47 protein-coding genes and 4 pseudogenes are annotated in these 54,855 nt (G+C 74.1%); 24 read left to right on the forward strand and 27 right to left on the reverse strand.

The genetic code is table 11. From position 1 onward, the window contains the following. The first annotated feature begins 92 nt into the window (after positions 1-92). The gene (locus KDL28_RS30390) at positions 93-1,205 is read left to right on the forward strand and encodes an ABC transporter substrate-binding protein (RefSeq protein WP_252444165.1); all 1,113 of its coding nucleotides are present in this window, start codon (positions 93-95) and stop codon (positions 1,203-1,205) included. A 42-nt stretch (positions 1,206-1,247) separates the two neighbouring features. Here the strand turns inward: KDL28_RS30390 and KDL28_RS30395 are convergent, their stop codons facing one another. The 3 genes from KDL28_RS30395 to KDL28_RS30405 are packed head-to-tail and all read right to left on the reverse strand — an operon-like array spanning position 1,248 to position 3,655. Next, positions 1,248-1,979 (reverse strand): hypothetical protein, encoded by a 732-nt coding sequence (locus KDL28_RS30395; protein WP_252444166.1) that lies wholly within the window; start codon positions 1,977-1,979, stop codon positions 1,248-1,250. A gap of 5 nt (positions 1,980-1,984) precedes the next feature. Continuing rightward, entirely contained in the window at positions 1,985-2,932 is a 948-nt protein-coding gene (locus KDL28_RS30400; protein WP_252444167.1) for an ATP-binding cassette domain-containing protein, read from the reverse strand. Between the two features lie 27 nt (positions 2,933-2,959). Next, positions 2,960-3,655: a hypothetical protein gene (locus KDL28_RS30405; RefSeq protein ID WP_252444168.1), complete on the reverse strand. Its 696-nt coding sequence runs from the start codon at positions 3,653-3,655 to the stop codon at positions 2,960-2,962. Positions 3,656-4,026: 371 nt separating this feature from the next. Between KDL28_RS30405 and KDL28_RS42250 the strand changes: the two are divergent. The 6 genes and pseudogenes from KDL28_RS42250 to KDL28_RS30435 form a co-directional block, all read left to right on the forward strand. Continuing rightward, positions 4,027-4,458: pseudogene (locus KDL28_RS42250) on the forward strand (AfsR/SARP family transcriptional regulator); the annotation flags it as partial. Positions 4,459-5,374: 916 nt separating this feature from the next. Beyond that, positions 5,375-6,769, forward strand: a complete 1,395-nt coding sequence (locus KDL28_RS30415; protein WP_252444170.1) for a winged helix-turn-helix domain-containing protein — start codon at positions 5,375-5,377, stop codon at positions 6,767-6,769. A 488-nt stretch (positions 6,770-7,257) separates the two neighbouring features. Beyond that, positions 7,258-7,827 (forward strand): annotated as a pseudogene (locus tag KDL28_RS30420) (MmyB family transcriptional regulator); the annotation flags it as partial. Between the two features lie 161 nt (positions 7,828-7,988). After that, positions 7,989-8,897 carry an SMP-30/gluconolactonase/LRE family protein gene (locus tag KDL28_RS30425; RefSeq protein ID WP_252444172.1) on the forward strand — a complete coding sequence of 303 codons (909 nt, stop codon included), beginning with the start codon at positions 7,989-7,991 and terminating at the stop codon, positions 8,895-8,897. A gap of 54 nt (positions 8,898-8,951) precedes the next feature. After that, positions 8,952-9,941, forward strand: a complete 990-nt coding sequence (locus tag KDL28_RS30430; RefSeq protein WP_252444173.1) for an LLM class flavin-dependent oxidoreductase — start codon at positions 8,952-8,954, stop codon at positions 9,939-9,941. 55 nt (positions 9,942-9,996) lie between these two features. Then, complete coding sequence (locus tag KDL28_RS30435) at positions 9,997-10,689, forward strand: TetR/AcrR family transcriptional regulator (protein ID WP_252444174.1); 693 nt, start codon at positions 9,997-9,999, stop codon at positions 10,687-10,689. Positions 10,690-10,772: 83 nt separating this feature from the next. Here KDL28_RS30435 and KDL28_RS30440 read toward each other — a convergent pair whose 3' ends face one another. From KDL28_RS30440 to KDL28_RS30450, 3 genes are all read right to left on the reverse strand, one after another. Then, positions 10,773-11,123, reverse strand: a complete 351-nt coding sequence (locus KDL28_RS30440) for a toxin-antitoxin system YwqK family antitoxin (RefSeq protein ID WP_252444175.1) — start codon at positions 11,121-11,123, stop codon at positions 10,773-10,775. A 3-nt stretch (positions 11,124-11,126) separates the two neighbouring features. Then, a complete protein-coding gene (locus KDL28_RS30445) occupies positions 11,127-14,294 on the reverse strand; it encodes a YwqJ-related putative deaminase (RefSeq protein WP_252444176.1) in 3,168 nt (1,055 codons plus the stop codon). Between the two features lie 208 nt (positions 14,295-14,502). Next, positions 14,503-15,984 carry an MFS transporter gene (locus KDL28_RS30450; protein ID WP_252444177.1) on the reverse strand — a complete coding sequence of 494 codons (1,482 nt, stop codon included), beginning with the start codon at positions 15,982-15,984 and terminating at the stop codon, positions 14,503-14,505. Positions 15,985-16,088: 104 nt separating this feature from the next. On the opposite strand from KDL28_RS30450, the gene KDL28_RS30455 reads away from it, so the two are divergent. The 3 genes from KDL28_RS30455 (at position 16,089) to nhaA (ending at position 19,065) form a co-directional block, all read left to right on the forward strand. Further along, a complete protein-coding gene (locus KDL28_RS30455; RefSeq protein WP_252444178.1) occupies positions 16,089-16,949 on the forward strand; it encodes a helix-turn-helix transcriptional regulator in 861 nt (286 codons plus the stop codon). 110 nt (positions 16,950-17,059) lie between these two features. Then, positions 17,060-17,596, forward strand: coding sequence for a GNAT family N-acetyltransferase (locus tag KDL28_RS30460; RefSeq protein WP_252444179.1), 537 nt, complete (start codon positions 17,060-17,062; stop codon positions 17,594-17,596). A 161-nt stretch (positions 17,597-17,757) separates the two neighbouring features. Beyond that, positions 17,758-19,065: a Na+/H+ antiporter NhaA gene (gene nhaA / locus KDL28_RS30465; RefSeq protein WP_252444180.1), complete on the forward strand. Its 1,308-nt coding sequence runs from the start codon at positions 17,758-17,760 to the stop codon at positions 19,063-19,065. A 22-nt stretch (positions 19,066-19,087) separates the two neighbouring features. On the opposite strand, the gene KDL28_RS30470 is transcribed toward nhaA, so the two are convergent. Next, positions 19,088-19,939 carry a hypothetical protein gene (locus KDL28_RS30470; RefSeq protein ID WP_252444181.1) on the reverse strand — a complete coding sequence of 284 codons (852 nt, stop codon included), beginning with the start codon at positions 19,937-19,939 and terminating at the stop codon, positions 19,088-19,090. 160 nt (positions 19,940-20,099) lie between these two features. Here KDL28_RS30470 and KDL28_RS30475 point away from each other — a divergent pair, with 160 nt between their 5' ends. The 6 genes from KDL28_RS30475 (at position 20,100) to KDL28_RS30500 (ending at position 24,240) form a co-directional block, all read left to right on the forward strand. Further along, positions 20,100-20,729, forward strand: a complete 630-nt coding sequence (locus KDL28_RS30475; protein ID WP_252444182.1) for an ArsR/SmtB family transcription factor — start codon at positions 20,100-20,102, stop codon at positions 20,727-20,729. Beyond that, positions 20,726-21,376 (forward strand): SRPBCC family protein, encoded by a 651-nt coding sequence (locus tag KDL28_RS30480; protein WP_252444183.1) that lies wholly within the window; start codon positions 20,726-20,728, stop codon positions 21,374-21,376. Before KDL28_RS30475 ends, KDL28_RS30480 begins: the two co-directional genes overlap by 4 nt. A 4-nt stretch (positions 21,377-21,380) precedes the next feature. After that, positions 21,381-21,782, forward strand: a complete 402-nt coding sequence (locus KDL28_RS30485) for a VOC family protein (RefSeq protein WP_252444184.1) — start codon at positions 21,381-21,383, stop codon at positions 21,780-21,782. 304 nt (positions 21,783-22,086) lie between these two features. Continuing rightward, positions 22,087-22,698, forward strand: a complete 612-nt coding sequence (locus KDL28_RS30490) for a nucleoside deaminase (protein WP_252444185.1) — start codon at positions 22,087-22,089, stop codon at positions 22,696-22,698. 84 nt (positions 22,699-22,782) lie between these two features. Next, complete coding sequence (locus KDL28_RS30495; protein ID WP_252444186.1) at positions 22,783-23,736, forward strand: antibiotic biosynthesis monooxygenase; 954 nt, start codon at positions 22,783-22,785, stop codon at positions 23,734-23,736. A gap of 66 nt (positions 23,737-23,802) precedes the next feature. Further along, positions 23,803-24,240, forward strand: coding sequence for a cupin domain-containing protein (locus KDL28_RS30500; protein ID WP_252444187.1), 438 nt, complete (start codon positions 23,803-23,805; stop codon positions 24,238-24,240). Positions 24,241-24,669: 429 nt separating this feature from the next. On the opposite strand, the gene KDL28_RS30505 is transcribed toward KDL28_RS30500, so the two are convergent. The 4 genes from KDL28_RS30505 to KDL28_RS30520 all read right to left on the reverse strand — a co-directional run bounded on the left by KDL28_RS30505 (position 24,670) and on the right by KDL28_RS30520 (position 30,069). Beyond that, positions 24,670-26,241, reverse strand: a complete 1,572-nt coding sequence (locus tag KDL28_RS30505) for a Na+/H+ antiporter NhaC family protein (protein ID WP_252444188.1) — start codon at positions 26,239-26,241, stop codon at positions 24,670-24,672. Positions 26,242-26,372: 131 nt separating this feature from the next. Then, positions 26,373-28,595, reverse strand: a complete 2,223-nt coding sequence (locus KDL28_RS30510; protein WP_252444189.1) for a xanthine dehydrogenase family protein molybdopterin-binding subunit — start codon at positions 28,593-28,595, stop codon at positions 26,373-26,375. After that, complete coding sequence (locus KDL28_RS30515; protein WP_252444190.1) at positions 28,592-29,566, reverse strand: FAD binding domain-containing protein; 975 nt, start codon at positions 29,564-29,566, stop codon at positions 28,592-28,594. Before KDL28_RS30515 ends, KDL28_RS30510 begins: the two co-directional genes overlap by 4 nt. Next, positions 29,563-30,069 carry a (2Fe-2S)-binding protein gene (locus tag KDL28_RS30520; protein ID WP_252444191.1) on the reverse strand — a complete coding sequence of 169 codons (507 nt, stop codon included), beginning with the start codon at positions 30,067-30,069 and terminating at the stop codon, positions 29,563-29,565. Before KDL28_RS30520 ends, KDL28_RS30515 begins: the two co-directional genes overlap by 4 nt. A 122-nt stretch (positions 30,070-30,191) precedes the next feature. Between KDL28_RS30520 and KDL28_RS30525 the strand changes: the two genes are divergently transcribed. After that, positions 30,192-30,761 carry a TetR/AcrR family transcriptional regulator gene (locus KDL28_RS30525; RefSeq protein ID WP_252444192.1) on the forward strand — a complete coding sequence of 190 codons (570 nt, stop codon included), beginning with the start codon at positions 30,192-30,194 and terminating at the stop codon, positions 30,759-30,761. A gap of 104 nt (positions 30,762-30,865) precedes the next feature. Beyond that, entirely contained in the window at positions 30,866-31,822 is a 957-nt protein-coding gene (locus KDL28_RS30530) for a type II CAAX endopeptidase family protein (RefSeq protein ID WP_252444193.1), read from the forward strand. 100 nt (positions 31,823-31,922) lie between these two features. Here KDL28_RS30530 and KDL28_RS30535 read toward each other — a convergent pair whose 3' ends face one another. Both KDL28_RS30535 and KDL28_RS41755 read right to left on the reverse strand, forming a co-directional pair. Further along, positions 31,923-32,582 (reverse strand): response regulator, encoded by a 660-nt coding sequence (locus KDL28_RS30535; RefSeq protein ID WP_252444194.1) that lies wholly within the window; start codon positions 32,580-32,582, stop codon positions 31,923-31,925. Further along, complete coding sequence (locus KDL28_RS41755) at positions 32,579-33,850, reverse strand: sensor histidine kinase (RefSeq protein ID WP_252444195.1); 1,272 nt, start codon at positions 33,848-33,850, stop codon at positions 32,579-32,581. Before KDL28_RS41755 ends, KDL28_RS30535 begins: the two co-directional genes overlap by 4 nt. A 221-nt stretch (positions 33,851-34,071) precedes the next feature. On the opposite strand from KDL28_RS41755, the gene KDL28_RS30545 reads away from it, so the two are divergent. Then, complete coding sequence (locus tag KDL28_RS30545; RefSeq protein WP_252444196.1) at positions 34,072-35,025, forward strand: NAD(P)-dependent alcohol dehydrogenase; 954 nt, start codon at positions 34,072-34,074, stop codon at positions 35,023-35,025. A 1,036-nt stretch (positions 35,026-36,061) separates the two neighbouring features. Here the strand turns inward: KDL28_RS30545 and KDL28_RS30550 are convergent. Beyond that, the gene (locus tag KDL28_RS30550; RefSeq protein WP_252444197.1) at positions 36,062-36,781 is read right to left on the reverse strand and encodes an alpha/beta fold hydrolase; all 720 of its coding nucleotides are present in this window, start codon (positions 36,779-36,781) and stop codon (positions 36,062-36,064) included. A 112-nt stretch (positions 36,782-36,893) separates the two neighbouring features. Continuing rightward, on the reverse strand, positions 36,894-37,721 hold the full coding sequence (locus tag KDL28_RS30555) for a helix-turn-helix domain-containing protein (protein WP_252444198.1): 828 nt from the start codon (positions 37,719-37,721) through the stop codon (positions 36,894-36,896). A gap of 90 nt (positions 37,722-37,811) precedes the next feature. On the opposite strand from KDL28_RS30555, the gene KDL28_RS30560 reads away from it, so the two are divergent. Continuing rightward, on the forward strand, positions 37,812-38,402 hold the full coding sequence (locus KDL28_RS30560; protein ID WP_252444199.1) for an ArsR/SmtB family transcription factor: 591 nt from the start codon (positions 37,812-37,814) through the stop codon (positions 38,400-38,402). Next, a complete protein-coding gene (locus tag KDL28_RS30565; protein ID WP_252444200.1) occupies positions 38,399-39,154 on the forward strand; it encodes an SRPBCC family protein in 756 nt (251 codons plus the stop codon). Before KDL28_RS30560 ends, KDL28_RS30565 begins: the two co-directional genes overlap by 4 nt. Positions 39,155-39,157: 3 nt before the next feature. Here KDL28_RS30565 and htpX read toward each other — a convergent pair whose 3' ends face one another. Then, positions 39,158-40,015, reverse strand: a complete 858-nt coding sequence (gene htpX, locus KDL28_RS30570; protein ID WP_252444201.1) for a zinc metalloprotease HtpX — start codon at positions 40,013-40,015, stop codon at positions 39,158-39,160. A 132-nt stretch (positions 40,016-40,147) separates the two neighbouring features. Here htpX and KDL28_RS30575 point away from each other — a divergent pair, with 132 nt between their 5' ends. The 3 genes from KDL28_RS30575 (at position 40,148) to KDL28_RS30585 (ending at position 44,095) form a co-directional block, all read left to right on the forward strand. Beyond that, on the forward strand, positions 40,148-40,897 hold the full coding sequence (locus KDL28_RS30575; RefSeq protein WP_252444202.1) for an enoyl-CoA hydratase: 750 nt from the start codon (positions 40,148-40,150) through the stop codon (positions 40,895-40,897). A gap of 164 nt (positions 40,898-41,061) precedes the next feature. After that, positions 41,062-42,942, forward strand: a complete 1,881-nt coding sequence (locus KDL28_RS30580) for a 2-oxoacid:acceptor oxidoreductase subunit alpha (protein ID WP_252444203.1) — start codon at positions 41,062-41,064, stop codon at positions 42,940-42,942. A gap of 73 nt (positions 42,943-43,015) precedes the next feature. Beyond that, positions 43,016-44,095 (forward strand): 2-oxoacid:ferredoxin oxidoreductase subunit beta, encoded by a 1,080-nt coding sequence (locus KDL28_RS30585; RefSeq protein WP_252444204.1) that lies wholly within the window; start codon positions 43,016-43,018, stop codon positions 44,093-44,095. Positions 44,096-44,293: 198 nt separating this feature from the next. Here KDL28_RS30585 and KDL28_RS42255 read toward each other — a convergent pair. The 11 genes and pseudogenes from KDL28_RS42255 to KDL28_RS30635 form a co-directional block, all read right to left on the reverse strand. After that, positions 44,294-44,554: pseudogene (locus KDL28_RS42255) on the reverse strand (toll/interleukin-1 receptor domain-containing protein); the annotation flags it as partial. 97 nt (positions 44,555-44,651) lie between these two features. Further along, positions 44,652-45,587 carry a zinc metalloprotease gene (locus KDL28_RS30590; RefSeq protein ID WP_252444205.1) on the reverse strand — a complete coding sequence of 312 codons (936 nt, stop codon included), beginning with the start codon at positions 45,585-45,587 and terminating at the stop codon, positions 44,652-44,654. A gap of 113 nt (positions 45,588-45,700) precedes the next feature. Continuing rightward, a complete protein-coding gene (locus KDL28_RS30595) occupies positions 45,701-46,468 on the reverse strand; it encodes a hypothetical protein (protein ID WP_252444206.1) in 768 nt (255 codons plus the stop codon). A gap of 54 nt (positions 46,469-46,522) precedes the next feature. Next, positions 46,523-47,464: a polyprenyl synthetase family protein gene (locus KDL28_RS30600; protein WP_252444207.1), complete on the reverse strand. Its 942-nt coding sequence runs from the start codon at positions 47,462-47,464 to the stop codon at positions 46,523-46,525. 64 nt (positions 47,465-47,528) lie between these two features. After that, on the reverse strand, positions 47,529-49,136 hold the full coding sequence (gene nuoN, locus KDL28_RS30605; protein ID WP_252444208.1) for an NADH-quinone oxidoreductase subunit NuoN: 1,608 nt from the start codon (positions 49,134-49,136) through the stop codon (positions 47,529-47,531). Next, the gene (locus KDL28_RS30610) at positions 49,133-50,740 is read right to left on the reverse strand and encodes an NADH-quinone oxidoreductase subunit M (RefSeq protein ID WP_252444209.1); all 1,608 of its coding nucleotides are present in this window, start codon (positions 50,738-50,740) and stop codon (positions 49,133-49,135) included. Before KDL28_RS30610 ends, nuoN begins: the two co-directional genes overlap by 4 nt. Next, a complete protein-coding gene (nuoL, locus tag KDL28_RS30615; RefSeq protein ID WP_372497116.1) occupies positions 50,737-52,710 on the reverse strand; it encodes an NADH-quinone oxidoreductase subunit L in 1,974 nt (657 codons plus the stop codon). Before nuoL ends, KDL28_RS30610 begins: the two co-directional genes overlap by 4 nt. 110 nt (positions 52,711-52,820) lie before the next feature. Then, the gene (nuoK, locus tag KDL28_RS30620; protein WP_252444211.1) at positions 52,821-53,120 is read right to left on the reverse strand and encodes an NADH-quinone oxidoreductase subunit NuoK; all 300 of its coding nucleotides are present in this window, start codon (positions 53,118-53,120) and stop codon (positions 52,821-52,823) included. Next, positions 53,117-54,073: an NADH-quinone oxidoreductase subunit J gene (locus KDL28_RS30625; protein ID WP_252444214.1), complete on the reverse strand. Its 957-nt coding sequence runs from the start codon at positions 54,071-54,073 to the stop codon at positions 53,117-53,119. The genes nuoK and KDL28_RS30625 overlap by 4 nt, the downstream gene beginning before the upstream one ends. Positions 54,074-54,075: 2 nt before the next feature. Next, entirely contained in the window at positions 54,076-54,618 is a 543-nt protein-coding gene (nuoI, locus tag KDL28_RS30630; protein ID WP_252444212.1) for an NADH-quinone oxidoreductase subunit NuoI, read from the reverse strand. Continuing rightward, positions 54,611-54,855 (reverse strand): annotated as a pseudogene (locus tag KDL28_RS30635) (NADH-quinone oxidoreductase subunit NuoH); the annotation flags it as partial. The pseudogene KDL28_RS30635 and the gene nuoI, both read right to left, overlap by 8 nt.

Consider the following 54,855-nt stretch of genomic DNA (forward strand, 5'->3'; position numbering starts at 1 on the left):
CTGGGCGGGAGGGCGGCGTTACCCGACCCCGGGGTTGTGGTCGAATGCCGGTCGGCGGACCGGCACCGGATCGCCGGGGAGGACGCCAGCGCATGACCACGCCGCTGCCCCCGGCCGGGGAGGCGCCGGCCGACGGATCGCCCGTCCGGATCGGCGTCCTCGTCCCGCTCACCCGGCCCGGCTGGGTCGAGGCGGGCCGGCACCTGCTCGCCGGGCTCGAGCTGGGCGTCCGCGACGTCAACGACGCCGGCGGGATCCGCGGCGCAGCGCTGGAGCCGGTGGTCCGGGACACCGCGGCCGACCCGCGGCGGGCCGCGGCGGCCGTGGACGAGCTGGCCGGCATGGGTGTGGCCGCGCTGGCGGGGGAGTACCACAGCGTCGTCGCCCGCGCCGCCGCCACCCGCGCCGATGCCCTCGGCCTGCCGTTCCTCTGCTCGTCCGCGGTCCTCGACGCGCTCACCGAGGAGCCGACGGAGTGGGTCGCGCGCCTGGCCCCGGCGCAGTCCCACGGCTGGCGGATCTACGCGGACTTCCTCCTCGGCGCGGGCCACCGGCGCATCGCCGTGGCGGCCGAGACGAGCGTGTACTGGGCGTCCGGGACCCGGATCCTGCGCGACCACCTCACCGCACGCGGCGGCACCGTCCGCGAACTCGACGCGCGCGCTCTCACCCCCGCGGCCGTGTGCGACGAACTCGTCGACGGTCGCGCGACAGCACTCCTGCTCCTGGTCGGCTACCCGGAGCCGGCGGCGTCGATCGTCCGGGCCGTCCGCCGCGACCCGCGCCTGGCCGAGGTCGTGATCGGTGCGCCGGCCGGGCAACCGGAGTTCTCCGAGTGGGCGGCCCTGCTGGGCGGGGACGGTGCCGCGATCCCGTTCCTGCGCTACCTGCCCGAGCACCTCGGCCCGCTCGGGGAGCGGGTCGGGACGGCCCTGCGCGAGCGGCTGGGCCGACCGCCGTCCTTCGTCGCATTCGAGGGCTACGACACGGTCGCGGTCCTCGCCGATGCGCTGCGCGCCCACGGCGCGGACCGGGCCCGGCTGGCCCGATCCTGGCCGCACGTCGACGTCGAGGGCACCCGCGGGCGGATCCGGTTCTCCCGCGCCCCGGGCATCGGCGTCCGGCAGTGGACCTGGGCGCCGGTCCAGGTCGTCGAGCGCGATCCGGGCGAACCCGAGCGCTTCCGGATCCTGCACGCCGGCTGAGGCCGCCCGCGGGGCACCGGGCGGCCCGGCCGGACCGTCGGCTCACAGGTCCCGGCGCCGGGCGACCCCGACCGCGACGGCGAACAGGGCCGCGGCGAACAGCGCGAACCACGCACCGGCGAGCCAGGGCGAACCGAGCAGCCCGCCGCCGGCCGGTGCACCGGCGAGGAACCGGTCGGCGGCCTGGAATGGCAGGAACGGTCCGACCGCCGGTCCGACGGCGGGGACCAGGCCGACGAGCGACTCGGCGGCCAGGGGCCACACCAGCACCAGCGCGACGGCTCCCGCGGTCCGCCGGACGAGGACGCCGACCGCGACGGCCACGACCGCGGCCCCGGCGTCCACCAGCCCCACCCCGGCCACCTGGCGCCATTCGTCCAGCCCGTCCAGCGCGAGGTCGGGGCCGGGCAGCAGCAGCGCGCTCGCCGCCCAGCTGCCCAGGGCACCGGCCAGGCCGACCAGGCCGACGAGCGCGGCGACGACCACCGCCTTGGCCCGCAGCGCGGCGCCGCGGTCCGGCACGGCGAGGAACGTCGTCCCGATCGTGCCGGTGGCGTACTCCGTGGTCACCGCGAGCACCGCCACCACCATCAGCACGGTCATGCCCACCACACGGGCCGCCTGCGTGGCCCCCACCGTGACCGGCTCGGTCGCGGCCACCGTCGCGGCGAAGAGCAGACCGGTACCCGCGGTCGTCAGCAGCGCTGCGGCAGCCGACCACCAGGGCGCCCGGGTGGACGTCAGCTTGATCCGTTCTGCGGCGATCGGTCCCATCGCCCTCACCTCCCCGCCGCGGACACGGCCGCGGCCTCGTCGTGGTCACCGGAGGCGTACTCCACGTCGTGCCCGGTGAGTCGCAGGAACGCCTGCTCCAGCGAGGCGTGCTGCGGGGTCAGCCCGTGCAGCACCAGGCCGCGCGCCGCGGCGACCTCGCCGATCCGCTCGGGCGTCGCGGCGGTGACGCTCAGCCCGAGGCCGTCGCCGTCCACCGGGACGACGCCGGCGCCGGCCCGGCGCAGCGCCTCGGCCAGCAGCACCGGCTGTGGGGTGCGCACGAGCACGGTGCGCTCCCCGGCCGAGTCGACGAACTCGGCGGTCGTCGACTCGGCGATCAGCCGGCCGCGCCCGATCACCACGAGGTGCGACGCCGTCACCGCCGTCTCGGAGAGCAGGTGGCTGGAGACCAGCACCGTGCGCCCCTCGGCGGCCAGCCCCCGCACGAGCCGCCGGACCCAGCGGACGCCCCCCGGGTCCAGCCCGTTGACCGGCTCGTCGAGCAGCAGGGTCCCGGGGTCGCCGAGCAGCGCCGCGGCGATGCCCAACCGCTGGGACATGCCCAGCGAGAAGCCCCCTGCCCGCCGGTCGGCCACCGCGGTCAGGCCGACCTGCTCCAGCACGGTGTCGACGCGGTCCGACGGCAGCGCGTTGGATGCGGCTATCCAGCGCAGGTGGGCTCGCGCCGAGCGGTTCGGGTGCACCCAGCGCGCGTCCAGCAGCGCACCCACCGTGCGCAGGGGGTGTCGCAGCTCCCGGTAGGGCACGCCGTCGAGCAGCGCCTCCCCGGCCGTCGGGCGGTCCAGGCCCAGCGCCACCCGCATCGTGGTCGACTTGCCCGAGCCGTTCGGGCCGAGGAAGCCGGTGACCCGGCCCGGCTCGACCCGGAAGGACAGGTCGTCGACGGCGGTGGTCGGGCCGTACCGCTTGGTCAGCCCACGGATCTCGATCATGGTGTGCTCCTGGTCCGGGTCGTGCGCTCAGCGGTGCGCGGCGGTCGCCGGCTCGGTGGCGGTCGCCGTCCCGGCGGGCACCGAGCGGGGCAGGCGCCGGGCGACGACCGCGGTCGCCAGCGCGACGACCAGGCCCAGCACCGGCTGCAGGACCTGGAGGGCCAGGCCGGCGACGACGAACAGCGGCAGGGCGACGGCGTAGGCGGTGCCCGCCCACCGCAGGCCGGGCGCGGTCCGGGCGACGGCCGTGCCGAGCACGATCGCGCCGGCGATGAACAGCAGCGTCGAGACGCCGATCGTCGCGACCAGAGCGGGGCCGTAGGCCGTGTCGAGGTTCAGCGCCGCCATGCCCGGCGCGCCCGCCAGGTGCGCGCGGCCGATGCCGGGCTGCGCGAACGCGGCGCTGCCGAACGCCGAGGCCATCACCACGTGCGCCACCAGGGTGAGCGCGGTCCCGATCGCCGCGACGCGCACGGCCCGCCCGCGGCCGAGGAAGACCAGCGCGCCCGCCGTGCCGACCGCGGCCAGCGCGGCGCCGCCGATGCTGGCCACCAGGTGGCTCACCAGGAAGTCGTCGGTGGAGACGTAGCGGGCGTAGGCGTCGAAGTCGGTGATGGGGGGCTGGTGGGTGAGAGTGCTCAGGGCCAGCAGCACGCCGTAGAACGGCAGCACCCACAGTGCGGATGCGGCGTAGCGGTCGAGCGGGGTGGACGGGGTGGACATCGGTCCTCCTGGTGGTCGGGGCCCCGGAGCGGGGCGCTGGGGGGAGGAGACCGCCCGCGCCTGTCACCGACCTGTTCCGCACCTGACGCGCTCCTCGGGACGCGCCGGCTGCCGTAGGCTCACCGACCGTGGACTTCTCGGTCCTGGGACCGCTGCAGGTGAGCGCCCACGGATCGCCGGTCCCGATCCGCCCCGGCCTGCCGCGCGCGCTGCTGGTGCTCCTGCTCACCCAGCCGCGGACCCCCGTCCCGGTCGGGGTCGTCGCGGACCGGCTCTGGACCGGCTCCCCGCCGGCCGACGTCGCGAACTCGGTGCACCGCCTCGTCTCCTACCTGCGCCGGGCGCTCGGCGCCGAGGGCGCGCCCCTGCTCGTGAGCCGGGCACCGGGCTACGCGCTCGCCGTCGCCGACTCCGCGATCGACGCGCACCGCTTCACCGAGCTGGTCGGCGCGGCCACCACGCTGGCCGGCGCCGGCACCGCACTCGGGGCCCACCGCGCGCTGGAGCACACCGCCGAGGCGCTCGCGCTCTGGCGCGGCGAGCCGCTCGCCGACGTGGCGACGCACCCCTGGGCCGCCCCGGAGGCCGCCCGGCTCCACGAGCTCCACCTGCAGCTGCACGAGGCCCGGCTGGAGGCGCTGCTGGCGCTGGGGCGCGACCTCGACGTGATCGCGGCGGCCCGCCCGCTGGTCGCGCAGAACCCGCTGCGCGAACAGCTCCACGCGCACCTGGTGCTCGCGCTCTACCGCGCGGGGCGCCAGGGCGATGCGCTCGACGCCTACCAGGCGGTGCGGCGGCTGCTCGCGAGCGAGCTCGGCCTCGATCCGGGCCCCCGGCTGCGGATGCTCGCGCAGCAGGTCCTCGCGCAGGACGACGCCCTGCGGTGGCGGCCGCCCGTGGACACCCGGCCCCCGACCCCGGCGGCGAGCGCCGGCCCGCAGGCGGGCTCTGACCGGTTGCCCGCGCCACCGACCAGCCTCGTCGGCAGGCGCGAGCACCTCACCCACCTCAGCGACCTGCTCGACCGGGCCCGGCTGCTGACCCTCACCGGGCCCGGCGGCGCCGGGAAGACCCGGCTCGCGCTCGCACTCGCCGGGGCGCGCCCGTCCGGTCCGACGTGGTTCGTCGACCTGAGCCTCCTGCAGGACGGGTCGCTCGTCGCCGCCTCCGCGGCACGGGCGGTGGGCGCGGCGGTCGCCACGGGCGAGGACCCGGTGGACGCCGTGGTGCGGTGGATCGGAGCGGCCACGGGGCTGCTCGTGCTCGACAACTGCGAGCACGTGATCGATGCGGCGGCCGGCCTGGCGACGTCTCTGCGCGACGGCTGCCCCGCGCTGGTGCTGCTGGCGACCAGCCGCCGTCCGCTGCGGGTCGGCGGGGAGGTCGTGTGGCCGGTGCCGCCGCTGCCGCTGCCGCCGCCGGGCGCGGCCGCCCCCGACGAGGTGCGCGACGTCGACGCGGTCCGGCTGTTCACCGAGCGCGCGGCGGCGGTGCGGCCGGGCTTCGCGGTGACCGACGACAAACGCCGCCGACGTCGCGGCGATCGTCGCCGCCCTCGACGGCCTGCCCCTGGCCATCGAGCTCGCCGCCGCCCACGCCGACGTCCTCACCCCGCGCGGCATCCGCAGCCGGCTCGCCGACCACTTCGAGCTGCTCGAGTCCGACTCCCGCGACACCCCGGCGCGGCACCGCACCCTGCGGGCCGCGATCAGGTCCGGTGTGGACCTGCTCGACGAGCGGGAGCGCCGGTTCTTCGTCGAGCTGGGCGCCTTCGCCGGGTCGTTCGACCTCGACGACGCCGCCGCCGTCACCGCCACCTCGTCCGGGCGGTGCTACCGGTCGGTCGCCTCGCTCGTGCGCCAGTCGCTGGTCGTGCCCACCGACGACGACCGCTACCGGCTCCTGCACTCGGTGCGGGCCTACGCCGCGGAGGCGCTGGCCGCCCAGCCGTGGCGGGAGGACGTGCGACGGCGCCACCTCGACCACGTCCTCGCGCTGGTGACGGCCGCCGACGAGGGGCTCCGCTCGGCCGAGCAGGCGGGGTGGCTGCAGCGGCTGTCCGCGTCGCTCCCCGACCTGCGCGAAGCCCTGCGGTGGGCGCTCGACGGCGGCGCGCCCGGCCGCGGAGCCCGGCTCGCGGTGGCGGCGAACTGGTTCTGGATGCTGGAGGGCATGCTCGACGAGGCCGAGCACTGGCTGGAACGCGCCGTCCCCGGCGCGGACGACGACGCTGTACTGGCCGCGCTGCTGCACGCGATCGGGCGGATGGCCGCGCCCCGCGGCGACCTCCGCAAGGCGAACGACACCTGCCTGCGCAGTGCGGAGCTGTGCCGCCGGATCGGGAACGACGCGCTGGCGGGCGGAGCGCTGCTGACCCTCGGCCTCGTCCGCTGGGCGATGGGCGACCTGCGCGGGGCCGCCGCCGCCCACGACGAGGCCGTGGAGCGCGCGGACGCCGCGGGCGAGACCTGGACGCGCACGTCCGCGCTGATCCTGCGGGCGCGGACGGCCGTCGACGCCGACGAGGACGACGTCGACGACCGGATCGCCGCAGCGCTCGCGGCGGCCCGGCGCGGCCGGGAGGGCCAGCAGGTGGGGCTGGCGGTGAGCCAGCTGGCCCGCCGGGCGCTGCTCACCGGCGATGCCCGGACCGCCGCCGCCGCGGCGCGGGAGTCCCTGTCGCTGTGGCGGTCGGTGAGCTACCGGGAGGGCGAGATCCACGCGCTCACCCTGCTCGGGCGCGCGGCGGCGGCGGTGGGCGACGCGGTGGCGGCCGAGGAGTCGGCGCGCGAGGCCCTCGGTGTCGCCGCCGCCATCGGGCACCGCGGCGGGTTGTGCGACGGCGTGGAGTGCCTGGCCGGTGCGCTGCACGCCGCAGGCGACGACGAGCAGGCGCTGACCCTGCTCACCGTGGTCGACGCGGAGCGCCGTCGCATCGGGATACCGGTGCCCGCCGCCGACGCGCGACCGCTGGCGAACCTGGCCGACCAGGTCCGCAGGCGGCTGGGAGCCCCGGCCGACGACGTCATCGCGCGGGCCCGGGACCGCACCGTCGACGACGTGGCGCGCGAGTCGGCGTCCGGTCGACGATCACTCAGCGGGACCGGCGGGTGATGCGCTGCCGGGGAGGGGTCGGCTCGTCCGAGCGACCCCTCCCCGGCGCAACCGCAGTGCGGTCTGCCGTTCGGCGGATCCTGGATCCGCCGCCCCTCCAGCAGCGTCGGCATCCCGACCGACAGAGGCATCGTCCGGGATCGCGGGTGGGCTGTCGTGGGTGTGGCTCGCCTGGGTCTGTCAGTACCATGCCCGACCATGCGCGCGGGAGGGTTGCGATGAGGCGTGAGCTCGGGGGGTTCCTCCAGCAGCGACGGCGTCACCTGGGCCTGCGCCGCGAGGAGGTGGCTGCTCGGGCGTCGGTCGGCTACGACTGGTACGTCCGGATCGAGCAGGGCCGCGGGCGCGCATCGAGCGACGTGCTGTGCCGGGTGTGCAAGGTGCTCGAGCTCGAGAAGCCGGAGATCGAGTACGTGCTCGCCCTCGCGGAGGGCGTCGCGGGGCTCGTGGAGCTCACCCGGCCCCCGGAGGAGCCCGTCCCGCAGGCGGTGCTGCGCGTGATGCGCATGCAGGAGCCGGCTCCCTCCTACGTGCTCGACAGCCAGTTCGACCTGCTCGCCTGGAACGAGTGCTCGTGCGAGTTCTACGGGATCGAGCTCGGCGAGCTCCCCGCCGCCGACCGCAACCTCCTGTGGATCATGCTGACGCACCCGGTGGTGAGCGCGCGGCTGGACGACTGGGAGTCGCACGCGCAGCGGCTCGTCGTGCAGTGCCGGACCATGTGGGCGGGCAAGATGAAGCTGCCCCGCATCGAGGCGCTGGTGGCCCGCCTGGAGAGCGCGTGCGACGACTTCCGCCACTGGTGGTCGCTGCCCCTCGTGCAGGCCCCCGCCATGGCGCCGGTCCGCAAGAAGATCCTCGACCCGGCCCTCGGCGCTGTGGTGGTCGACCAGACCGCGTGGCTGTTCGGCGACAGGTCGGATCGGATGCTGATCCTGTCGACCCCAGCCGAGGACGTCGCGGGCATGGAGGCCAAGCTCGACGAGCTCGTCCGGCGTCGAGCCGCCCGGCACGGCGCGGTCGGCGCTCGGGACGGCAGGCGGATCGGCGAGGGGTAGCCGTGTGCGGCGGTCGGATCGCCGCCGCCCGTCCGCCGGATCTCCCGACGACCGCCGCTCGACGCCGGTGATCAGTGCTCGGCCCTTGACGTGCTCCCGAGATCGAGTGACTATGCGCTTAGTCACCGAACCGCCGACGACGACGTACGGAACGAGGTCGGATGATGCAGCGAGAGCAGGCGACCCGCGAGCCGGTGATCGTGCTGGAGGGCTACTCCTACCTGGAGTGCCCGCGATGGCACGACGGCAGGCTGTGGGTCTCGGACTTCTACACCGAACGGGTCGTCGCGACCGATGGTCGCGGCACCACCGACGTGGTGGCCGAGGTACCCGGGCAGCCGTCCGGGCTGGGCTTCCTGCCCGACGGGCGCGCGCTCATCGTGTCGATGCGCGATCACCGCATCCTCCGCCGGGACGACTCCGGCGCGCTGACCGAGCACGCCGACCTGTCCGGAGCGGTCTCCGGCGTGCTCAACGACATGGTGGTCGACGAGCGGGGCCGCGCCTACGTGGGCAACTTCGGGTTCGACCTGATGGGCGGCGCGCCGATCCGGTACACGACGCTGACCCGGGTCGATCCGGACGGCACCGTCACCACCGTCGCCGAGGACCTCGGCTTCCCCAACGGCATGGTGATCCTGCCCGGCGGGGTGCTGGTCGTCGCCGAGACGTTCGCCGGGCGGCTGTCCGCGTTCGACATCGGCGAGGACGGCGCGCTCGGCGACCGCCGGGTGTGGGCGCAGTTCGGAGACACCCCGCAGAGCGACGACGTCGGCGAGGTCGTGCAGCAGCTCGCGGTGGCCCCGGACGGCATCTGCGCCGACGCCGAGGGCGCGATCTGGGTGGCCGACGCGCTGCACGCCCGGGTGATCCGGGTGCGCGAGGGCGGCGAGGTCGTCGACGAGATCCCCACCGGGACCGGGGTCTTCGCCTGCATGCTCGGCGGCGACGACGGCCGCACGCTGTTCCTGTGCGCGGCGCCGTCCTTCGCCGAGCACGAGCGCCGCCCCGTCCGCGAGGCGCAGCTGCTGGCGGTCCGCGTCGACGTCCCGCACGCGGGCCTGCCCTGACCGGCCCCCCGTCCACCCGTCCACCCGTCCGATCCGAGCGAAGAGGAGGGGCACGTGGAGGTGTCCTGCGCTTTCCCGACCGCACTCGATTCCCCGGACAACATCGCCGTCGCCGAGCAGCTGGGGTACGCGCGGGCGTGGGTCTACGACACCCCGCAGCAGAGCCCGGACGTGTGGATGACGCTCGCGCTGGCCGCCGAGCGGACCGAGCGGATCGGCCTCGGTCCGGGCGTCCTGGTCCCCAGCCTGCGCCACCCCATGGTCAACGCCGCGGCGACGGCCACGCTGGCCGCGCTGGCCCCCGGCCGCGTCGTGGTCGCCTTCGGCACCGGGTTCACCGGCAGGCGCGCCATGGGCTACCGCGCCATCACCTGGTCCTACATGCGGTCCTACATCCAGGCGTACCGCGGGCTGCTGCGCGGTGAGGTCGTGGAGTGGGAAGGCGCGAAGATGCGCATGCTGCACCCCGACGGGCACGCCCCGGCCCGGCCGGTCGAGGTGCCCATCCTGGTCGGCGCCCTCGGGCCCAAGGGCCACCAGGTGGCCACCGAGCTCGGCGACGGGGTCTACGTGACCCTGCAGCTGCCCGAGTTCATCCGCGAGTACTCCTGGGTGCCCTACCTCGTGTGGGGCACCGTCCTCGACGAGGAGGAGGCGGTGGACGGCGAGCACGCGCGGACCGCGGGCGGACCCGGGTGGGCCCTGGCCTACCACGGCGCCTACGAGTTCGGCGGCCCGGACGCCGTCCGCGCGCTCCCGGGCGGCGCCGAGTGGATGGACGTCGTGGAGCGGGCCCCGCAGGACCAGCGGCACCTCGCCGTGCACCGCGGTCACTGCGTCGAGTTGGGCGAGGCCGACCGCGCGGCGTGGGAGGCCGGCGGCCACGTGATGCTCAAGGACGTGACGATGACCGGCACCCGGGACGAGGTGCGGCGCAGGCTGGACGAGGTCGCCGCCCGCGGCGTCACCGAGGTCGTGTTCCAGCCCTGCGGGCCCGACCCGCGCCGCGAGCTGGAGCGGTTCCTCGACGCCGCGACGTCCTGACCCGCCGGCCGCCGCGGCTACGATCTGCGTCGCGAACCGGGGGAAGGGCGTCGGCATGGCCAAGCGGCAGGCCCGCTTCACGCCGCAGGAGGTGACCGGCGACCAGCGCCTGCTGGACCACTCGCCGGAGCTCTGGCGCGACGGGTTCGGCGACGTCGCGCGCGGCCTGCTCGCCTCGGCCGTGCGCTGCTTCGCCGCCAACGGGTTCCACGCCACCACCACCCGCGACATCTGCTCCGCGGTCGGCCTCAGCCCGGCCGCGCTCTACGTCCACTTCCCGTCCAAGGAGCTGGTGCTCTACGCGATCGCGCGCACCGGCCACGAGAGCGCCCTCGCCGAGGTGCGCGCGGCCGCCGCCGAGCCCGCCGCCGACGCCGCGGCCAGGGTGCGCGCGGTCATGGCGCGCTTCACCGCGTGGCACGCTCGCCACCACGTGGCGGCGCGGGTGTGCCAGTACGAGCTGACCGGGCTCACCCCGCAGCACTACGACGAGATCCGCGAGCTGCGCCACCGCACGACCGAGGTGTTCCGGGACGTCGTGCGGCGCGGTGTCGCCGACGGCTCGTTCCCGGCCACCGACGTCGACCGCGTGGTGCGCAGCATGCTGTCGCTCGGCATCGACCTGGTCCGCTGGTACCGGCTGGACGGGGCCGACTCGCCCGAGCAGATCGGCGCGTTCTACGCCGACCTCGCCCTGCGCATGCTGACCGCAGGTGCGCCCTCCGAGGGGCGTCCCGGCGGCGGGTGACCGCGCGGTCGTGCGGCCGCCCGCCACGTGGCGGGTGGCCCCCCGAGCTGCGCATGATCGTCGGTGTCGCCGCACGCGCCGCATCAGTCGTAGCGCTTGGACTCCAGGACCGTGCCGTCCTCGGCCCACCGGCGCACGGCCACCCAGTTCCCCGCGTCGTCGAACTCGCGCTCCTCGGCCAACCTGCCGTTCGGGTGCCACCGCCGGCTCGTCCCCCGCACCACGCCGTTGTCGAGCGGGATCTCCCGGCGCAGCGTGCCGTCCGGGTACCAGGCCCGCTCGACCCCGTGCTGGCGCCCGCCGACCACCGGCTTGACCGCGACGACGGTGCCGGCACGGTCGGTCACCACGATCTCACCGGTGAACAGCTCGCCCCGGTGCGTGTAGTGGGTGCCGTCCTCGTTGAGGTCGGTCTCCTCGATGTTGATCCGCATCGCCTACTCCGGGATCGGGCCGCTCGGGTCGGGTGGGAAGGAGTCGAACCGGCCCGCGTTGCTCGGCGTCCCGCTCAGCAGCGTCGAGCAGTTCACGCAGCACGGCTTGGGGATGATCCCACTTCTGCGGAACGGGTCCATGTTGTCGACCCGCAGATCGCCGAACACCGAGGCGTCCGCGTCGCGGCCGCGCTGCCACAGCAGCTCGTTGACCGCCTTGATCTCGGCGTGGCCGAGGGGCTGGCTGGGGTGCGGGTACTCGTACTCGCGGGGGTCCACCGTGCCGTCCCGGTTGGTGACCCGGTACGGGCCACCCTCGCGCAGCTCGGCCAGCCGCTGTCCGAGCAGCGGGTGCACCCGGTCCGGCGGGATGACGTCGTCCGCCGTGCCGTTGACGCCCTCGAAGACCTCCCCGGTCCGGCGGTCGATCGCGACCGACGACACCGGACCGAGATCGTCGCGCGTGAGGTCCGACCCGCGGATCGCCTCGGCCCGCTGCAGGGTCAGGTCGCGGAGGTAGTCGTTGACCGGGCGCCCGTCGACGGTGTCGATGAGGCCGTCGGGACCGCGCGTCCAGGGCTCGGGCAGCGACCCGAGCCGCTGCGTGGTGGGGCCGACCGGGGCGTCGGCGAGGGCCGCGGCGCCGTCGGGGTCGGGGGCGTCGGCCTGGTCGCCGCCATCCGCTCGATCGCCGACCTCCGCCTGGTCCGGGGCCTCCGCCTGGTCCGGGGCCTCCGCCTGGTCCGGGGCGTCGGTCTGGTCCGGGGCGTCGGCGCTGTCTCGTGCGTCGGCACCGTCTCGTGCGTCGGCACCGTCTCGGCCGTCCGCACCGTCCCCGGCATCCAGGACGCGCGGGCCTGCCGGTCCGTCGCCCCGCGGACCCGGTCCACCCGCGTCGCCGCCCAGCGGCCCGCCGGGACCGCGTCCGACCGGCGGGTCACCGCCGCCGCGCGGCGGTCCGTCGCCCCCGGGACGGTCGGGTCCGATCCCGCCGCTGCCGCCGCCTTCAGGTCCGCGGCCACCGGGCGGACCGCCGGTGTCCGGACCCCGACCGCCGGGCCCGCCGTTGCCGTCCTGCACGGCGTTGGGGCCGTCCGGGGCGCGGCCGCCGGGTGGCTCCGGGTCGAACCGCCCGGCCCCCGGCCCGAACCCGGGCTCGGTCGGGCGGCCGACGGGCACCTCCGCCGGTACCCGCGCGGCGCCGGCGCCGACCAGCTCGGGCTGCCGCGCACCGGCTCCCTCGGTGCCCCGGCCACCGCCGGGCGGCGGGGCATCCGCCGCCGCGGCCACGGCCGGGGTCTCCCGGCGCGGTGGGACGTCGTCGGGGCTCGCCGCGGCGACAGCGCCGCCCTGGCCGTCCCGAGGCGGCGGGACGGCATCGGCACCCGCCGCCACCGCCGGGGTGTCGGGCCGGGCAGGTGGTGCGTCTGCGCCGGCTGCCGTTGCCGGGGTGTCGGGTCGGGTGGGTGGTGCGTCTGCGCCGGCTGCCGTTGCCGGGGTGTCGGGTCGGGTGGGTGGTGCGTCGGCGCCCGTCGCCGGACTGTCCGGTCGCGGCGGAGCATCGCCGGTGGCTGCCGGACCGTCCGACCGGTCGGGTCCGCGGTCGGCCTCGACCGCCACCGCCGCGTCGTCGGGGCGGTCGGGCCCGTCGGCGGCTTCCGGCCGGGCGGGCGGGCCATCCGCGGCCGCCCCCGCACCGTCGGGTCCACCCGGCGCCCTGTCCGTCTCGGCCACCGCCGAGCCGTCAGGCACACCGGACCCACCGTCGCCGACCACGCCCGGAGCCTCCGGACGCACCGGCACGCCGTCGCCGCCGCGGGGACCCGCGTCGACCTCGGCCACCGCCGCCGGACTCTCCGGAGCGCCGGGCCCAGCCGGCTCGGCCGGCCGGGCGGGCGGGGCGTCCGCGGCCCCCGCGGCGGGCGGACCGCCTGCCTCGGAGATCGCGTCGCTGATCGTCGGACCACTCGAGGGCGGTTCGACCCGCGGTGTCTCCACCCGCGGCGGGTCGACGTGGGTGGGCGGGAGGTCGGTGGGGGGCAGGTCGACGGACGGGATCTCGAGGCCGCGGATGCGGTTGAGCGCGCCCTGGGCGGTGTCGGACACGCTGGGCAGCCGGCCGATGAACTCCCCGGCCCGGACGAGGCCCGTGCCGGCGTTGGCGATCGCCCCGACCCGGCTGGTGGCGGCCGCGGCCCCACCGCCGCGCAGCGCGGCCCCCGCGCCCTTCGTCCCGAGGACCGCGGAGATGACGTTGAAGGACACCATCCCGGCCGCGCGGGCGTTGTCCTGGCCCCACGTGTCGTAGGCGATCAGGCCCTTCCCGGCCTCGACGACGAGGCCGGTGAGCGTGCCCCGCGGGATGCCAGGGAGGTCGACGAAGTTGTTGATGGTCCCGACGGGGGTCAGGGCGAGCGCGAACATCCCCAGCCCGGTCCACGCCGTCCCCGCGGTCTCCCAGCTCCACTGGCCGTCGGAGTAGCCGATGAGCGCGCCCAGCCCCACGACCGCCTCCACGGCGGCGTCCCCGAACCCGCCGAAGAAGGCCGCGGCGTCGCCCAGGAACCCGCGGTCGGCCTGCTCCGCGCTGCCCCACGCCAGCCCGCCGTCCTGCTGGAGGGCGGCGTCGAGGGTCTCGCGCGTGTAGCCGTACTCGTTCGGGTCGACCACGCCGTCGCCGTTGTCGGCGACGAACCGCCGGTCGGTGTACAGCGCCAGGATGGCGTTCGCGCACCGGCGCTCGGCGTCCCCGAACTCGGCCACCGCGGCGTTGACGTCGTTCAGCATCTGGTTGTGCCGGTCGACCAGGCCCTGGTCGTCGCGCCACTCGGGGTCCGCGCCGGGCCCGTTGACGAAGTCCAGCGCCTGCGTCCGCAGGGCCGCCAGGCGGGCCTGGATCGCGGCGACCTCGGTCGCGTACGTCGTCAGCGCCGCGGCCGCGGCGGTGAAGTCCTCGCCGACCGAGGCGCTGACCGTCGCGACCGGCCCGGTCGCCGCGAACAGCCGGCCGGCCTCGGGCGCCGAGTAGTGCGTGGCCAGCGCCTGCCACCCGCTGTGCACCCGGCTGCCGGTGTCCGCGAACGCGGTCCCGACGCCTCCGAGCGATCGCGCGTGCTCGCCGAGCAGGCCCATGTCGCCCGCGATCTGCGGGATCTGCCCCGGATTGATCATGCGGTCACTCCCCGTCGACCTCCGTGCGGCACCGCCCCGTCGGTGCGCACCGGTCACTCGTCGACACGCACCGTGGAGCCGACGCGTTCAACGCTCACCCGCCGCCGTCCGGGTGACGTGCGCGACGGTTGATCGCTGAGCGTGATCCCGGATTGCGACGATCGGTCACGACCACCGAACGGCGGAGGCCGAGGTGATCCGCACCCACTCAGGGAACACGTGCAGGGGCCGGCGCCGACCTCGGGATCCAGCGCAGGGTGAGGGCGGCGAGCGCGATGTGCAGGACGCCGGCTACCGCCGCCACGCCGTGCAGGCCGGTGACGAACGCCGTCGTCGCCTGCTCGGCGGTCGCCCGCGTGAGGCCCGGGAGCTGGAGCGTCTCGTCGAGGGTCGGGGCCGCGGCCGGCCCGTGGAGTCGGAAGAGCAGGGCGGCGAGGGAGCCCAGGAGCGCGATGCCGAGGGCGTTGCCGATCTCGTTGCTGGTCTCCGCGATCGCCCCCGCCGAGCCGGCCCGGTCGACGGGGACGGCACCGACGGCGGTGTCGGCGACGACCGCGAAGGAGATGCCGTAGCCGACGCCCGCGACGACGGTGGAGGCGATGTACCAGCCGATGCCGCCGGTGGTCGTGGTGGGGAGCAGCAGCAGGAGACCGGCGGCGATGCAGGAGTGGCAGACGAGGAGCGCGGCTCGCTTGCCGACGCGGTCGACCGCGAACGGCGTGACGATGCAGCTGGCCGTGAGGACCGCGGCGCCGGGAAGGGCGAGGAGGGCCGCGTCCAGGACCGGTAGGCCGAGGACGGACTGCAGGTAGACGCCCGCCAGGTACGCGGCCGCCGACCACGCCGCCAACGGCAGCAGGCCGGTGGTGATCGCCAGCGCGAAGACCCGGTCGCCGAACAGCGAGAAGTCCACCAACGGGTGCTCGAGGTGGCGCTGGCGTCGGGCGAACCACACCAGCAGCACCACGCCCGCGACCCCCACGAGAACCGGGGCGACCGTCAGCCCTTCGGTGGCGGCCTGCTTGATGCCGTAGATCGTGAGCAGCAGGCCGACGGCGGAACCGACGACGCTGGGGGCGTCGATCCGCCCCGGACGGGTCGCGCGCACCTCGCGGAGCAGGACCGGCGCCAGGACGAGGAACAGGGCGAGGACGGGAAGGTTGATCAGGAAGACCGATCCCCACCACCACCGGGCCAGCAGGACGCCGCCGAGTACCGGGCCGATGGCGAACCCGGCGGCGAACGCGGCGGCGAAGACGCCGATGGCCCGCGCCCGCCGTCGCGGGTCGGCGAACAGCTCGCTGAGCACCGCCAGCGCCGACGGCAGGAGGGTCGCCCCGGCCACCCCCATCAGCGCACGGGCGGCGATGAGGAGCTCCGGGCTCGGCGCGAACGCGGCGGCGGCCGAGCCGATGCCGAACACGCTCGTCCCGATCATGAGCAGCCTGAGCCGGCCGTACCGGTCGCCGATGGTGCCGAACGCGATCAGCAGGGAGCCGACGGCGAAGCCGTAGCCGTCCAGGATCCACAGGGCCTGGTCGGCGGTCGGGGTGAGGGCCCGGCTGATCCGGGGCATCGCCAGGAACAGGATCGACCCGTCCATGGAGACCAGCAGGACGGGCCCGAGGATCACCGCGAGCCCGAGCCAGGCGCGCGGGCCGGGGGAGTCGTGGGCGTGCTGTCGAGGCATGCCGGGGACGGTCCGGCCGGACGCGACCGGCAGCCACCCCCCGGCTGTGGGTAGACCCGGCAGGTGCACGCACCGGCGCGCCGGAGCGGCCTAGCCTCGATGCCGTGGAGAGCCTCGGCGCGTTCCTGAAGAGTCGTCGCGACCGGACCACGCCGGCCAGGATCGGTCTGCGCACCTACGGGGCCGCCCGCCGGGTCCCCGGCCTGCGTCGTGAGGAGCTCGCCCAGCTCGCCGGGGTGAGCGCGGGGTACTACACGCGCCTGGAGCAGGGGCAGGCCGGGACCGCGTCCGGGCAGGTGCTCGACGCCCTCGCGCGCGTGCTGCAGCTCGATCCGGTCGAGACCGTCCACCTGCACAACCTCGCTCGACAGCCGGCGAGTCCCGGGCTCCGCGAACCGCGCCACGAGGAACCCCACCCCCGCGTCCTCGCGCTGCTGGAGTCCCTCGGCGACACGACGCCGGCGATCCTGCTCGGCCGCCGCGGCGACGTGCTCGCGTGGAACCGCTCCGGACGCGCGCTCATCGCCGAGCACGTCGCCTTCGACGCGCCGCAGGATCCGGCCCGGAGGCCGTCCGTCCCGCGGATGTTCTTCCTCGACCCGCTCACCCGCGACCTGCACCGCAACTGGACCGAGGTCGCCCGCATCCACGTCGCCTACCTCCGGCTCACCGCGGGCCGATACCCGACGGACGCGCGCCTGGCCGAGCTGATCGGGGAGCTGGCGATGCGCAGCGACGAGTTCGCGACGATGTGGGCGACCGGCGAGGTCGCCGACTGCACCGTCGGCACCCTGCACCTGCAGCACCCCACCGTCGGCGCCGCGGACGTCGACTACCAGGTGTGGCTGCAGCCCGACAGCCCCGACCACCGGCTCGAGATCTACACCCCCGGCGACCCGAGCTCCGCCGACGCGCTGCGGATCCTGGCCCACCAGAGTCGCCCGACCACCGTGCGGCAGCCCTGAGCGGCGGCCCGGCCCGGGCCCGTCGCGGCCGACGTGGTCGCCGTTCCGCCCGGCTCGCCGGCGCACGGAATCCGCTTCGTTCCACGCGGCCGCGGGCCCACGCTGGCGGCATGACGTCGCTGGCCGGTCCCAGGCTCCTCCTGCGCGACTTCCGCGCGGCCGACGTGCAGGCCGTGCACTCCTTCGCCGCCGATCCCGTCGTCACGAGGCTCACCGACTTCGGCCCGAACACGCCCGAGCAGTCGGCGGAGTTCGTCCGCGCGGCGGTGGCGCAGGCCCGGCGGGCCCACCGGACGGCGTTCAGCCTGGCGGCGGAGCTGGTCGAGACCGGGCTGGTCATCGGCTCGGTCGGCATCGCGATCACCAGCGTCGAGCACCGCCGCGGCGACCTCGGGTACGTCCTGCACTCCTCGTACTGGTCCCGGGGCTACGCGACCGAGGCGGCGACCCTGCTGCTGGGGTTCGGCCGCGAGGTGCTGGGCCTGCACCGGATCGAGGCGACGTGCCACCCCGACAACCACGCGTCGGCGCGCGTCCTGGAGAAGATCGGGATGCGGCGCGAGGGACGGCTGCGCGGCCACCTCCTCGTGCGCGGGACCTGGCGCGACTCCCTGCTCTACGCCGCCGTCGGGGACGGCGCGGGCTGACGGGTGGACGGCCTCGCCCCCGCTCGCCCCGAGGCCCAGCGGGATGTGAGGTCGCCCGCTCCGCTCGGCCGCGCCGCGGGTGATCCCGTACGGTCATCCGGGGCGTGCCGGGAAGTCTGGTCGGCGATGGTTCTCTGACGTCCTCTGAAGGAGCACCCGCCTTGGGCACACCCGCTCGTCGACCCACCCTCCTCGGCCGCGGCAGCTGGCCGGAGGCCGCGCGCATCGCCGAGGTGCTGCGCGCGGAGACCGTCGGCGGCCTCCTGCTCGTCGGCGCCGCCGCCGTCGCGCTGATCTGGGCGAACTCGCCATGGGGCGACGCCTACCGGGCGCTGACCGAGCTGCGGGTCGGCCCGGCGGCACTGCACCTGGACCTGACGCTGGCGCAGTGGGCGGCCGACGGGCTGCTGGCGATCTTCTTCTTCGTGGCCGGGCTGGAGCTGAAGCGCGAGTTCGTGGCCGGTGACCTGCGCGACCCGCGGCGGGCCGCGTTGCCGGTCGCGGCGGCGGTGGGCGGCATGGTCGTTCCGGCGTTGATCTACATCGCGTTCACGGCGGGCGCGGGCGACGGCGCGACGGCCGGCTGGGCCATCCCCACCGCCACCGACATCGCGTTCGCGCTCGCCGTGCTGGCGGTGATCAGCACGCACCTGCCGGCGGCGCTGCGGACGTTCCTGCTGACCCTGGCCGTCGTCGACGACCTGCTGGCCATCGCCATCATCGCGATCTTCTACACCGACTCGCTGGCCGTCGTGCCCCTGCTGCTCGCGTTCGTCCCGCTCGCGCTGTTCACGCTGCTGGTCCAGCGCAGGGTGCGGTCGTGGTGGCTGCTGCTGCCGCTCGCCGCGCTCAGTTGGGTACTGGTGCACGAGTCCGGGGTGCACGCGACCGTCGCCGGTGTGCTGCTCGGCTTCGCCGTCCCCGTGATCCGCCGCGCCGAAGGGCCGGGACGAGGGCTGGCCGAGCACTTCGAGCACCGCTTCCGGCCGATCTCGGCCGGATTCGCGGTGCCGGTGTTCGCGTTCTTCGCCGCCGGTGTGTCGATCGCGGGGTCCGGCGGACTGGGCGCGAGCCTGGGCGATGCGGTCACGCTCGGGGTGATCGTCGGTCTGGTGGCGGGCAAGGCCGTGGGCGTGCTCGGCTCCACCTGGCTGGTGCAGCGGTTCACCCGCGCCCGGCTCGCCGAGGGACTGAGCTGGTGGGACGTGCTCGGCCTGTCGCTGCTGGCCGGGATCGGGTTCACCGTCTCCCTGCTGATCGGGGAGCTCGCCTTCGGCGGCGGCAGCGAGCGCGACGACCACGTCAAGATCGGCGTCCTGGTCGGCTCCCTGGTGTCGGCCCTGCTGGCCACCGTCGTGCTGCGGTTGCGCAACCGGCACTACCGCAGGCTGTGCGCCGAGGAGACCGTCGACGCCGACCAGGACGGCATACCGGACGTCTACCAGCGCGACGACGAGACCGGTCCCTGACCGGAGCGGGTTCCGGCGAGCATCAGTCCGGCGGGCCCAGCAGGCGTCGGGCGAGCTGGTCGCCGCCCTCGGCGCGGCGTCGCAACTCGCTCTCGTCGCCCCGGTGGTAGAACGCCCAGGTCAGGCTGCGGCCGGCGTGGGGGTCGCCGTCGTCGGCACGGCGCTCCAGCTCGGCCAGCTCGCCCCGGTCGGCCAGCAGCCAGGCCAGCTTCTCCGCGGCGTGCCGGTCGCCCGCGGCGGCGCGGCGTTCCAGCTCGCTCCGGTCGCCCCGCCGGTGCAGCGTCACGGCCAGGCCGTTGCCGGCGTGGTGGTCGCCGCTGTCGGCGCGGCGGCGCAGCTCGGCCGGGTCGACGCGCTCGGCCAGCAACCGGGCCAGTTGCTCCGCGGCCACCTCGTCGCCTGCGTCGGCCCGGCGTTGCAGCCCGCTCCTGTCGTCCCGGTCGGCGAGCGCGCGGGCCAGGCTGTGCCGGGCGGACCGGTCGCCGTCGTCGGCGCGGCGGCGCAGCTCGGCCAGGTCGCCCCGCTGGGCCAGTAGCCAGGACAGGTGGTCCGCGGCGCTGAGGTCGCCCGCGTCGGCCCGACGGGTCAGCCCGGCCAGGTCGCCACGCTCGGCCAACAGCATGGCCAGCCGGAACGCGGCGTAGCGCTCGCCGTCGTCGGCTTGGTCGCGGCGCTCGAGGCCGGCGCGGTCGCCCCGCTCGTACAACAGCTCGGCCAGCTTCGTCTCCGCGGCGAGGTCGCCGAGGTCGGCGCGGTGCTCGAGGCCGGCGCGGTCGCCCCGCTCGTACAACAGCTCGGCCAGCAGCTGCGCGGCGTCCCAGTCGCCGGCGTCGGCGCGCCGCGCCAGCCCAGCCTGGTCATCGTGCTCGCTCACCGGCAACACCCCGGTCCTGGCCGCCGTCCACCGGCCGGCCCGCCCGCTCATCCCGGCCCTGCTGATCACCCGCGAGGCGCCGTCCGTCCAGCGTATCGCGGCCATGCTGGACAACTACTGCCTCCTTGACAGGATCTATTGTCGGGGCCAGGCTTGCGGCATGCGGGAGAGGACGAGCGTGGGCACCACGGTCATCGAGGACGGGCGCACCGCCGCGATCGCGCTCGACCCGGTCCGCGCCCGACTGCTCGGCGCCCTGCGCGAGCCGGGCACCGCCACCTCGCTCGCCGCGATGCTCGGCACGACCCGGCAGAAGGTCAACTACCACCTGCACGCCCTGGAGGCGCACGGGCTGGTGGAGCTGGTCGAGGAGCGGCGCAAGGGCAACACGACCGAGCGCGTGGTGCGGGCCACGGCGGGTGCCTTCGTCGTGTCCCCGCAGGCGTGGGCGATGGTCGCCCCGGACCCGGACCGCGAGCCGGACAAGCTGTCCGCCCAGTGGCTGCTCGCGCTCGCGGCCCGGCTGCTGCGCGAGGTCGGCAGGCTGATCAGCGCGGCCGGTCGGCGCCGGGTGGCCACGTTCGGCATCGACGGCGAGGTCCGCTTCGCGACGGCGGCCGACCGCGCCGCCTTCGTCCGCGAGCTGGGCGAGTCCGTCAGCGCGCTCGTCGTGCGCTACCACAGCGCGGAGGCCGCGGGTGGGCGCCCGCACCGGCTTGTGGTCGCCCTGCACCCCGCCGTGCCGCCCGAGGACCCGCGTCCCGCGACCACTGCGGAGGGGCAGTCGTGAGCCGGCGCTTCGAGATCCGCCGGGCCGTCGAGCTGCCCGTCCCGCCCGAGCGGGTCTGGCGGGCCATCGCCACCCCGGAGGGCCGGGCCGGGTGGTTCATGCCCGGTGAGGACAGCGGCGTCGACGCCGAGGTCGACCCCCCGGATCGGCTGGCGGTGCGCTTCGGCACCCAGGCGATGGAGTACGTGCTGGAGGCGGCCGACGGGGGCACCACGGTCCTGCGGTTCGTGCACAGCGGGATCCTCGAGGAGGACTGGGGCGACGAGTTCGACGCCATGACCGGTGCCGGCTGGGACCTCTACCTGTTCAGCCTGGGCCAGTACCTGCGCCACTTCCCCGACCGGCCCGCCGTCTACGCCGAGGCGGAGGCCCCGGCCGTCCCGGACGCGTGGCAGCGGGTCCTGGCCGCCCTCGGCGACCCCGCAGAGGGCGACCCGGTGAGCGTCCCCGGCGCGACCGGTGTCGTGGACATCCGCACCGAGCACCACCTGGGCGTCCGCACCGCGGACGCGCTGGTCCGGTTCCACGAGCGCTCGCTGATCGGGCTGCCGGTGGCCGTCGGCCACCACGACTACACCCCGGGCGCCGACCCCTCGGCGCTCACCACCACCTGGACGGCCTGGCTGGCCGCGACCGCGAGGAGCTGACACCGTGCCCGAGCTGCAGAAGCTGACCCCGTTCCTGATGTTCCAGAAGGGCGAGGCCGAGGAGGCGATGACCTTCTACACCGGCCTGTTCGACGACGGCGAGGTGCTGGTCGTCGAGCGCTTCGGCGCCGGGGAGCCGGGCCCGGAGGGCGGGATCAAGCAGGGCGTGTTCACCGTGGCCGGTCAGCAGCTGCGGTGCCTGGACAGCCCGGCCGTGCACGAGTTCGACTTCACCCCGTCGCTCTCGCTGTTCGTGCGCTGCGGTTCGCGCGAGGAGCTGGAGAAGCTCTGGGCCGGGCTCGCCGAGGGCGGCGTCCCGCTGATGCCGCTCGACGACTACGGGTTCGGCCCGTTCGGCTGGACCAACGACAGGTTCGGGGTGTCCTGGCAGCTCAGCCTGTCCTGAGCCCCCGGCCGGTCGCTCGTCCGACGACGCGCCGATCACGGGGCCGACTCCCGCCGAGGGTGTGCGGCGGTCCTTCCGTCGCCAGCACCATCGGCGTGTACGGCCGCCACCAGCCGGATGGGTGACGTCGCAGGGAGTGCCCGGTCCACCGGCCACCTGAATGGATGACGCGTGTTCGTGTCCCTCGAAGAGGTGTCCTCCCGGCCGGGCCCTTGCCGCCTCGGTCGACCCCGAACCACACTGCCGGACGGCGGGCTGTCATCTGCGGCGTGTCGCACGTCCCCCGTCGGCCCGAGGAGCACCCGTGACCAGGACCGAAACGACATCGCTCGGCGATGTCGGTCGCCGGATGGCGCCCGACGAGCTGATGGCCGAGGCGTGCCGGCTGGCCACGGAATCGGTGGACAACGACTGGGGCGGTCCCTTCGGTGCGGTCATCGCCAGAGGCGGCGAGATCGTGGCGCGAGGGCAGAACCGGGTGCTGCTGACCGGGGACATCACCGCGCACGCCGAGGTCGAGACGATCCGCAAGGCGGTGGTGGTGCTGAACCGCGAGGCACCCTCGATCGCCAGAGCCCATCAGAACGAGTCGACGCTCGAACTCATCCCGCGGCCCGTCGGCTCCCCGGATCCGGTCCCGCAGCGGGCCCGGATGCTCATCGGCCACGAGATGTACATCAGCGGTGCGCCGTGCCCGATGTGCATGAGCGCCATCTACTGGGCACGCATCGACGCGGTCTACTTCGCCAACGATCTCGAGGCGACCAGCCGGATAGGCTTCGACGACGCATTCCAGTACGAGGACTTCGGCCGGCCGCTGGACCAGCGCCGTATCCGGATCGAGCAGTTCCGTCCCGAACTCGGCAGGGCCGCCTATGAGGCGTGGGAGACCAAGCCCGACAAGCACCCCTACTGAGTGCGCAGTCGCGGTGCCCGGACGGAACCAGCGGTCTCAGGTGGAACCACGATGGTGACAGGAACTGGCCGGGTCGCCGACGCCATGGCGACGGTCATCATCGGGCAGCACGTTCGCGACGAGCACCGGGAGGCTTTCGCGGCCTGGCAGAACCAGGTGAACGATGTGGTGCGCGGGTACCCGGGCTTCCTCGGCACCGAGGTCACCCCGCCGACCGCGGTGCAGCCCGACTGGGTCGTGATCTACCGGTTCGACTCCGTCGTGCACGCGCAGAACTGGCTCAACAGCGCCGCACGACAGGACCTCCTCAACCGCGGCGCGGCGTACCACGACGGTCCCGCCACGCAGCAGGTGCTCGCCCGCGGAGGTCAGCCGCGCCCCGCACTCATGACGGTCGTCGTGACGCATCGGGTGAAGGAGGAGGACACCCAGGCCTTCCTGGAGTGGCAGCAGCGCCTGCTCGCCGCGGAGCGCGAAGTACCCGGCTTCCGCGGGTCGGAGATCTTCCGGCCGGTGGCGGGGGTGCAGGACGAATGGACGGCGCTGTACCGCTTCGACTCGGCCACCAGTCTCGACGCGTGGCTGACCTCGGCGAGACGGAAACAACTGCTCGAAGAAGGCAGGGAGTTCGACGACTTCCAGCTGCGGACCGTCGACAACTCGTTCGGCAACTGGTTCGCGTTCGACGAGCGCGGCGACGACGTTCCCCCGCCGCCGTCGAATGCGAAGTCCTCCCTCGCGGTGTGGTTGGGCCTCTACCCGACGGTCATGGTGTTGTCGCTGGGCCTGGCGTGGCTGCTGCCCGGCCTGCCGCTGTGGCAGTCGTTGCTGATCGGCAACCTGCTCTCGAGCTTCGTGATGAGCTACCTGACGATGCCGCACTATGCCAATCCGATGCTGCGGTGGTGGCTGCGTCCACCCGCCGAGGCGCCGCAGCCCCGCACGGATCTCCTGGGCATCGGGCTGGTGGTCGCGGTCAACGCCGTCTGGGCGGTCGTGTTCTGCCTGCTGACCGAGCGCATCTGGACACTGCCTTGACCCCGGGACCGAGCGGGCTCGTCCGCCCGGTGGCCCCCTCGATCGCTCGTCGGAATGGGAGATGCCATGCGTAGGGTGGTCCAGCTGCTGCTCGGTGCGGCGATCGTGGTGGCGGCGCCGAGTGCCGCATGGGCGAGCCCCGGCTCCGGGGTGAGCGGCACGGTGCTCGCCGAAGGCACGTCCGCGGGCTCCGTCGAGACCGAGAGCCACGGCCCGACCGACGTCGCGATCCGGCGCATCGTGATCGAACCGGGCGGCTCGACCGGATGGCACCACCACACCGGTGAGCTGGTCGCGGTCGTGCTCACCGGCACGCTCACCCGCCAGCTCGACGACTGTTCGATCCGGACCAGCACGGCCGGGCAGGCGTTCGTCGAACCAGCCGGCCGCAAGCACGTCCACATCGGCCGCAACCTGGGCAGCGAACCCGTCGAGCTCTACGTCACCTACCTGATCCCGGCCGGTGACCAGCTCGCGGTCGACCAGCCCGGCCCTGGCTGCTGAGGGGGCCGCTCCTGCGCCGGTCATGGGCTGCGGGTGGGCCGGGGGGCGGCGCCGGGTCGAGCGCGGGCTCAGCCCGGCCACGCGCGCGACCGGTGCCGCGCTCGGGGAGGAAGCCGCGGTCAGGAGCCGACCGGAGGCCAGGGGCGCGAAGCCGTGTCGGCCACCAGCTGGAGCTCGTCACGGGCGGTGCCGCCGGCGGCTTGGGCGGCGATCCGGTTGGCCACGGTGATCAGGTACCGGGCGAGCAGGCCGGGATCGGCGCCGGCCGGCAGGTCGCCCTCGTCGACGGCTCGCTGGAACCGGTCCCGCAGGTGGGCGGTGCCCTCGGTGTAGCGCTTCAGCGCGTACCGCGGCGGCGGCTCGGCGTTCCCCGCCCGCCCCGGGGCGAGGCCCGCAGCCGCCGAGCACGGTCGGACGCATCCGCAGGACTCAGTTGCCCGGTCCGGGTTCGGGCGCGGCCTCGATCCGCGGCGACCGCGCCCGCAGGATCGCGACCGCGACCGCGAGGACCGCGACGGCCGCCAGCACGCCGGCCGCCGCGCTCGCGGTGAAGCCCAGCACGACGTAGCCGAGCGCGGCCGCGGTCGCGGCGACCAGCGCGAACGGCAGCTGCGTCACCGTGTGGTCGACGAGGTGGATGCCCGAGCCGATCGCGGACAGGATGGTGGTGTCCGAGAGCGGGGACGTGTGGTCGCCGAAGATCGCGCCGCCGAGCACGGCGCCGAACATCGGCACGAGCAGCGTGGGATCGAGCGCCAGGGCGATCTCCGCGGCGATCGGCAGCAGCAGCCCGAACGTCCCGAACGTGCTGCCGATCGAGAACGAGATGAACGACGCCAGCGCGAACAGCAGCACGGGCAGCAGGGCAGGCGGCAGGGCCTGGTCGACGAGCCCGGCGACGTACTCGCCGATGCCGAGCTCGGAGATGACCCCCGCGGTCACCCAGGCCAGGAACAGCACCACCGCGGCCACCAGCATCGACCGCACGCCGGACAGCGCCGCCCGGCCGAGCGTGCCGACCGGCGTGCGCCGCAGCAGCAGGGTGCCCGCGGCGAGAAGGCAGGCGGCGACGGTGCCGATCAGCAGCGAGACGATGACGTCGGTGTTGGCCAGCACCTCCATCGGGCCGAGCGGGCCCTCGGTGCCGGCGATCCCGATCCACACGGCGCACACCAGGGTGACGCCGGTGAGCACGAGCACCGGCCAGAGCAGGTCGCCGACCCGGCCGTCCGCGCGCGCCTGCAGGTTCCGGTCGGCCTCGCCCGGCACCGGGCCGCGGGAGGAGTCGAACAGCACCCCCTCCTGGATCGCGGCCCGCTCGTGCCTGCGCATCGGACCGAAGGCCAGGCTGAGGACCGCCGTGGCGACCGCCAGCAGCAGCGCCGTGATCGCGTACAGGTTCATCGGGACCGACTGCAGGAACGCCTGGTAGCCGGACAGCCCGGGCACGCCGTTCGCGTCCAGGATCCCGGTCATCGTGGCGGCGATGAACGCCGCCCACCCCGAGATCGGCACCAGGACGATCACCGGGGCGGCGGTGGAGTCGACGAGGTAGGACAGCTTCGCGCGGGAGATGCGGTGCTGGTCGGTGATGGGCCGGCTGACGTTGCCGCCCACCAGGGAGCTGAACGCGTCGTCGAAGAAGATCACGATGCCCAGGACGACGGGGACCAGCTGCGCCTGCACCCGGGTCCGGACCCGGGTGACGACCCAGGCCGCGAACGCCGCGAGGCCGCCGGAGACGTGGATGAACGAGGTCAGGACGCCCAGCAGCAGCACGACGCCGAGGATGTACATCTCCTCGGCCACCATGCCGTCGTCGATGACCAGTCCCGCGGCGACGTCGAGCACGAACCCGGCTGCGGTGAGGACGTTCCCCTCGGCGTACAGGAGCGCGCCGAGGACGATGCCGAGCGCCAGCGAGATCAGGATCCGGCGCGTGGCGATGGCGCAGACGATGGTGACCAGCGGCGGCAGCAGGGACAGCAGCGACGGCTCCACCGGATCTCCTCGTCATCGGGGAGTACTTCGACCGTCGGGTCGACTCGATGGTGGGTCAGCGGTGTGACGGGGTCAAGGTCGGTGCCGGGGGTCCGGCCTGACGACGTGTCGCGCGCGGCCCCGCGCCGCCCTCACAGACCCAGCACCTTGTCGGGGGTGATCGGCAGGTCGCGGATGCGCCGGCCCGTGGCGTTGTGGACGGCGTTGGCGACCGCCGCGGCCACGCCGACCATGCCGACCTCACCCACACCCTTGCCGCCCATGGGCGCCATCGGGTCCGGGTGGCCGAGCCAGGCGACGTCGATCGGTGGGATGTCGGCGTGGACGGGGACGTGGTACTCGGCGAGCGAGGCGTTGAGGACGCGCCCGGTCCGCTCGTCGAAGATCGTCTCCTCGGTCAGCGCCGACCCGATGCCCATCACGATCGCGCCGCGGAACTGGCTGGCGGCCGTGCGCGGGTTGATGATGCGGCCGGTGTCGAACACGCCGAGCCACCGCGACACCCGGACCTCACCGGTGACGTCGTGGACCCGCACCTCGCAGAACTGCACCCCGTACGAGTGCATCGCGTGCTGCGCCGTCTCCGTCGGCGGCGAGGCGGCGCCCTCGGCGGCGAGCTCGGCGCGACCGGCCCGACGCAGGATGGCCGCGTAGCTCTCGCCCGGCCCGCCGTCCCGCGGGTGCAGGCCGCCGTCCCGCATCTCCACGTCGTCGGCACCGGCACCGGCACCGGCCAGGGGCGAGTCGGGGGCCGCGAGGTGCAGCAGCTCCGCGGTGAGTGCCCGGGCCGCCGCCACCACCGAGGCGATGATGCTGACCGTCTGCGCGGACCCGCCCGCCGGCACCGCAGCGGGGTGGCGGCTGTCGCCGTACTCGAAGCGCACCCGGTCGAGCGGTAGACCCAGGTGGTCGGCGGCGTACTGGGCCTGCACGGTGGCGGTGCCCATGCCCATCTCGTGGGCCGCGGTGCGGACGGTCGCACACCCGTCCGCGCTGAGCGTGACCGAGGCGCGGCCGCCGGGCATGCGGGTGTAGGGGTACGTGGCCGTGGCGACGCCATGGCCGATCCACCACGGCCCGTCCCGTCGGGAGCGTGGCGTCGAGCTGCGCCGAGCCCAGCCGAACCGCTCGGCCCCCAGCCGGTACGCCTCGAGCAGGTGCCGTCCGGAGAAGGGCTTCCCGGTGGTCGGGTGCGCCGCGGGTTCGAGCCCGGCACGGACGTCGAGCGGGTCGACGTCGAGCTGCTCGGCCAGTTCGTCGAGCGCGCACTCCAGGGCGAACGAGCCCACCGACTCGCCGGGCGCCCGCATGGAGGAGTTGGCGGGCGTGTGGAGCTCCACGACGCGCTGGTCGATCCCGAACGAGTCGGCGCCGTAGAGGACGCGGGCCGGGAACGTGCACTGCTCGGCGAAGCCGTCGTTGATGCCGGTCGTGGTCGTCGCCTCGTGGACGAGGGCCGTGAGCGTCCCGTTCGCCCGGGCGCCCAGCGCCACCCGTTGCTCGGTGCGGGTCCGCCCGCCGGTCACCCGGAAGACGTCGGAGCGGGACAGGACCAGCCGGACCGGGCGCCGCGCCAGCCGCGCGGCCGCGGCGCACAGGATCTGGTGGCTCCACATCATCTTGTTGCCGAACGCGCCCCCGACGAACTGCGAGACGACCCGGATGTCCTCCGGATCGAGGTCGAAGACCTCGGCGAGGGTGGCCTGGGAGTGGGTGACCGCCTGGGTGGCGTCCCACATGGTCAGGCTGCGCTCGTCGTGCCAGGCGACGGTGGTGGCGTGCAGCTCGATGGCGCAGTGCGTGTGCCACGGCGTCCGGTAGACCTGGTCGACGCGCGCGGCGGCGGTCCGCAGGGCCGCCTCCGCGTCCCCGCGCAGCACTGCGGGCGCCTCGCCCTGGACGTGGTCCGGCTGCGGCGCGCCGACCTTGAGGTCGTCGAAGACGAGCCGGCCTTCGGCGGGGGCGTAGCCGACGCGCACCAGGGAGGCGGCGTGGTCGGCCTGCTCCGGTGTCTCGGCGACGACGATGGCGACCGGCTGGCCGTTCCACCGGATCCGCGCGTCCTGCATGACCGGCGCACGGGTGAACGAGGCGCCCCGCAGCGTGATCAACAGCGGCGCGATGCGTATGGCCGGTGCGTTGTGGTGCGTCATGACCGCCACCACTCCGGGAGCGGATCGCGCCTCGGTCAGGTCGATTCCGGTGATCTCGCCGGCGGCGACGGTGCTGCAGACGAGCGCGGCGTGCGCCAGGCCCTCGACCGGCACCTCGGCGGTGAACGAGGCCGCGCCGCTGACCTTGGCGGGGCCGTCCCGCCGCGGCACGGCCCGGCCCACGATCGGGTCGGCGTTCATGACAACTCCTCGAGCGTGGACACGATCACCCGCTGCGCCAGCGGGATCTTGAAGCCGTTGTGCGCCAGTGGTCGCGCGTCGGCGAGTGCCGCGGCGGCCGCCCGGTCGAAGGTCGCCCGGGTCGCCGGGGCTCCGGTCAGCACGGCTTCCGCCACGGCCGCGCGCCACGGTTTCGCCGCCACGCCGCCCAACGCCAGGCGGGCCGACGCGACCACGCCGTCGCGGACCTCCAGCAGCGCGGCGACGGAGACCAGCGCGAAGGCGTAGCTGGCCCGTTCCCGGACCTTCCGGTACGCCGAGCGCGCCGCCGCGGGCGGCGGGGGCACGCTGACCGCCGTGATGAGCTCGCCCGGGGCCAGGACGGTCTCGACGTGCGGGGTGTCGCCGGGCAGCCGGTGCAGGTCCAGCAGCTCGACCGTGCGCCCCCCGGCCGGCCCGGCGAGGTGGACGCGGGCGTCCAGCGCGGCCAGCGCCACGCCCAGGTCGGACGGGTTCGTCGCCACGCACTCGGGGGACGCGCCGAGGACGGCGTGCATCCGGTTGTGGCCGTCGACGGCGTCGCACCCGCTGCCGGGCTCGCGCTTGTTGCAGCGGGCGCCGGTGTCGTAGAAGTAGAGGCAGCGGGTGCGCTGCAGGAGGTTCCCGCCGACCGTGGCCGTGTTGCGGATCTGACCCGAGGCGCCGTTGACGATCGCCTCCGCGATGATCGGGAAGTCGCGCCGGACGACCGGGTCGGCGGCCACGTCGGTGTTGGTGGCCGCCGCCCCCATCCAGAGCCGGCCGTCCGTGCCGATCCCGATGCGCGCCGGCAACCGGGAGACGTCCACCAGCGCCGCCGGGCGTTCGACGTTCTGCCGCATCAGGTCGACGAGGTTGGTGCCGCCGCCCAGGTACGCCGCGCCGGGCGTCGCCGCGGCCGCCGCCACGGCCGACGCCACGTCGTCGGCCCGTTGGTAGGTGAAGGGCTTCATCGCGGCCCGTCCAGGTAGGTCTCCTCGATCGCGGCGACGATGCCGTTGTAGGCGCCGCAGCGGCACAGGTTGCCGCTCATCCGCTCCCGGATCTCGTCGGGGGACAGGTCGAAGGACGCGGCGCCGATCTCCGGCGACACCCGGCTCGGCACCCCGCGTGCCACCTCGTCCGCCATGCCGATCGCCGAGCAGACCTGGCCCGGCGTGCAGTAGCCGCACTGGAAGCCGTCGTGCTCGATGAACGCCTCCTGCAACGGGTCCAGCCCGCCGTCCCGGCCGACGCCCTCGACGGTGGTGACGGAGCGGCCCTCGGCCTGGGCCGCCAGGGTGAGGCACGCCAGCACCCGCCGGCCGTCCACGAGCACGGTGCAGGCGCCGCACCCGCCCTGGTCGCATCCCTTCTTCGGCCCGTGCAGGCCGACGTCCTCGCGCAGGTGGTCGAGCAGCGAGCGCCGGGGGTCGGTGATCTCGGTGTCGTGCGGCGTGCCGTTGATGACGATCATGGAGGTGCCCCTCCTTCTCTGGGGGAACAGCGGGGAGGTCGCGGTCAAACGGACGAAATCGTCCGTTTCGCTCGCCACCATAGCGCGAAGCGGACGGAATCGTCCAGCTATGCTTCGGGACCATGGGCAGCGGTGGCGCGGACACGAGGACCATGCGCAAGGACGCGGCGCGCAGCCGCGAGGCGATCCTGCGCGCGCTCGACGCCATGTACGCCGAGGAGGGTTCCGTGCCCGGGATGCATGCGCTGGCCGCCCGCGCGGGGGTCGGCGTGGCGACCCTGTACCGCCACTTCCCGGCTCGCGAGGACCTGCTGGCCGCACTCGCCGTGGACCGGCTGGTCCACCTCGTCGAGTTCGCCGAACAGGCCGGCGCGACGCCGGACACCGCCCAGGCGGTGCGGGACTTCCTCGGATCGGTCGCGCGCGCCGGATGCGACCCGGCGCTCGTGGTCCACGTGTCGCCGGTCTCGGCCGACGAGTCCTCGCAGGAGCTGCTGACCCGCTTCGAGCGCGGCGTCGATCACCTGCTGGCGCGCGCCCACGCCGACGGCGTCGTCCGGGCCGACGCCGATCGGGAGCACGTCATCGCGCTGCTGCACGGCCTCCTGGCGACGGTCGCCCACCTCGGCGACCGGCCCGGTGGCCGGGACCTCGCCGTCGACGTCCTCGTCCGGGGCCTGGCCGCCGAGTAGACCGGCGGGACCGGCTCCGACCTCCCTGCACCTTTCGATTGCATCGGGATCCTTCGATCCTTCGCATCTCGTGACGGGCTCCGCCGGATCCCAGACTTCGACCCATGACGATCTCGGACAACAACTGGGACCAACCCACGGTCGGAACGCGGCTGGTCCCGCCACCAGGTCGGCCCGAGCGGCGCGGGGGAGTGCTCGGACCGGTGCGGCGCCACCCGCTGCTCAGCTTCTTCGTGCTGGCCAACCTGATGAGCTGGTTGGCCTGGACGCCCTACATCCTGTCGCAGAACGGGCTGGGGATCTGGGCCTACAACTTCGACGACGCCCCGGGCGGGAGCCAGATCGCGGGGATGCTGCCCGGGGCCTACCTCGGCCCGATCGCCTCGGCGCTGTTCGTCACCGCCGTCGCCGACGGGCGGCCCGGGTTGCGGCGCTGGCTCGGGCGGATGTGGCGCTGGCGGGTGCGCTGGCACTGGTACGCGATCACCCTGCTCGGGGTTCCCGCGGCCATGCTGGCCACCGGGTTCGTCTACTCCGGCGGGCGGATCAGCGCCCCGTCGATGATGATCGTCGCCGCCTACGTCCCGGGCCTGCTCATCCAGATGATCACGACCGGTCTCGCCGAGGAGCCGGGCTGGCGCGACTTCGCGCTGCCCCGCATGCAGCGCCGCTTCGGACCGCTGGCGGGCACGATGATCCTGGGCCCGCTCTGGGCGGTCTGGCACTTCCCGCTGTTCCTCACCGAGTGGGGCGGCTGGCCGGAGGCGGACTGGACCCGGCCGGTGGCCTTCACCGTGTTCTGCATCGCCTTCAACGTCGTCATGACGTGGGTGTTCAACCGCACCGGCGAGAGCCTGCCGCTGGCGATGCTGCTGCACGTCAGCGTGAACAACTTCGCCTCGATCGTCTGGTCGGAGGTGTTCCCGACGATCGACGTGGCCGGGGCGTACTACGCCTTGGCGGGCGGCGCGGTCGTCGCCTGCGTGCTCGTCCTGATCGGGACGCGCGGGCGGCTGGGGTACCGGGTGCCGGACGCCGCCGAGCCGACCGCCCGGAGGTGAGGCCCGGTCCCCGGCGTCGGGCGCCGCGCTCAGCCCGTCGGCCCGGGCACGGTGTTGTCGAGGCGCCTCCGGCGCGGCCCCTGCGGGGAACGCTTCGCACTCAGACGGTGACGACGTGGTTCTGGTAGGCCCAGACGACCGCCTGCAGCCGGGACTGCACGCCCAGCTTGGGCAGCATCCGGGCCAGGTGCGACTTCACCGTCGACACCTCGACGACGAGGGCCCGGGCGATGTCGTCGTTCGACATGCCCTGCGCGAGCAGCAGCAGGATCTCCTGCTCCCGGGGGGTGAGCAGGTCCTCCGCGCGCCGGGCCGTCACCGGCTGCAGGCGGCGGCGGTGCACGAACTCCTGCAGGATGCGGCGGGTGAGCGTCTGGTCGATGGTGCCGCGGCCGGCGGCGACCTGGCGGACGGCGTGCCCGATCGCCTCCGGCGGCGCGTCCTTGAGCAGGAACCCCGACGCCCCGGCCTCCAGCGCGCCGAAGACGTAGTCGTCGAGGTCGAACGTCGTCAGCACGAGGACCGGCACCTGCGGGTCGGCGTCGGGAGCGCAGAGCTCGCGGGCGACCTCGATGCCGTTGCGGCCGGGCATCCGGATGTCGAGGCAGGCGACGTCGGGCCGCATGTCGCGGGCCATCGCCAGCGCCTCGGTCCCGTCCCGCGCCACGCCGACGACCTCGATGTCGTCCTCGGCGCCCAGCAGCGCCGACAGGCCGGCGCGGACCAGGTGCTGGTCGTCGGCGATGAGAACGCGGATCACGCGGGGGCCTCCGGGAGCGTCGCGGGCGATCGGATCGTAGTGACGTCGTCCTCGACCGGGAGCGTCAGCCCCACCTCCCAGCCGCCGTCCGGGGTGGCCCCGTAGGACAGGTCGGCGCCGATCAGCTGGGCCCGCTCGGCCATGCCGAGCAGCCCGAACCCGCTGCCGGGCCCCGGGTCGGGCCCGGTGGGAGCGCCGTTGCGCACGGTGACCGTGAGCCGGCCGTCGCGCGGCTCGCCGACCTCGACCGCGCACCGCGCACCCGGGGCGTGCACCGCGGCGTTGGCCAGCGACTCCTGCACCATCCGGTACACGACGAGCTGGGCGAGCGGGCCCGCGCCCGCGCCGTGCGCCGCGCTCCCCCCGGGCAGGACGAGGTCGATCTCGGCTCCCGTCGCCCGGCGGTTCTCGACGAGCGCGGACAGGGCGTCGAGGCTCTCCACCGGCCGGGTGGCGTCGGCGTCCTCGCGCAGCAGGCCGACCAGCCGCCGCAGGTCGTCCAGCACGGCCCGGCTCTGCTCGCGCACCTGGCGCGCCGACCGCCTCGCCGTGGCGGGGTCGGTGTCGATCTGGCGGTCCATCGCCGCGGCCATCAGCGCGATGCCGGACATGTGGTGGGCGGCGATGTCGTGCAGCTCCCGCGACATCGCCATGCGCTCCCGCGACACCGCGGCCTGCAGCAGCGCGTCCTGCTCGCGCCGCAGCGCCTGCACCTCGTGGTGGCGGGCCTCGCGCGCGTCCCGCTGGGCCGCGACGACGAGCCCGAACAGCAGGGGCAGCCCGACGACGACGAGCCCCTGCGCCAGCGCCCAGGCGACCGCCGTGCCGACGTCCGGTGCGCCGGAGCGGACCTCGTTGACGACCTGCGCGGTCGCCACCAGCAGCGCGGTCACCGCCAGCGCGACCCACACCCGGCGGGGCGGGCGGGCGGCCACGGCGAGGAACACCCCGGTGAGCAGGGCGACGAGGGACAGGCTGAACGCCCCGCCCGGGACCGCCCAGGCCAGCAGCAGCGGCGCGGCGGCCAGCCCCGCGAGGACCGCCGTGGGGAACCGGCCGCCCCAGACCACCGCCATGGCCTGCAGCACCAGCACCGCGACCACGGTCCACCACCCCGCACCGCCGACGGGGGGAGGGCCGGGCTCGGGCTCCGAGGCCGTGGCGGTCGGCAGGACGAGCAGCATGCCGATCGCGACCAGCCCGGAAACCAGCGCGGCCACCGGGTGGAGCGGGGCGCGCCGGCGGCGCGCCTGCGCGGGTCGGGACACGGTCGACCTCCGCGGTGCTGCTCGCCGGCGGGCGGTGCGTCCGCATCGCGCTGCGCCCGGTCCCCATCATCCGGTACGGCACGGGGAGGCCGACATCGCCCGGACGTCCGCCGCCCGCGGTTCCCGCACGAGGAGGCGAGGCCGTGATCGCGGTGTCGCCCGGTCGGGTCGTAGGCTGCGGGCGTGCGCGGTGGCCGTGTCGGGGCGAGGGGCGGGTCGTCGTGAGGGCGGTCGTCCACGACCGCTACGGCCCGCCCTCGGTGCTGCGGGTCGAGGAGGTGCCGGTGCCGTCGCCGGGGCGGGGTCAGCTGCTGGTCCGGGTCGCCGCGACGTCGGTGAACCTGTCGGACTGGGAGACCCTGCGGGGGAGTCCGCTCTACTCCCGCCTCGGTGGCCTGCGCACGCCGGCGCGCCCGGTACTCGGCTCCGACATCGCCGGCTGGGTCCAGGCGATCGGACCGGACGTCACCGGCTTCGCCGTCGGCGATGAGGTGTACGGCGACAACCTGGCGCTCAAGGGCGGCTTCGCGGAGTACGCCGTCGCTCCTGCCGCTGCGCTGGCGCACAAGCCCGCCGCGCTGTCCTTCGCCGAGGCCTCGACGATCCCGCAGGCCGGCCCGATCGCCTGGCAGGGCACGGCGACCGCAGGGCCGGGCAGGCAGGTGCTGGTCAACGGGGCGGGCGGCGGCTCGGGCTCGTTCGCGATCCAACTCGCCAAGCGGGCCGGCGCCCACGTGACCGCCGTCGACAACGGCGACAAGCTGGACTTCATGCGCTCGTTGGGCGCCGACGAGGTGCTCGACTACCGCACGCACGACTTCACCCGCGGCGAGCCGCAGGACCTGGTGCTCGACCTGGTCGCCCGCCGCTCGGTCTTCGCCTACCGCCGTGCCCTTGCGCGCGGGGGACGCTACCTCTGCGTCGGTGGCACCACGCGCACCCTGGTCCGCGTGCTGACCATAGGCACCGCCCTGGGGCTGCTGACCGGTCGCCGGCTCGGAGTCCTGATGGTGAAGCCAGGGCCTGAGCACTTCGCGCCCCTCGCTGAGCGGTGCGTGGCCGGCGAGGTCCGGATCCACATCGATCGCACGTTCCCGCTCGACGAGGTACCGCAGGCACTCGCCCACGTGGGCGAGGGCCGTTCGCTCGGCAAGGTGGTCGTCGAGGTCGCTTGACCTCCGCCGTGGGCGGGGTCCGTCGGGGTTGAGCGAGTGGCTCTCGCTCTGGGCTTACGAGAGTGGCTCTCGTCCGGCGGGGCGGGGTGAGCGCCGAAGGCGGGAGCCCTGGGTGGGCGCGAGGCGCCCACACCCCTCCCGAGGCCCCTGCCGTCACGTCGGCACGCACAGCGTGCACGCCCGGAAGGCCCCCGCACCCTCCGCTCCCAGCCGCAGCCCGTGAATGCCAACCGTGCGGGGGTCTTTCCGGGCGTGCAACCCTGGGCGGGTCGACGTGACGGCAGGGGCCGCACCCCTGCTCGATCCGAGGTCGCCCGCCGCGCAGGCGCCGCCTTTCCCGGGTCCGGAGCTGGGCGCGTCGCCCAGGACAGTCACTGTTCAGGGCGCCTCCGGCGGCGCCTCCGCGGCGGGCGTCCTCAGCTCCAGCAGGGGGTGGGAAGTGCTCCCCTGCCGCCACCTCGACCCGCCCATCGAAGCACCTCCGTCACCGACCCACACCCCACCACCACCCGCTACCGCGGGCGCCGGTCAACGCCGCTCTCCGGCTCCGCTGCGCTGCGCCGTCCGCGGCTCCGGACACGTGGCGGGGTGCGGGCCGGCGCCGGAGGCGCTGCGCCGTGCGCGCCGAGGCGACGGCAGGGGAGCACTTCCGGGGGTGAGGTGGGCGCTACGCGCCCCCTCGGGCTCGCCCCGGCTCGCGGCGCTGCGCGCCGCCTCACCGGGACGCGAGCGCGGCTCTCGTTGCACCCGGCGGAGCGAACGCGACTTCCGTTGCGTCCTGGGGAGCGAGCGCGACTCTCGTCCCACCGCAAGCGAGCGGCGCGTCCGCCCCGCCCTCGTTGGGCGAGAGCGACTTTCCTGGAGCGAGTGCGACTCTCGCTGCGTCCGGTGGAGCGAGCGCGACTCTCGTCCCGTCCGGCGAGCGAGTGGCGCGGCGGGCCAGTCTCCTTGGGCGAGAGCCCAGCCTCGTTGGGCGAGGGCGCCGTTCGCTCGCGCCGACTGGGGGGCCGTGCTCAACCAGCGCCGGGGAGCAGGGCTACGGCAGCAGGTCGCGCACCGCGGCGGGGTCCTCGACGTGGGCGTTGTGGCCCAGGCCTGGCAGGTCGACCGGGTCGGCGACGATCTCGGCCAGTTGGGCCGTGGTGACCATCGGGTCGTGTTCGCCGCGGGCCAGCAGCACCGGCACCGGGCTCGCGGCGACGAGCGCCGCGACCTTCGGCTCACCGACGCCGAAGGCGCGGTGGTCGAGCGCGGGGCGCCAGCGTCCGTCGGCCTCCTCCAGCACGCCCGCCCCGGCCTCGGGTGAGTCGGGGTGGACCAGGCCGTCCAGGCCGGCCAGGCGCAGGTGGCGGGCCACCGCGGCGGCTCGGCTGTCGAAGCGGGCGGGTTCGCGGGCGGCCAGGGCGGCGGCCCTGGCCAGTTCGTCGGGGGTCCAGGCGACCTTGATGCCGAGGCCGACGACGGCGCGGACGCCGGGTCGGTGGGCCAGGTGCAGGCCCACGACGCCGCCGAAGGAGTGGCCGAGCACCACCGTGCCCCCGGGGTCGACGAGGTCGGCGACGGCCGCGGCCACGTCGGCGAAGGTGTAGTCGGCCAGCGGCGCGGAGCCGCCGTGGCCGGGCAGGTCGGGGGCGACCCAGGCCCCGGGGAGCAGGGCCGTCAGCCCGTTCCAGACCTCGCCGGTGGCGCCGAGGCCGTGCAACAGCAGCACCGTGGGGCCTCCGCGGCCGCCCCGGCGCACCCGCACATCCGTCATGGCGCCAGCATGGCCGATGATCGGAGGCGCGGGCAGTGGTCCGAATGGCGCGTTCGGTCAGGCTTGTCAGACGAATACGCCGTTGTCGGGATCGGGCCGCGCGCACCGGCACTCAGGCGCGGACCGGGGCCTGCCTGCGCCGGCAGGCCTGCGCGTAGGCGACCGGGGTCATCCCGATGGCCGCGGTGAAGTCGCGGATGAAGTGGGACTGGTCGAAGTAGCCGAGCTCGGCGGCCACCTCGGACCACGGGCGGTGCTGCTCGCGGTCGAGCACCGCGGCGGCCTCGTGCAGCCGGTAGCGCCGCAGCACCCACTTCGGGCTCACGCCGACGTACCGCGCGAACAGCCGCTGCAGGGTGCGCGGGGCGATGTTGAAGCGCTCGGTGACGTCGTCGACCCGGGCGATGGTGCGGTCGTGCAGGAGCGTGGCCACGATGCGCCCCACGTACTCGACCTGCGGGTCGTGCGGGGGCCAGCGCTCCCGCAGGAAGGCCTCGGCCGATCCGACCAGTTCGTCGACGGCGGGGGCGGCGTGCAGGCGGGCGGCGAGCGTGGTGGCGGGCGGGCCCCAGAGCCGCTCGGCCGGGAACGCGGCGCCGGTGATGTCGGCCAGCGGGCGGCCCAGGAACGGCAGGAAGCCGCCGGGGCGGAACTTCACGCCGAACACGCGGCCCCGCCCGCGGTAGACGTAGGTGAAGCGGTCGCGGCCGACGCCGGCGACGGTGAGGCGGGCGGCGTCGAGTACGAGGTTGACGCACGGGTGCGGCAGCAGGGTCACCGAGGCCTCCCGGCCCGGCGGCAGCTCCCACGACACCAGCCAGTGCCGCTCGACGAGCGCGGCGAGGTCGGCCGATGGCGGGTAGCGGTCGAGCGAGAAGTCGACGTCGCGCACGCCCAGGACCCCGTACTCGCTGGTCGTGGAGACATCCGAGCCGGTCATCCGTCCAGGATGCCGCTCGGCACCGACAGCGGTCGTGACGGCGTCCGGCCACTCGTTGACAAATTTTCTTGTCGGTGAGATCGTTGGTCCATGCAGGAGCTGGGAGTGATCGACCAAGCCGCGGCCGCCGAGGCCTCCCTCGACCCGATGCGGGCCCGACTGCTCGCCGAGCTGGTCGAGCCCGCCTCGGCGAGCGGGCTCGCCGCACGGGTCGGCATCCCCCGCCAGAAGATCAACTACCACCTGCGGGTACTGGCCGAGCACGGCCTCGTCGAGCTCGTCGAGGAGCGCAGGCGCGGCAACATGACCGAGCGCGTGATGCGGGCCAGCGCGGCCAGCTACGTCATCTCCCCCGCCACGCTGGGCTCCCTCGCCCCCGACCCCGGCCGCGCGCCCGACCGGCTCTCGGCCCGCTGGCTGATCGCCGTGGCCGCGCGGACCGTCCGCGAGGTCGGGGCGCTGCTGGTCGGCGCCACGGCGGTCGGCAAGCGGGTCGCGACCTTCGCCGCCGACGGCGAGGTCCGCTTCGCGACGGCGGCCGACCGGGCCGCGTTCGCCGAGGAGCTCGCCGACGCCGTCACCCGGCTCGTGAGCAAGTACCACGACGAGTCCGCCCCGAGCGGCCGTCCGCACCGCGTCGTCGTCGCGGTGCACCCCATCCACCGAGAGGAAGAGTCGTGACCGAGCGCAAGCTGGAGAAGTCCTACGAGCTCGACGCGTCCCCCGAGCAGGTCTGGGACCTGATCGCCACCGGACCGGGCATCTCGACCTGGTTCGTCCCGCACGAGGTGGAGCAGCGCGAGGGCGGCGCGGTGAAGGCGTCGTTCGGGGGCGCCTTCACCGGAACCGGCAGGGTGAGCGCCTGGGAGCCGGGCCGGCGCTTCGGCTACGCCGAACAGCGCCCCGGCGACTCGCCCGACGTCGCCTTCGAGTTCCTGGTCGAGGGCCGTGACGGCGGCGGCGCGGTGCTGCGGTTCGTCCAGAGCGGCTTCGCCGGCGAGCACTGGGAGGACGAGTACGACTCCTTCGACAAGGGCTGGTCGCTGTTCTTCGAGAACCTGCGCTCCTACCTGGAGCACTTCGCGGGGCAGCCGGTGCACAACGTCGTCAGCATGGTCATGGCGCCCGGCTCCCAGGAGCAGGTGTGGCCGGTGCTGCACCGCGGACTCGGGCTCGACGGCCACCCCGCGGTCGGCGAGCGGGTGGCGTTGACCGGCCCGCAGGAGCTCACCGGGGTGGTCGACGTGTCCACGCCCGAGTTCCTCGGCGTCCGCTCCGCGCACGGCCTGCACCGCATCGGCGCCGAGGGCGACGCCGGCTGCGGGGTCAGCGCCTACCACTACTTCTACGGCGAGCCCGTGGACACCGAGACCCTCACCAAGGCCTGGGACGCCTGGCTGGCCGAGCTGTTCCCGCAGCCCGCGCGGACCTGACGGTCAGGGCCGGGAGGCGAGCAGGCGCAGCCGGCGGATGCGCTCCTCGATGGGCGGGTGCGTGGAGAACAGCCTGGTCATCGAGTCGCCCGCGCGGAACGGGCTGGCGATCATCAGGTGCGACTGGGCCGTCAGCCGCGGCTCGGGCGCCAGCGGGGCGCGCTGCGTGCCCACCTCCAGCTTGGCCAGCGCGGAGGCCAGCGCGAGCGGGTCGCCGGTGAGCTCGGCCCCGCTCGCGTCGGCCTGGAACTCCCGCGAGCGGCTCACCCCCATCTGCACCACGGCCGCGGCGACGGGCCCGAGCAGCGCGACCAGCAGCAGGGCGACCGGGTTGGGGCGGTCGTCGTCGCCGCCGAACAGCCCGGCGAACATCGCCAGGTTGGCCAGCACGCTGACCATCGAGGCCAGCGCCCCGGCCACCGAGGAGATGAGGATGTCGCGGTTGTAGACGTGGGAGAGCTCGTGGCCGAGCACCGCCCGCAGCTCCCGCTCGTCGAGCAGGGCCAGCAGGCCGGTCGTGACGCACACCGCGGCGTGGCGGGGGCTGCGGCCGGTGGCGAACGCGTTGGGCGCGGCGGTCGGACTGAGGTAGAGCCGGGGCATCGGCTGGCGCGCCCTGCGCGAGAGCTCGCGCACGATCCGGTACACGACCGGCGCCTCCAGCTCGGACACCGGCCGCGCGCGCATGGCCCGCAGGGCGAGCTTGTCGGAGTTGAGGAATGCGTAGCCGTTCATCCCCAGCGCGACCACCGCGGCGACCACCAGCCCGGTGCGCCCGAAGAGCGATCCCACGAGCAGCACGAGCGCCGTCATCCCGCCGAGGAGCAGCGCGGTCTTCAGTCCGTTCATGTGCCTGTGCACGGCCCGTCCCGTCCTTTCAGGGCCCTCTTTGCCGGCCCCACCCCAGGAACGAGCCACGGACGGGCGGTGTTCCGGGCCCGGCGTGACGTGCGCGACGCGCCACGACCGGCCCCGACCCGGCAGGATCACCGCATGGCCACCGACGTCCGCACCGAGATCACCGACCGCGTCGCCGTGCTCACCGTGTCCAACCCGGAACGGCGCAACGCGATGAACCTGGAGCTGTCCGGCAAGCTCGTCGCGGCGCTGGAGCGCTGCGTCGCCGACGACGGCGTCGGCGCGATCGTCGTCACCGGGGAGGAGCCGGCGTTCTGCGCGGGCGGCGACCTGGGCGAGCTGGCCGACGCCGACCCCGCGGTGCTGCGGCGGGTGTACTCGGGGTTCCTGGCTGTCGCCGAGTGCCCGCTGCCCACGATCGCCGCGGTCAACGGGGCCGCCGTCGGCGCCGGGCTGAACCTGGCGCTGGCCTGCGACCTGCGCCTCGCCGGGCCGCGGGCCAGGTTCGACGCCCGCTTCCTGCCGCTGGGCCTGCACCCGGGCGGCGGCTACACCTGGATGGCGCAGCGGGTGCTGGGCTACCAGGGCGCGGCCGCGCTCACGCTGTTCGGCGACGTCGTCGACGCCGAGGAGGCGCTGCGGATCGGGCTGGTGCACCGGGTCAGCGAGGACGTGCTGGGCGCGGCCGTCGAGCTGGCCGGGCGGGCGGCGGGACTGCCGCGCGACCTGGCGGTGACGACGAAGGCGACGATGCGGCTGACCGCGGGCATGGCGTCCCAGGAGCAGGCCGTGGAGGTCGAGGTGCGGGCGCAGGCGGCATCGGTGCGCTCCGACGAGTTCCGGCAGCGGCTGGCCGCGCTGCAGGCCTCGATCCGCTCCCGCTGAACCGATTGAGTGATCGTTTCCGTGACCGCCGGTGGGGGCCGCGACACGGGCGGTGCACCGGGTCGCTGTGACCTCACGCGGGGTGAGGCGGCACTTGGTCACCCGGGGAGTTAACCTCGGAAGGGAAGCCCATTCTCGTCCCGGAATCGAGGACAGACCGCCTCATGTCCCAGTCCGACACCGCCGTCGAGCAGCGGTCGGAAGTCGTCTCCCGCGACCGCGTCGTCATCCGCTTCGCCGGTGACTCCGGCGACGGCATGCAGCTCACCGGCGACAGGTTCACCTCCGAGACCGCAGCCTTCGGCAACGACCTGTCCACCCTGCCGAACTTCCCCGCCGAGATCCGCGCCCCCGCCGGCACCCTGCCCGGCGTGTCGTCGTTCCAGCTGCACTTCGCGAACTACGACATCGTCACCCCGGGCGACCGGCCCGACGTCCTGGTCGCGATGAACCCGGCGGCGCTCAAGGCCAACGTCGGCGACCTGCCGGCCGGCGGGGTGATCATCGTCAACACCGACGAGTTCACCAAGCGCAACCTCACCAAGGTCGGCTACGACGCCAACCCCCTCGAGGACGATTCGCTGGCGCGGTTCTCGGTGTTCCCGGTGGCCATGGCCACGCTGACGAAGGGCGCACTGGCCGAGACCGGCCTGAGCAAGAAGGACGCCGAGCGGGCCAAGAACATGTTCGCGCTCGGGCTGCTGTCGTGGATGTACCACCGGCCGCACGAGGGCACGGAGCGGTTCCTGCGGGAGAAGTTCGCCCGCCGCCCCGACCTGGCCGAGGCCAACATCCTGGCGTTCAAGGCCGGGCACGCCTACGGCGAGACGACCGAGGCCTTCGCCGTCACCTACGAGGTGGCCCCGGCCAATCTGGACGTCGGCACGTACCGCCAGATCACCGGCAACACGGCGCTGTCCTACGGGATCGTGGCGGCCGGGCGGGTCAGCGGGCTGCCGGTGTTCCTCGGCTCGTACCCGATCACCCCGGCCTCGGACATCCTGCACGAGCTGAGCAAGCACAAGGCGTTCGGCGTCACCACGTTCCAGGCCGAGGACGAGATCTCCGGCGTCGGCTCGGCGCTGGGCGCGGCGTTCGGCGGCGCGCTCGGCGTCACCACGACGTCGGGGCCCGGTCTCGCGCTGAAGTCCGAGACGATCGGCCTCGCGGTGGCCCTGGAGCTGCCGATGCTGATCGTCGACGTGCAGCGCGGCGGCCCGTCCACCGGCCTGCCCACCAAGACCGAGCAGGCCGACCTGCTGCAGGCCATGTTCGGCCGCAACGGCGAGGCCCCGGTGCCGATCGTGGCCCCGCGGTCCCCCGGCGACTGCTTCGACGCGGCCCTGGAGGCCGTGCGCATCGCGGTCACCTACCGCACGCCGGTGCTGCTGCTGTCGGACGGCTCGCTGGCCAACGGGTCGGAGCCGTGGAAGGTGCCCGACGCCGACGCGCTGCCGAGCATCGAGCCGCGGTTCGCCACCGAGCGCAACTCGCCCGACGGCAGTGAGTTCTGGCCCTACCTGCGCGACGACGACACCCTCGCCCGTCCGTGGGCGATCCCCGGCACGGCGGGGCTGGAGCACCGCATCGGCGGCCTGGAGAAGGCCGACGGACGCGGCTCCATCTCCTACGAGCCGGCCAACCACGACCGGATGGTCCGGCTGCGCGGCGCCAAGATCGACGGCATCACCGTGCCGGACGTCGAGGTCGAGGACCCGACCGGCGACGCGGAGGTGCTCGTCGTCGGCTGGGGCTCCACCTACGGCCCGATCATCGCCGGGGCCCGCCGCGTGCGCGGCATGGGCCACCGGATCGCCACGGCCCACCTGCGGCACCTGAACCCGTTGCCCGCCGACCTGGGCGACGTGCTCGGCCGCTACCGGACGGTGCTGGTGCCCGAGATGAACCTCGGCCAGCTCGCGATGCTGCTGCGCGCGCGATACCTCGTGGACGTGCAGAGCTACACCACAGTCTCCGGCCTGCCGTTCAAGGCCGAGGAGCTCCAGGACCTCTTCCTGGAGTACCTGACGGGAGTGCACTCATGACCGAGCTCGCGAGGTCATCATCCAACACAGCACCGCCGGTCATGCCTGCGACGAGCGCTAGCGAGGAGTGGGCATGACCGCCATCGACCTGGGCCTGCCGCAGCTCGGCGGCCTGGACGACATCCCGAAGACCGACCAGAAGTTGCGGCCGGCCGACTTCACCTCCGACCAGGAGGTGCGCTGGTGCCCCGGCTGCGGCGACTACGCCGTGCTGGCCGCGGTCCGGTCGTTCCTGCCGACACTGGGGATCAAGCGCGAGAACACGGTGTTCGTGTCCGGGATCGGCTGCTCGAGCCGCTTCCCGTACTACCTCGACACCTACGGCATGCACTCCATCCACGGCCGCGCCCCGGCGATCGCCACCGGCCTGGCCGTCACCCGCCCCGACCTGTCGGTCTGGGTCGTCACCGGCGACGGCGACGCGCTGTCCATCGGCGGCAACCACCTGATCCACGCGCTGCGCCGCAACGTCAACATGACGATCCTGCTGTTCAACAACCGGATCTACGGGTTGACCAAGGGCCAGTACTCGCCGACCAGCGAGGTCGGCAAGGTCACCAAGTCGACGCCGATGGGCTCGCTGGACCACCCGTTCAACCCGGTCTCGGTGGCCCTGGGCGCCGAGGCCAGCTTCGTCGGGCGCGCCATCGACTCCGACCGCAAGGGCCTCACCGAGGTCCTCAACGCCGCGGCCGCCCACCGCGGCACGGCCCTGGTGGAGATCTTCCAGGACTGCCCGATCTTCAACGACGGCTCGTTCGACGTGCTGCGCAAGCCCGAGACCAAGGAGCAGCGGCTGATCCCGGTCCGCCACGGCGAGCCGATCCGCTTCGGACCGGCCGGCGAGGACGGGCTCGGCGAGTACGCCGTCGTGCAGGAGGGCTTCGGGCTCACCGTGGCCAAGGCCGACGAGATCGACCAGTCCCAGGTGGTCGTGCACGACCAGACCGACCAGAACCTGTCGTGGGCGCTGTCACGGCTCTCCGACCAGGACCTCAACCACACGGTCACCGGCATCTTCCGCCAGGTCAGCCGCCCCACCTACGACGACATGGCGCGGGCGCAGGTCGCCGAGGCCACGGAGCGCACGCCGTCGGCCGACCTCCAGGGCCTGCTCAACGGCCGCGACACGTGGACCGTCGCCGGCGGCTGAGCCCCGCTCGCCCAACCCGCGCAACACCCGGTCCAGGAAAGCCACGATGCTGCCCTCAGGGGGCGGCATCGTGGCTTTCCCGGACTTCGGGGCGGGATCGTCGCGATGCCGGTCAGCGATCGAAGAGCTGCGGGAAGAACTGCACCTGCAGGGTGTCGAGGAAGGCGAAGACGCGCCGAGGTTCACCTCGTCGACGATGACCGGCAGCAGCGGCGTCCCGACCGCTTCGGCGTACTGCCACTCGGTGGCACGGGCTTCCGCCCGGGGGTAGGCCGGCGAGAGCGCGAGGATCGCGCAGTCGGCGGTCGCGATCCGCTCGCAGATCTCCGACCACCAGGTCTGGCCGGGCACGAGGTGCTGGTCGAACCAGACGTCGGGGTGGCCGAGGGCGTGCACCATCGCGACCACGCGCCGCACCGCCTCGTGGTCCTTCCGGTTGCACGAAACGAAGATCTTCATGGCGGACCTCGGCTCGTGCCGGAGCTGTTCGCTCGGCAGGGAGCCCGGGACGCGCGGCCGTGATACGAACGATCGCTGACGGCCTCCCCGACCCGGCTCAGGGAGGTGGGCCGCCGGGGACCTCGGCGCCGATCGTCGGCCGGTCGGTGTCCAGGCAGGCCTGCATCCGCGCCACCTGGCCCTGGGTGAACATGACCATCGCGACGTCGTCGACGAAGTCCATGTAGTTCATGAACATGTCGCCGTTCGGGCCGTTGTCGCAGGTGATGTGCGGGAACTCCGGCTCGCCGAGGTTGAACCCCGCCTGGTTGGGGGTGTCGTCGACGAAGTCGGTGCCGTTGCAGCCGTCGCCGTCGTCGCCCCAGATGTGCAGCAGGTTGAGCCAGTGCCCGATCTCGTGGGTGGCCACCCGGCCCAGGTGGAACGGCGGCGCCACGGTGCCGACCGTGCCGAACGCGATGAAGGCGACGACGACCCCGTCGGTCTCCGGCGGGCCCCCGGGCATCTGCGCGTACCCGAACAGGCCCTCGACCAGCGGCGCCACCCACAGGTTGAGGTAGCGGTCGGTGGGCCAGGGGTCGGCGCCGCCGGTGGCCGCGGACTTGACGGCGTCGTCGTCGGCGAAGACCGCGACCCCGGTCGCCGTGCGGGTGATGCCGTCGGTGGGGTTGCCGTCCGGGTCGACGGTGGCCAGCGCGAACTCGATGCGGGCGTCGCCGACCAGCGGCGCGAAGGGCTCCGGGACCCGGTCGACGTCGGCGTTGCGGGCCCGGTAGTCGGCGGTCAGAGCGACGATCTGGGACCGCACCTGCTCGGCGGAGATGTCCTGCTCGGGGGTGTTGTGCACGACGTGCACCACCACCGGGATCTGCGTGACGCCGGGGCGCTGGGCCGCGGCGCCGCGGGCGCCGGCCCAGGCCGCGTTCTCGCTGCGCTCGCGAGCCTCCCGGTAGCCGGGCGCGGTGCGCAGCAGGCGCTCGTGGACGATCGGAGTGGCACACCTGCGGACGCTCGACACCGGGCGGTCAGCCATGGGTGCCACGCTAGGTGCCGGCCCGCCCCGCGGGCAGCGGCCGACCGGCCGCCGGCCACCGGGCGAACGGCGGACCCGATCCGCCGGCGTGGACGACCGCCGAGCAGCCGTCGTCAGCCCCGCGCGTGCTGGTCGGCCGGGCCGGCGTCGCGCAGCACCGCGATCCGGCGCTCCACGCGGCGCGGCGCGACCAACTGCAGGGCCGCGAAGCCGACGAACAGCGCCACCCACAGCCACACCCACGGGTTGCTCATGATCGCCACCACCGCGTCCAGCACCGCGATCATCCCGAACAGCACCAGCCCCGGGATGCGCCAGCGAGCGAGCTGCTCGTGCTGGAGGGTCGCGAGCCGCAGGGCGGCCTCCCGCACGGCGGGATCGGTCGGCACCGGCCCCTTCCCCACCGCACGCAGCACGGCCGGCTCCTGCCGGGGCGCGACCGCCATCGCCTCGCGGACGCGCCGGTTCTGCCGGGCCGGCACGACCCCCATGAGGAGCCCGAAGAACACACCGGCGGCCGCACCCGTGTACAGGACCAGGGGCAGGTCCCCGTCCCGCACACCGACGACAACGCCCATCGCCACGCCGAAGGGCACTCCGGTCACCAGGGCGAGCACCCACCACGGAGCGTTGAGGAGGCGGGTCCGCAGCGCGCAGACCCGCCGCCGCGTCCTGCGCCGCAGGAACAGCACGGGAGCGACGACGTACGCGGCCAACCCGACCAGCCACAGCAGGGGCAGGAGGAAGAACCCGCCGATCACCCCGGCCGCTGCGCCCGCGGCGCTCGCGCCCCGGATCCAGGGCCACGCGCGGTCGTAGTCGACGAGCCGGTCGGTGGCCGGCCTCAGCGCGGTCTCCCGAACCTCCGGGTCGGACGGCACCAGCAGGTGATCGAGGGCGGCAGCTACGCTGCGCCCCACATCCTGGAGCGGTCCTCAGCCGGTCCGGTCGACCACGTACGTCGTCAGCGAGGCCAGCGCGTCGGTCGCCGGGCACGGCGGCAGGTCGACGAGCTGGTCGCGGGCCGCGGCGGCCTGCTCGGCCAGGAACTCACGGGTGCGCGCCACCCCGTCGCCCGCGCGCAGCAGCTCCAGGGCCTCGGCGATCTCGGCGTCGTCGGTGATCGGGTGGGCGAGCAGCTTGCGCAGCCGCTCGGAGCCCTCGTCGGTGCCCTCGATCGCGTAGAGCATCGGCAGGGTCTGCACGCCCTCGCGCAGGTCGGTGCCCTGGGTCTTGCCCGAGCTCGCCGACGGCGACGCGATGTCGATGACGTCGTCGGAGATCTGGAAGGCGGTGCCGATCAGGGCGCCGAAGCGCTGCAGGGAGGCCACCTGCTCGGGCGGGCAGCCGGCGAACATCCCGCCGTAGCGACCCGAGGTGGCGATCAGCGAGCCGGTCTTCTCGGCGATGACCGTCAGGTAGTGCGCGACGCGGTCCTCGCCGGGCCGCGGGCCCCTGGTCTCCCGCATCTGGCCCGTGACCAGCTCGGCGAACGTCTCGGCGATGATCCGCACGGCCTCCGGGCCGAGGTCGGCGACGAGCCGGGACGCGTGCGCGAACAGGAAGTCGCCGGTGAGGATGGCCACCGAGTTGTCCCACCGGGAGTTGGCGCTCTCCGCGCCCCGGCGCATGGTGGCCGCGTCCATCACGTCGTCGTGGTAGAGCGTGGCCAGGTGGATCAGCTCCACCACGGCCGCCGCGCGGACCACGTCCGTCGAGTCGGGGCGGGGCCCGGTCTGCGCGGCGAGCAGGGTGAACAACGGCCGGAAGCGCTTGCCGCCGGCGTCGATCAGGTGCAGGGAGGTCTCGGCGACGAACGTGTAGTCGCTCCGCACCTCGCGGTGCAGGACGTCCTCCACCCGGTCGAGACCCACCATGAGGGTATCCGCCAGTTGGGGGTCTTCGACCTCTACACCGGCGATCGCGTTAACGGACACGCTCTCAGCCTACGAAGCCGCCGGCCCCGGCCCAGCCCAGAGCGAGTGTGGGGACGATCCCAAGCACCAGGGTGATCAGGACGCCGAGGGTGATGGCCGCGGTGGTGAAGGCACCCGGCACGGTGACCGCGGGCCCGTCCGCGGCCGGTTCGCTGAAGTACATCAGCACGATGACCCGGATGTAGAAGAACGCCGCCACCGCGCTGGCGATCAGCGCGATGACCACCAGCGGAGCCATCCCGTCCTCCAGGGCCGCCGCGAACACCGCGAACTTGGCGGTGAAACCGCTGGTCAGCGGGATACCGGCGAGGGCGAGCAGGAGGAAGGTCATCACCGCGGCGAGCACCGGCGAGCGCTTGGCCAACCCGGCCCACTGCGACAGGTGCGTCGCCTCGCCGTCCGCGTCGCGGACGAGGCTGATCACGCCGAACACCGCCAGCGTGGTGAAGCCGTAGGCCAGCAGGTAGAACAGCGTGCCCGAGACGCCCTGCTCGGTGATGGACATCGCACCCAGCAGCAGGAAACCCGCGTGGGCCACCGACGAGTACGCGACCATCCGCTTGACGTCGGTCTGGGTCAGGCCGATCACCGCACCGATCGCCATCGAGGCGATGGCCACGGCCCACAGCACCCCGCGCCACTCCCACCGGGAGTCGCCGAAGGCGACGTGCAGCACCCGCAGGATCCCGCCGAACGCCGCGACCTTGGTGCAGGCCGCCATGAACGCGGTGACCGGCGTCGGGGCGCCCTGGTACACGTCGGGCGTCCAGGTGTGGAACGGGCCGACCGAGCCCTTGAACATCAGCCCGACGACCAGCAGGGCCAGCCCGCTCAGCAGCAACGCGTCGGACATGGGCGAGGCGACCACGGCGTCGGCGATCTCGGGGAACTTCACGGTGCCGGCGTAGCCGTAGATGAGCGCCAGGCCGTAGAGGAAGAACGCCGAGGCGAACGCGCCGAGCAGGAAGTACTTGACCGCCGCCTCCTGCGACAGCAGCCTGCGCCGCCGGGCGAGCCCGCACATCAGGTACAGCGGCAGGCTCAGCACCTCGAGCGCGATGAACATCGTCAGCAGGTCGTTGGCCGCGACGAAGGTCATCATCCCGCCGAGCGCGAACAGCGTGAACGGGAAGACCTCGGTCTGCATGGTGGGCGCCTGGTCGGGCGAGCCGTACCCGCGCTCCTCGCCCGACTTCCCGGGGCGGCCGCCGAGCCCGCCGCCGCCCGCGGCGACCGCGGCCCGGCTCTCGGCGGAGGCCAGGAAGGCCCCGCCCGGCTCCACCGAGCGGTCGGCGATGAGCAGCACGCTGCCCAGGGCCAGCGCCAGCAGCGTGCCCCACAGGAACAGCGTCGGCGGGTCGACGGCGATGGCCTCGGCCAGCGTCGTGATGCCGTCGGGCCCGGTGCCGGCGTAGAGGCCGAGGGCCAGTCCGGCGGCCACCAGGGTGACCAGCGAGAGCGCCACCTGGACCGGCCAGCGCTGGTGGCGCGGCAGGAACGCCTCGACCAGCACCGAGATGCAGGCCATGCCGAGCACGATGAGCAGCGGGGCGATGGCCCCGTAGTCGATCGGCGGCGCCTCCAGGGGCGTCGCCTGCGCGATGAAGCTCACCGCAGTCCTCCCACCGGGTCGCCGAGACCCACTTCGGTCATGGTCGCCGCCACCGACGGCTCGATCACGTCGAGCACCGGGCCGGGGAAGAAGCCGAGCACCAGGATCAGCACGATGAGCGGGGTCAGCACCGCGATCTCCCGCCCGTTCAGGTCGGGGAAGCCCGCGCCGCCCTTCTTGGCCGACACGGCCGGGTCGAGCATGGTGCCCGGCCCGCCCGCGCGCTCCAGGGCGCCGAGCACGGCCGCGCCGCGCAGCGGGCCCTGCATGGTGCGCTGGTACATCCACAGCACGTACAGCGCGGCGAAGATGATGCCGACGGTGGCCAGGATCGTGTACACCGGCTGGCGCGGGAACGAGCCCACCAGCACCAGGAACTCGCTGACGAACGAGTTGGTGCCGGGCAGGGCCAGCGAGCTGAGCCCGGCCACCAGGAACGCCCCGGCCAGCAGCGGCGCCACCTTGTGCACGCCACCGTAGTCGTCGACCAGGCGCGAGCCACCGCGCGCGATCAGCAGGCCGACCACCATGAACAGCATGCCGGTCGAGATGCCGTGGTTGACCATGTAGAGCGCCGCGCCGGCGAGGGCCTGGCTGGAGAACGAGAAGATGCCCAGCGCGATGAACCCGAAGTGGGCGATCGAGGTGTAGGCGACGAACCGCTTCATGTCGGTCTGCCCGACGGCCAGCAGGGCGCCGTAGAGCACGCCGATCACGGCCAGCGTCAGCACCAGCGGGGCCAGCGTCTGCGAGGCGGCCGGGAACAGCGGCAGGCAGTAGCGCAGGAAGCCGAACGTGCCGACCTTGTCCAGCACGCCGACCAGCAGCACGCCCGCCCCGACCGGCGCCTCGGCACCGGCGTCGGGCAGCCACGTGTGCAGCGGCACCAGCGGCGCCTTGATCGCGAAGGCCGCGAAGAAGCCGAGGAACAGCCAGATCTGGGTGGACTCGGGCACCGAGGCGGCCATGCGCTGCAGGTCGACCCAGGTGAACGTGCCCTGGCCCAGCCGCTCGCCGCTGACCACGAACAGCCCGATCACCGAGGCCAGCATGATCAGGCCGCCGAGCAGCGAGAACAGGAAGAACTTGACCGCCGCGTACTGCCTGCGCGGGCCGCCGAAGCGCCCGATCAGGAAGTACATCGGGATCAGCATGGCCTCGAAGAACACGTAGAACAGGAACACGTCGGTGGCCGCGAAGACCCCGACCAGCGTGCCCTGGGTAGCCAGCAGCAGCGAGAAGAACCCGGCCGCGGTGCGGCCCTCCGGCAGCTTCTCGGCCCACGAGAAGCCCATCACGATCGGCACCAGCACCGCGATCAGCGCCAGCATCACCAGCGCGATGCCGTCGACGCCGAAGGCGAACCGGGTGCCGAAGGCGGGGATCCAGTCGACGCCGAACTCCAGCTGGAACCGGGCGCCGCCCGCGGCGTCGGCCACCGAGTAGCTGAACCAGGTCAGCGCGGTGAGCACCAGCGAAACCGCGGCGAAGCCCATGGCGACCTGCTTGGCCAGCGCGTCGTTGGCCCGCAGCGGGGCGACCGCCACCGCGCCGACGAACGGCACCAGCAGCAGGAGGAGCAGCAGCACGTTGCCTCCGTTCATGCGAACCGCACCGCCAGCATCGCCGCGATCACCAGGACGGAGCCGCCCAGGATCGACAGCGCGTAGGAGCGGACGAACCCGGTCTGCAGCCTGCGCAGCCGTCCGGAGCTTCCGCCCAGCAGGGCGGCCGTCCCGTTGACCACGCCGTCGACGCCGCGGTTGTCCACGTAGACCAGGGCCCGGGAGAGCCAGGTGCCCGGCCGGGCGATGAAGGTCTCGTTGATGGCGTTGGCGTAGAGGTCGCGGCGGGCCGCGCGGACCGGGAAGGAGACCGGCTCCGGGCGCTCGACCGGCGTGGGGCGCCTGCCGACGACCAGGTAGGCGATCAGCACGCCCAGCGCGGAGATCCCCACGACCAACCACGGGACGACCGCGTGCGGGAGCACGCCGTGGTCGGACTCCTGCAGCTCGCCCAGCGAGGGGGCCAGCCACTCGGTGAGCCCGATGCCGGACAGGACCGCGCCCGCCCCGACCGAGCCGAGCGCCAGTACGACCATCGGCGCGGTCATGGTGACCGGCGACTCGTGCGGGTGGTAGTCGTGCCCGTCGTCGGACTTCAGGTTCTCCCAGCGCTTCTCGCCGAAGAACGTCATCAGCACCAGGCGGGTCATGTAGAAGGCGGTGAGCCCGGCGGCCAGCGTGGCCGCGCCCCCGTACACCCAGCCCTGCCAGCCCTCCTGGCCGAACGCCGCCTCGATGATGGCGTCCTTGGAGAAGTAGCCCGACAGCAACGGGAAGCCGATCAGCGCCAGGTAGCCGAGGCCGAACGTGACGAACGTGATCGGCATGTGCCTGGCCAGCCCGCCGTAGCGGCGCATGTCGACGTCGTCGTTCATGGCGTGCATGACCGAGCCGGCGCCCAGGAACAGGCCCGCCTTGAAGAAGCCGTGCGTGAGCAGGTGGAAGATGCCCAGCGCGTAGCCGGCCGGGCCGAGCCCGACGGCCAGGAACATGTAGCCGATCTGGCTGACCGTGGAGTAGGCCAGCACCTTCTTGATGTCGTCGTAGGCGCAGCCGATGATCGCCCCGATGAGCAGGGTGACCACGCCGACCAGGGTGACGACCAGGCGACCGGTCTCGGTCAGGTTGTAGATCGGGCCGCACCGGGCGATCAGGTAGACCCCGGCGGTGACCATCGTCGCCGCGTGGATCAGGGCCGAGACCGGGGTCGGGCCCTCCATCGCGTCGGGGAGCCAGGCCTGCAGCGGGAACTGGCCCGACTTGCCGCACGCCCCGAGCAGCAGCATGACCGTGATGGCCACCAGCGTGGGCGCGCCCACCTCGCCGATCCGCTCGAAGACCTCGCTGTACTGCACGGTGCCCAGCTCGAGCCAGAGCAGGAAGATCGCGATGGCCAGGCCGACGTCGCCGACCCGGTTCATCAGGAAGGCCTTCTTGGCCGCGGTCGCCGCGGAGGGGCGGTCCTGGTAGAAGCCGATCAGCAGGTAGGACGCCAGGCCGACGCCCTCCCAGCCGAGGTAGAGCATCACGAAGTTGTTGCCGAGGACCAGCACCAGCATCGCCGCGACGAACAGGTTGAGCTGGGCGAAGAACCGCCGCCGGGACGAGTCGCCGCCGGGCTCGGCGTGGTCGTCGTCGCCACCGTCGTGGGGCGCCATGTAGCCGACCGAGTAGATGTGGATCAGCGATCCGACACCGGTGATCAGCAGCACGAACGTCAGCGAGAGCGGGTCGAGCCGGACGCCGAAGTCGACGGTGAACGAGCCGACCGACATCCAGTCGAACAGGTGCAGCTCGCGCGTGCGCTGCCCGGGGTCGAGGCCCAGGGTCTCGAAGAAGATCGCCAGCCCGACGGCGAACGACGCCAGCACCGTGGCGACGCCGAGCCAGTGCCCCCACGCGTTCGCCCGGCGGCCGGCCACGAACAGCACCAGCGCGCCCAGCGCGGGCAGCACGAACAGCAGCCAGGCCAGCGACGCGGCGCCGGAAGCGCCGCCGATCTCGGGCAGCTCGACCGGCGGGACCGCGGTCAGCACGGGCTCTGGCCGGCGGTCCGGCGGACCGCGCGGGGGGTGGGGACGGGGTGCACCGGGGAGCTCCTCAGAAGTTCAGTACGGCTTCAGTACTTCAGCAGGTTGGCGTCGTCGACCGACGCCGTCCGGCGGGTGCGGAAGATCGACATGATGATGGCCAGGCCGACCACGACCTCGGCCGCCGCCACGACCATCACGAAGAACGCCATGACCTGACCGTCGAGCCGGCCGTTGATCCGGGCGAAGGTCACCAGGGTCAGGTTGACCGCGTTGAGCATCAGCTCGATGCACATGAACACCACGATCGCGTTGCGGCGCACGAGCACGCCGACCGCGCCGATGGCGAACAGCAGCGCCGAGAGCAGCAGGTAGTACGTGGGGGTCACGGCTGGTTCTCCTCGGTGCCGCTGTTGCGGCCGTCGCCGCGACCGCCGACGCTCGCGTCGCCGCGGCCGGTGGTGCCGGCCAGCGCGCCCGCGACGCCGTCGACGTCGTCGCCGGGGGCGTCGACGACGGCCTGCTGGCCGCGGCCGGTGGACGGGGTGCCGGTGAGGGCGTGGGCGTCCAGCGCCCGGGGCTCCGACTCCTGGACCGGGGTGGCGTCGATGATCGCCGAGATGGACTCCGGCGCGATCGAGCCGTCGGGCAGCAGCGCGGGCACCGCCACCGAGTTGCCGGTGGCGAAGACGCCGGGGCCGGGCAGCGGGGAGATGCGGTCGTGCTCGCCGCGCAGGCGGGCCTCGACCGTCTCGCGCTGGCCGCGCTTGGCGTGCGCCCGGGTCTGGGCGAAGGCCAGCACCATGGCGCCGAGCGCGGCGGTGATCAGCAGCGCCGAGGTGAGCTCGAAGGCGAACAGGTACTCGGTGAAGATCAGCGCGCCGAGGCCGGTGACGTTGGCGTTCGAGCCGGCGTCGCCCGCGGCCAGGCCGACCGACTGCACGGCGGTGAGCGAGGGGCCGATCGTGGCCACCAGCAGCACCGCGAGGCCGAGACCGAGCAGGAGCGCGGCCAGCCGCTGGCCGCGCAGCACCTCGACGACCGAGTCGGAGCTGTCCCGGCCGACCAGCATCAGCACGAACAGGAACAGCATCATGATCGCGCCGGTGTAGACGATGATCTGCACGAAGCCCAGGAACGGGGCCTGCTGGACGATGTAGAACACCGCCAGCGAGAGCATCGTGCCGGCCAGGGCCAGCGCCGAGTGCACCGCGTTGCGGGCGAGCACCGTGCCCAGCGCGCCGAGCAGGGCCAGCGGGCCGAGGATCCAGAAGGTGATCGCCTCGCCGGTGGTGACCGTGTCGACCGGAGCGGGCGGAGCCTGGGCGAGGACGTCGAGCACGTTCACCTGACCTGCTCCCCCACCGGGTCGCCCTCGGCGCCGGCGCGCGCCAGCGTCGGGCCCTGGACGTAGTAGTCCTGCTCGGTCTCGCCGAGGCGCATCGGGTGCGGCGGCTGCTCCATGCCCTGCAGCAGCGGCGCGAGCAGCTGCTCCTTGGTGTAGATCAGGTCCTGCCGGTTGTCGTCGGCCAGCTCGTAGAAGTTGGTCATCGTCAGCGAGCGGGTCGGGCAGGCCTCGATGCACAGGCCGCAGCCGATGCAGCGCAGGTAGTTGATCTGGTAGATCGCGCCGTAGCGCTCACCGGGCGAGTAGCGCGCCTCCTCGGTGTTGTCGCCGCCCTCGACGTAGATCGCGTCGGCGGGGCAGGCCCAGGCGCACAGCTCGCAGCCGACGCACTTCTCCAGGCCGTCCGGGTGGCGGTTGAGCTGGTGGCGCCCGTGGTAGCGGGGCGCGGCCGGCGGGAAGTTCTCCGGGTACTCCTCGGTGACGACCTTCTTGAACATCGTTCCGAAGGTGACGCCGAAGCCCTTGAAGAACTCAAACATCGTCGTTCTCCTTCGCGGGTGCGCCGCTGGCGAGTGCGGGCTCGCGCGTGCGGTCGGTGCCGACCGAGCGGTCGCGGCGCTTGCGCTTCGCGGGCTTGGTCGGGACCTTGAGGTCGAGCGGGGGCACCGGGAAATCAGAGGCCAGCTCGATCGTCTGCTCCCTGGCCCGGCGCTCCGGCACCAGGAACGCGATCACCAACACCGCCACCAGCACGATCCCCACCGTCACCAGCAGCG

Origin of the sequence: Pseudonocardia humida, assembly GCF_023898865.1 — a bacterium.
GTDB lineage: Bacteria > Actinomycetota > Actinomycetes > Mycobacteriales > Pseudonocardiaceae > Pseudonocardia > Pseudonocardia humida.

Coding starts and splice junctions, on each gene's coding strand:
- KDL28_RS30390 (WP_252444165.1), top strand. CDS start 93: ATGACCACGCCGCTGCCCCCGGCCGGGGAGGCGCCGGCCGACGGATCG.
- KDL28_RS30395 (WP_252444166.1), bottom strand. CDS start 1,979: ATGGGACCGATCGCCGCAGAACGGATCAAGCTGACGTCCACCCGGGCG.
- KDL28_RS30400 (WP_252444167.1), bottom strand. CDS start 2,932: ATGATCGAGATCCGTGGGCTGACCAAGCGGTACGGCCCGACCACCGCC.
- KDL28_RS30405 (WP_252444168.1), bottom strand. CDS start 3,655: ATGTCCACCCCGTCCACCCCGCTCGACCGCTACGCCGCATCCGCACTG.
- KDL28_RS30425 (WP_252444172.1), top strand. CDS start 7,989: ATGATGCAGCGAGAGCAGGCGACCCGCGAGCCGGTGATCGTGCTGGAG.
- KDL28_RS30435 (WP_252444174.1), top strand. CDS start 9,997: ATGGCCAAGCGGCAGGCCCGCTTCACGCCGCAGGAGGTGACCGGCGAC.
- KDL28_RS30440 (WP_252444175.1), bottom strand. CDS start 11,123: ATGCGGATCAACATCGAGGAGACCGACCTCAACGAGGACGGCACCCAC.
- KDL28_RS30445 (WP_252444176.1), bottom strand. CDS start 14,294: ATGATCAATCCGGGGCAGATCCCGCAGATCGCGGGCGACATGGGCCTG.
- KDL28_RS30450 (WP_252444177.1), bottom strand. CDS start 15,984: ATGCCTCGACAGCACGCCCACGACTCCCCCGGCCCGCGCGCCTGGCTC.
- KDL28_RS30460 (WP_252444179.1), top strand. CDS start 17,060: ATGACGTCGCTGGCCGGTCCCAGGCTCCTCCTGCGCGACTTCCGCGCG.
- KDL28_RS30475 (WP_252444182.1), top strand. CDS start 20,100: ATGCGGGAGAGGACGAGCGTGGGCACCACGGTCATCGAGGACGGGCGC.
- KDL28_RS30495 (WP_252444186.1), top strand. CDS start 22,783: ATGGCGACGGTCATCATCGGGCAGCACGTTCGCGACGAGCACCGGGAG.
- KDL28_RS30500 (WP_252444187.1), top strand. CDS start 23,803: ATGCGTAGGGTGGTCCAGCTGCTGCTCGGTGCGGCGATCGTGGTGGCG.
- KDL28_RS30510 (WP_252444189.1), bottom strand. CDS start 28,595: ATGAACGCCGACCCGATCGTGGGCCGGGCCGTGCCGCGGCGGGACGGC.
- KDL28_RS30515 (WP_252444190.1), bottom strand. CDS start 29,566: ATGAAGCCCTTCACCTACCAACGGGCCGACGACGTGGCGTCGGCCGTG.
- KDL28_RS30520 (WP_252444191.1), bottom strand. CDS start 30,069: ATGATCGTCATCAACGGCACGCCGCACGACACCGAGATCACCGACCCC.
- KDL28_RS30525 (WP_252444192.1), top strand. CDS start 30,192: ATGGGCAGCGGTGGCGCGGACACGAGGACCATGCGCAAGGACGCGGCG.
- KDL28_RS30530 (WP_252444193.1), top strand. CDS start 30,866: ATGACGATCTCGGACAACAACTGGGACCAACCCACGGTCGGAACGCGG.
- KDL28_RS30550 (WP_252444197.1), bottom strand. CDS start 36,781: ATGACGGATGTGCGGGTGCGCCGGGGCGGCCGCGGAGGCCCCACGGTG.
- KDL28_RS30555 (WP_252444198.1), bottom strand. CDS start 37,721: ATGACCGGCTCGGATGTCTCCACGACCAGCGAGTACGGGGTCCTGGGC.
- KDL28_RS30560 (WP_252444199.1), top strand. CDS start 37,812: ATGCAGGAGCTGGGAGTGATCGACCAAGCCGCGGCCGCCGAGGCCTCC.
- KDL28_RS30575 (WP_252444202.1), top strand. CDS start 40,148: ATGGCCACCGACGTCCGCACCGAGATCACCGACCGCGTCGCCGTGCTC.
- KDL28_RS30580 (WP_252444203.1), top strand. CDS start 41,062: ATGTCCCAGTCCGACACCGCCGTCGAGCAGCGGTCGGAAGTCGTCTCC.
- KDL28_RS30585 (WP_252444204.1), top strand. CDS start 43,016: ATGACCGCCATCGACCTGGGCCTGCCGCAGCTCGGCGGCCTGGACGAC.
- KDL28_RS30590 (WP_252444205.1), bottom strand. CDS start 45,587: ATGGCTGACCGCCCGGTGTCGAGCGTCCGCAGGTGTGCCACTCCGATC.
- KDL28_RS30600 (WP_252444207.1), bottom strand. CDS start 47,464: ATGGTGGGTCTCGACCGGGTGGAGGACGTCCTGCACCGCGAGGTGCGG.
- KDL28_RS30610 (WP_252444209.1), bottom strand. CDS start 50,740: ATGAACGGAGGCAACGTGCTGCTGCTCCTCCTGCTGCTGGTGCCGTTC.
- nuoI (WP_252444212.1), bottom strand. CDS start 54,618: ATGTTTGAGTTCTTCAAGGGCTTCGGCGTCACCTTCGGAACGATGTTC.